Origin of the sequence: Nostoc sp. FACHB-133 (genome assembly GCF_014698055.1) — a bacterium.
GTDB lineage: Bacteria > Cyanobacteriota > Cyanobacteriia > Cyanobacteriales > Nostocaceae > Nostoc.
In genome coordinates this window covers 172,137-229,807 of record NZ_JACJSH010000001.1, presented here as the reverse complement: position 1 = coordinate 229,807, position 57,671 = coordinate 172,137, and the positions used below count along the sequence as shown (strand labels likewise).

General features: G+C 40.8%; 55 protein-coding genes and 3 pseudogenes (2 of these 58 cut by a window edge). 23 read left to right on the top strand and 35 right to left on the bottom strand.

Translation table 11 applies throughout. The annotated features are described in order from the left end of the window. The 6 genes and pseudogenes from H6G86_RS01135 to H6G86_RS40100 all read right to left on the bottom strand — a co-directional run. Window positions 1-422, bottom strand: the beginning of a protein-coding gene (locus H6G86_RS01135; RefSeq protein WP_190932733.1) for a response regulator. Its footprint begins 1,432 nt before the window's first position; 422 of the gene's 1,854 nt are visible here — the first part of the coding sequence; its start codon is at window positions 420-422; its stop codon lies beyond the left edge, outside the window. A gap of 66 nt (window positions 423-488) precedes the next feature. Next, window positions 489-2,252 carry a WD40 repeat domain-containing protein gene (locus tag H6G86_RS01130; RefSeq protein WP_190932732.1) on the bottom strand — a complete coding sequence of 588 codons (1,764 nt, stop codon included), beginning with the start codon at window positions 2,250-2,252 and terminating at the stop codon, window positions 489-491. Between the two features lie 412 nt (window positions 2,253-2,664). Then, window positions 2,665-3,060 carry a hypothetical protein gene (locus H6G86_RS01125; RefSeq protein WP_190932731.1) on the bottom strand — a complete coding sequence of 132 codons (396 nt, stop codon included), beginning with the start codon at window positions 3,058-3,060 and terminating at the stop codon, window positions 2,665-2,667. Window positions 3,061-3,382: 322 nt separating this feature from the next. Next, the gene (locus H6G86_RS01120; RefSeq protein ID WP_190932730.1) at window positions 3,383-4,243 is read right to left on the bottom strand and encodes a sulfurtransferase; all 861 of its coding nucleotides are present in this window, start codon (window positions 4,241-4,243) and stop codon (window positions 3,383-3,385) included. Between the two features lie 231 nt (window positions 4,244-4,474). Next, on the bottom strand, window positions 4,475-4,927 hold the full coding sequence (locus tag H6G86_RS01115; RefSeq protein ID WP_190932907.1) for a hypothetical protein: 453 nt from the start codon (window positions 4,925-4,927) through the stop codon (window positions 4,475-4,477). Window positions 4,928-5,050: 123 nt separating this feature from the next. Further along, window positions 5,051-5,133, bottom strand: a pseudogene (locus H6G86_RS40100) (bidirectional hydrogenase complex protein HoxU); the annotation flags it as partial. Window positions 5,134-5,580: 447 nt separating this feature from the next. On the opposite strand from H6G86_RS40100, the gene H6G86_RS01110 reads away from it, so the two are divergent. Then, entirely contained in the window at window positions 5,581-6,057 is a 477-nt protein-coding gene (locus H6G86_RS01110) for a DUF1499 domain-containing protein (RefSeq protein ID WP_190932906.1), read from the top strand. 160 nt (window positions 6,058-6,217) lie between these two features. Here H6G86_RS01110 and H6G86_RS01105 read toward each other — a convergent pair whose 3' ends face one another. Beyond that, window positions 6,218-7,144 carry a sensor histidine kinase gene (locus tag H6G86_RS01105; RefSeq protein WP_313930297.1) on the bottom strand — a complete coding sequence of 309 codons (927 nt, stop codon included), beginning with the start codon at window positions 7,142-7,144 and terminating at the stop codon, window positions 6,218-6,220. Window positions 7,145-7,397: 253 nt separating this feature from the next. On the opposite strand from H6G86_RS01105, the pseudogene H6G86_RS01100 reads away from it, so the two are divergent. The 3 genes and pseudogenes from H6G86_RS01100 to H6G86_RS01090 all read left to right on the top strand — a co-directional run bounded on the left by H6G86_RS01100 (window position 7,398) and on the right by H6G86_RS01090 (window position 11,854). Continuing rightward, window positions 7,398-8,630: pseudogene (locus tag H6G86_RS01100) on the top strand (ISAzo13 family transposase). Window positions 8,631-9,044: 414 nt separating this feature from the next. Then, on the top strand, window positions 9,045-9,323 hold the full coding sequence (locus H6G86_RS01095) for a hypothetical protein (RefSeq protein ID WP_190932729.1): 279 nt from the start codon (window positions 9,045-9,047) through the stop codon (window positions 9,321-9,323). A 917-nt stretch (window positions 9,324-10,240) separates the two neighbouring features. Next, entirely contained in the window at window positions 10,241-11,854 is a 1,614-nt protein-coding gene (locus tag H6G86_RS01090) for an NAD(P)H-quinone oxidoreductase subunit 4 (RefSeq protein WP_190932728.1), read from the top strand. 111 nt (window positions 11,855-11,965) lie between these two features. Here H6G86_RS01090 and H6G86_RS01085 read toward each other — a convergent pair whose 3' ends face one another. From H6G86_RS01085 to H6G86_RS39815, 4 genes are all read right to left on the bottom strand, one after another. Continuing rightward, window positions 11,966-12,526, bottom strand: a complete 561-nt coding sequence (locus H6G86_RS01085) for a putative antibiotic biosynthesis monooxygenase (protein ID WP_190932727.1) — start codon at window positions 12,524-12,526, stop codon at window positions 11,966-11,968. 143 nt (window positions 12,527-12,669) lie between these two features. Then, window positions 12,670-13,608 carry an SMP-30/gluconolactonase/LRE family protein gene (locus tag H6G86_RS01080; protein WP_190932726.1) on the bottom strand — a complete coding sequence of 313 codons (939 nt, stop codon included), beginning with the start codon at window positions 13,606-13,608 and terminating at the stop codon, window positions 12,670-12,672. A gap of 6 nt (window positions 13,609-13,614) precedes the next feature. After that, complete coding sequence (locus H6G86_RS01075) at window positions 13,615-14,361, bottom strand: SDR family oxidoreductase (protein ID WP_190932725.1); 747 nt, start codon at window positions 14,359-14,361, stop codon at window positions 13,615-13,617. A 278-nt stretch (window positions 14,362-14,639) separates the two neighbouring features. Continuing rightward, window positions 14,640-14,804, bottom strand: a complete 165-nt coding sequence (locus tag H6G86_RS39815; protein ID WP_313930296.1) for a hypothetical protein — start codon at window positions 14,802-14,804, stop codon at window positions 14,640-14,642. On the opposite strand from H6G86_RS39815, the pseudogene H6G86_RS40095 reads away from it, so the two are divergent. The 3 genes and pseudogenes from H6G86_RS40095 to H6G86_RS01060 form a co-directional block, all read left to right on the top strand. Beyond that, a pseudogene (locus H6G86_RS40095) lies at window positions 14,732-14,994 on the top strand (Uma2 family endonuclease); the annotation flags it as partial. The gene H6G86_RS39815 and the pseudogene H6G86_RS40095 overlap by 73 nt on opposite strands. 82 nt (window positions 14,995-15,076) lie before the next feature. After that, on the top strand, window positions 15,077-16,264 hold the full coding sequence (locus H6G86_RS01065) for a GmrSD restriction endonuclease domain-containing protein (protein WP_190932724.1): 1,188 nt from the start codon (window positions 15,077-15,079) through the stop codon (window positions 16,262-16,264). Window positions 16,265-16,268: 4 nt separating this feature from the next. After that, complete coding sequence (locus tag H6G86_RS01060; RefSeq protein ID WP_190932723.1) at window positions 16,269-16,835, top strand: HEPN domain-containing protein; 567 nt, start codon at window positions 16,269-16,271, stop codon at window positions 16,833-16,835. A gap of 81 nt (window positions 16,836-16,916) precedes the next feature. Here H6G86_RS01060 and H6G86_RS01055 read toward each other — a convergent pair whose 3' ends face one another. From H6G86_RS01055 to H6G86_RS01040, 4 genes are all read right to left on the bottom strand, one after another. Next, window positions 16,917-17,267: a DUF1257 domain-containing protein gene (locus tag H6G86_RS01055; RefSeq protein ID WP_012407317.1), complete on the bottom strand. Its 351-nt coding sequence runs from the start codon at window positions 17,265-17,267 to the stop codon at window positions 16,917-16,919. Window positions 17,268-17,409: 142 nt separating this feature from the next. Beyond that, entirely contained in the window at window positions 17,410-18,921 is a 1,512-nt protein-coding gene (ycf46, locus tag H6G86_RS01050; RefSeq protein ID WP_012407316.1) for a stress-responsive protein Ycf46, read from the bottom strand. 96 nt (window positions 18,922-19,017) lie between these two features. Next, window positions 19,018-19,371, bottom strand: coding sequence for a slr0373 family blue light stress response protein (locus H6G86_RS01045; protein WP_190932722.1), 354 nt, complete (start codon window positions 19,369-19,371; stop codon window positions 19,018-19,020). A 246-nt stretch (window positions 19,372-19,617) separates the two neighbouring features. Beyond that, window positions 19,618-20,406, bottom strand: coding sequence for an FHA domain-containing protein (locus H6G86_RS01040; RefSeq protein ID WP_190932721.1), 789 nt, complete (start codon window positions 20,404-20,406; stop codon window positions 19,618-19,620). 174 nt (window positions 20,407-20,580) lie between these two features. Here H6G86_RS01040 and H6G86_RS01035 point away from each other — a divergent pair, with 174 nt between their 5' ends. The 6 genes from H6G86_RS01035 to H6G86_RS01010 all read left to right on the top strand — a co-directional run bounded on the left by H6G86_RS01035 (window position 20,581) and on the right by H6G86_RS01010 (window position 27,481). Further along, window positions 20,581-21,111 carry a hypothetical protein gene (locus tag H6G86_RS01035; RefSeq protein WP_190932720.1) on the top strand — a complete coding sequence of 177 codons (531 nt, stop codon included), beginning with the start codon at window positions 20,581-20,583 and terminating at the stop codon, window positions 21,109-21,111. 133 nt (window positions 21,112-21,244) lie between these two features. Continuing rightward, window positions 21,245-22,819: a CPBP family intramembrane glutamic endopeptidase gene (locus H6G86_RS01030; RefSeq protein WP_190932719.1), complete on the top strand. Its 1,575-nt coding sequence runs from the start codon at window positions 21,245-21,247 to the stop codon at window positions 22,817-22,819. 604 nt (window positions 22,820-23,423) lie between these two features. Next, window positions 23,424-23,699, top strand: a complete 276-nt coding sequence (locus H6G86_RS01025; RefSeq protein WP_114084755.1) for a TM2 domain-containing protein — start codon at window positions 23,424-23,426, stop codon at window positions 23,697-23,699. Window positions 23,700-23,916: 217 nt separating this feature from the next. Continuing rightward, on the top strand, window positions 23,917-24,096 hold the full coding sequence (locus tag H6G86_RS01020) for a hypothetical protein (RefSeq protein WP_163928754.1): 180 nt from the start codon (window positions 23,917-23,919) through the stop codon (window positions 24,094-24,096). A 135-nt stretch (window positions 24,097-24,231) separates the two neighbouring features. Beyond that, window positions 24,232-26,658, top strand: coding sequence for a heavy metal translocating P-type ATPase (locus tag H6G86_RS01015; RefSeq protein WP_190932718.1), 2,427 nt, complete (start codon window positions 24,232-24,234; stop codon window positions 26,656-26,658). A 325-nt stretch (window positions 26,659-26,983) separates the two neighbouring features. Next, window positions 26,984-27,481: an FHA domain-containing protein gene (locus tag H6G86_RS01010; protein WP_163928721.1), complete on the top strand. Its 498-nt coding sequence runs from the start codon at window positions 26,984-26,986 to the stop codon at window positions 27,479-27,481. A 72-nt stretch (window positions 27,482-27,553) separates the two neighbouring features. Here the strand turns inward: H6G86_RS01010 and H6G86_RS01005 are convergent, their stop codons facing one another. After that, complete coding sequence (locus H6G86_RS01005) at window positions 27,554-27,901, bottom strand: hypothetical protein (RefSeq protein ID WP_190932717.1); 348 nt, start codon at window positions 27,899-27,901, stop codon at window positions 27,554-27,556. Window positions 27,902-28,201: 300 nt separating this feature from the next. Between H6G86_RS01005 and thyD the strand changes: the two genes are divergently transcribed. After that, window positions 28,202-29,122, top strand: a complete 921-nt coding sequence (gene thyD / locus H6G86_RS01000) for a thylakoid membrane protein ThyD (RefSeq protein ID WP_190932716.1) — start codon at window positions 28,202-28,204, stop codon at window positions 29,120-29,122. A gap of 111 nt (window positions 29,123-29,233) precedes the next feature. Here the strand turns inward: thyD and H6G86_RS00995 are convergent, their stop codons facing one another. The 3 genes from H6G86_RS00995 to H6G86_RS00985 all read right to left on the bottom strand — a co-directional run bounded on the left by H6G86_RS00995 (window position 29,234) and on the right by H6G86_RS00985 (window position 30,553). Further along, complete coding sequence (locus H6G86_RS00995) at window positions 29,234-29,482, bottom strand: DUF8620 family protein (RefSeq protein ID WP_012407305.1); 249 nt, start codon at window positions 29,480-29,482, stop codon at window positions 29,234-29,236. Window positions 29,483-29,620: 138 nt separating this feature from the next. After that, window positions 29,621-30,043 carry a tetratricopeptide repeat protein gene (locus tag H6G86_RS00990; RefSeq protein WP_163928719.1) on the bottom strand — a complete coding sequence of 141 codons (423 nt, stop codon included), beginning with the start codon at window positions 30,041-30,043 and terminating at the stop codon, window positions 29,621-29,623. A gap of 153 nt (window positions 30,044-30,196) precedes the next feature. Continuing rightward, window positions 30,197-30,553, bottom strand: a complete 357-nt coding sequence (locus H6G86_RS00985; RefSeq protein ID WP_012407303.1) for an iron-sulfur cluster assembly accessory protein — start codon at window positions 30,551-30,553, stop codon at window positions 30,197-30,199. Between the two features lie 325 nt (window positions 30,554-30,878). On the opposite strand from H6G86_RS00985, the gene H6G86_RS00980 reads away from it, so the two are divergent. The 4 genes from H6G86_RS00980 (at window position 30,879) to H6G86_RS00965 (ending at window position 36,626) form a co-directional block, all read left to right on the top strand. After that, window positions 30,879-32,522, top strand: coding sequence for a DUF6930 domain-containing protein (locus H6G86_RS00980; RefSeq protein WP_190932715.1), 1,644 nt, complete (start codon window positions 30,879-30,881; stop codon window positions 32,520-32,522). 1,678 nt (window positions 32,523-34,200) lie between these two features. After that, entirely contained in the window at window positions 34,201-34,377 is a 177-nt protein-coding gene (locus H6G86_RS00975) for a ribbon-helix-helix domain-containing protein (RefSeq protein ID WP_174710394.1), read from the top strand. A 274-nt stretch (window positions 34,378-34,651) separates the two neighbouring features. Next, entirely contained in the window at window positions 34,652-36,091 is a 1,440-nt protein-coding gene (gene zds, locus H6G86_RS00970) for a 9,9'-di-cis-zeta-carotene desaturase (protein WP_190932714.1), read from the top strand. Between the two features lie 91 nt (window positions 36,092-36,182). Then, window positions 36,183-36,626, top strand: a complete 444-nt coding sequence (locus H6G86_RS00965; protein ID WP_163938433.1) for an SRPBCC family protein — start codon at window positions 36,183-36,185, stop codon at window positions 36,624-36,626. 128 nt (window positions 36,627-36,754) lie between these two features. Here the strand turns inward: H6G86_RS00965 and H6G86_RS00960 are convergent, their stop codons facing one another. The 3 genes from H6G86_RS00960 to H6G86_RS00950 all read right to left on the bottom strand — a co-directional run bounded on the left by H6G86_RS00960 (window position 36,755) and on the right by H6G86_RS00950 (window position 39,339). Beyond that, window positions 36,755-36,991: a 2Fe-2S iron-sulfur cluster-binding protein gene (locus tag H6G86_RS00960; RefSeq protein ID WP_179071884.1), complete on the bottom strand. Its 237-nt coding sequence runs from the start codon at window positions 36,989-36,991 to the stop codon at window positions 36,755-36,757. A 220-nt stretch (window positions 36,992-37,211) separates the two neighbouring features. After that, window positions 37,212-38,696: a cobyric acid synthase CobQ gene (cobQ, locus tag H6G86_RS00955; protein ID WP_190932713.1), complete on the bottom strand. Its 1,485-nt coding sequence runs from the start codon at window positions 38,694-38,696 to the stop codon at window positions 37,212-37,214. 238 nt (window positions 38,697-38,934) lie between these two features. Then, window positions 38,935-39,339: an Npun_F0494 family protein gene (locus H6G86_RS00950; RefSeq protein WP_190932712.1), complete on the bottom strand. Its 405-nt coding sequence runs from the start codon at window positions 39,337-39,339 to the stop codon at window positions 38,935-38,937. A 193-nt stretch (window positions 39,340-39,532) separates the two neighbouring features. Between H6G86_RS00950 and H6G86_RS00945 the strand changes: the two genes are divergently transcribed. Beyond that, entirely contained in the window at window positions 39,533-39,970 is a 438-nt protein-coding gene (locus H6G86_RS00945) for a peroxiredoxin (RefSeq protein ID WP_114084741.1), read from the top strand. A 78-nt stretch (window positions 39,971-40,048) separates the two neighbouring features. Here the strand turns inward: H6G86_RS00945 and H6G86_RS00940 are convergent, their stop codons facing one another. The 7 genes from H6G86_RS00940 to H6G86_RS00910 all read right to left on the bottom strand — a co-directional run bounded on the left by H6G86_RS00940 (window position 40,049) and on the right by H6G86_RS00910 (window position 49,381). Beyond that, on the bottom strand, window positions 40,049-40,447 hold the full coding sequence (locus H6G86_RS00940; protein WP_190932711.1) for a hypothetical protein: 399 nt from the start codon (window positions 40,445-40,447) through the stop codon (window positions 40,049-40,051). A gap of 36 nt (window positions 40,448-40,483) precedes the next feature. Then, window positions 40,484-41,374 (bottom strand): ABC transporter permease, encoded by an 891-nt coding sequence (locus H6G86_RS00935; RefSeq protein ID WP_114084739.1) that lies wholly within the window; start codon window positions 41,372-41,374, stop codon window positions 40,484-40,486. A gap of 99 nt (window positions 41,375-41,473) precedes the next feature. Next, on the bottom strand, window positions 41,474-42,493 hold the full coding sequence (locus H6G86_RS00930; protein WP_190932710.1) for an ABC transporter ATP-binding protein: 1,020 nt from the start codon (window positions 42,491-42,493) through the stop codon (window positions 41,474-41,476). A 187-nt stretch (window positions 42,494-42,680) separates the two neighbouring features. Continuing rightward, on the bottom strand, window positions 42,681-44,168 hold the full coding sequence (locus H6G86_RS00925; RefSeq protein WP_190932709.1) for an aminotransferase class I/II-fold pyridoxal phosphate-dependent enzyme: 1,488 nt from the start codon (window positions 44,166-44,168) through the stop codon (window positions 42,681-42,683). A 244-nt stretch (window positions 44,169-44,412) separates the two neighbouring features. After that, window positions 44,413-47,385, bottom strand: coding sequence for an AAA family ATPase (locus tag H6G86_RS38090; RefSeq protein WP_199338115.1), 2,973 nt, complete (start codon window positions 47,383-47,385; stop codon window positions 44,413-44,415). 37 nt (window positions 47,386-47,422) lie between these two features. Next, window positions 47,423-49,009 carry a serine protease gene (locus tag H6G86_RS00915; protein WP_190932708.1) on the bottom strand — a complete coding sequence of 529 codons (1,587 nt, stop codon included), beginning with the start codon at window positions 49,007-49,009 and terminating at the stop codon, window positions 47,423-47,425. A gap of 60 nt (window positions 49,010-49,069) precedes the next feature. Next, the gene (locus H6G86_RS00910) at window positions 49,070-49,381 is read right to left on the bottom strand and encodes a CU044_2847 family protein (protein WP_190932707.1); all 312 of its coding nucleotides are present in this window, start codon (window positions 49,379-49,381) and stop codon (window positions 49,070-49,072) included. Window positions 49,382-50,137: 756 nt separating this feature from the next. On the opposite strand from H6G86_RS00910, the gene H6G86_RS00905 reads away from it, so the two are divergent. Further along, the gene (locus H6G86_RS00905) at window positions 50,138-50,845 is read left to right on the top strand and encodes a M15 family metallopeptidase (RefSeq protein WP_190932706.1); all 708 of its coding nucleotides are present in this window, start codon (window positions 50,138-50,140) and stop codon (window positions 50,843-50,845) included. A gap of 226 nt (window positions 50,846-51,071) precedes the next feature. On the opposite strand, the gene H6G86_RS00900 is transcribed toward H6G86_RS00905, so the two are convergent. Next, window positions 51,072-51,545 (bottom strand): TspO/MBR family protein, encoded by a 474-nt coding sequence (locus H6G86_RS00900; protein WP_190932705.1) that lies wholly within the window; start codon window positions 51,543-51,545, stop codon window positions 51,072-51,074. A 90-nt stretch (window positions 51,546-51,635) separates the two neighbouring features. Further along, on the bottom strand, window positions 51,636-52,109 hold the full coding sequence (locus tag H6G86_RS00895) for a TspO/MBR family protein (protein ID WP_190932704.1): 474 nt from the start codon (window positions 52,107-52,109) through the stop codon (window positions 51,636-51,638). A 190-nt stretch (window positions 52,110-52,299) separates the two neighbouring features. On the opposite strand from H6G86_RS00895, the gene H6G86_RS00890 reads away from it, so the two are divergent. Together H6G86_RS00890 and H6G86_RS00885 are read left to right on the top strand one after the other, a co-directional pair. After that, on the top strand, window positions 52,300-52,482 hold the full coding sequence (locus tag H6G86_RS00890) for a hypothetical protein (protein ID WP_190932703.1): 183 nt from the start codon (window positions 52,300-52,302) through the stop codon (window positions 52,480-52,482). Between the two features lie 5 nt (window positions 52,483-52,487). Then, window positions 52,488-53,057, top strand: coding sequence for a DUF3611 family protein (locus H6G86_RS00885; RefSeq protein WP_190932702.1), 570 nt, complete (start codon window positions 52,488-52,490; stop codon window positions 53,055-53,057). 849 nt (window positions 53,058-53,906) lie between these two features. On the opposite strand, the gene H6G86_RS00880 is transcribed toward H6G86_RS00885, so the two are convergent. The 4 genes from H6G86_RS00880 to era form a co-directional block, all read right to left on the bottom strand. Beyond that, window positions 53,907-54,539, bottom strand: a complete 633-nt coding sequence (locus tag H6G86_RS00880; RefSeq protein ID WP_190932701.1) for a YdeI/OmpD-associated family protein — start codon at window positions 54,537-54,539, stop codon at window positions 53,907-53,909. Between the two features lie 7 nt (window positions 54,540-54,546). Further along, the gene (locus tag H6G86_RS00875) at window positions 54,547-54,837 is read right to left on the bottom strand and encodes a hypothetical protein (protein ID WP_190932700.1); all 291 of its coding nucleotides are present in this window, start codon (window positions 54,835-54,837) and stop codon (window positions 54,547-54,549) included. Window positions 54,838-54,998: 161 nt separating this feature from the next. Further along, window positions 54,999-55,676 carry a response regulator gene (locus tag H6G86_RS00870; RefSeq protein ID WP_114084732.1) on the bottom strand — a complete coding sequence of 226 codons (678 nt, stop codon included), beginning with the start codon at window positions 55,674-55,676 and terminating at the stop codon, window positions 54,999-55,001. A 215-nt stretch (window positions 55,677-55,891) separates the two neighbouring features. Next, entirely contained in the window at window positions 55,892-56,866 is a 975-nt protein-coding gene (gene era, locus H6G86_RS00865) for a GTPase Era (protein WP_190932699.1), read from the bottom strand. Between the two features lie 281 nt (window positions 56,867-57,147). Between era and H6G86_RS00860 the strand changes: the two genes are divergently transcribed. After that, on the top strand, window positions 57,148-57,671 hold the beginning of the coding sequence (locus tag H6G86_RS00860; protein WP_190932698.1) for an ATP-dependent 6-phosphofructokinase. The gene runs 559 nt beyond the window's last position; the window shows 524 of its 1,083 coding nt (coding positions 1-524); its start codon is at window positions 57,148-57,150; the stop codon falls past the right edge of the window.

The following is a 57,671-nucleotide window of genomic DNA, read 5'->3' as shown; positions in this document are numbered from 1 at the left end:
ACTCTGCCGGCACTTGGATCTAAACAGAGATTTCCCCAGGTTAACGTAGATGAATCACTCACTCCACTCCGCCGCAACAAAGACCGAATTCTTGCTAGTAATGCTTCCTGGTCAAAGGGCTTAATGACGTAATCATCTGCTCCCGCGTCTAAACCCGCTACAATATCTGCATTAGAATTTTTGCCTGTTAATAACAGAATAGATTTACGGTAGCCTTGCTTTCGTAGTTGCCGACACAAGTTAATGCCATCCAGCTTAGGAATTAACCAGTCCAGCAAAATCAAGTCATATTCAACCGATATTGCTAGGTCTAGCCCAGTTTGTCCATTGCTTGCTACGTCGATAGTATAACGATTTGCACTCAACAACTCTGCCAATGCTGCACTAAGTAATATATCATCCTCTACCAACAAAATTTTCATAAGTTGCATCCAAAGAAGATGCTTATGACACCTTCGTGATCGCAATCAGCCCCTAATTATAAATTCTTAACTCCGTTGCCAAATTTTAATTGTCTTATCTAAACTTCCGCTAACCAACATCTCGCCAGAAGCTGTGAAGGCTAATGCTGTGACTATATTTCCATGACCTGTAAACGTACCCAGTAACTCCCCAGTTTGTAGATGCCATAATTTGATGGTTTTATCAGCACTACCGCTAGCGATAATTTGTCCATCGGGACTTAAGGCGATCGCATATACTCTATCTCTATGTCCTTTAAGAGTATGAAGTAATTCTCCAGTTTCCAATTGCCAAATTTTTATTGTTTGATCCCAGCTACCACTCACGAGCAGTTTAGCATCTGCACTGATTGCTAACGAACGAACGATATGAGAATGACCCATTAAAGTATGCAGAGGTTGTGCATCCTTTAAACTTTTGATCCCCGTCTGGGGTGAAGTTCGCCAGACTTTGATTTTACGATAGCTACCTGTAACTATAGTTTCCCCATCTCGGCTCAAAACCAGAGAATGAGCAGCTGTATCATCTAAAGAAAGTGCGATCGTAACCTGACGATGCATCAAATCCCAAAACAAAATTTTTCTGTCATCTCCGCCTGTAGCTAACATTCTGCCATCTGGAGTAAAGGCAGCACACCGCACTACCCCATTATGTTTATGCAAAATATCTATCAAGTCTAAAGCACCCACGTGCCAAAGTTTAATTGTGGAATCAGCACCGCAACTCACTAAAGTCTGTCCATCTGAACTAAAAGCTAGGGAATTCACTTCATCCACTAGCCCAGGTATCACCCAAGGATACTCTGATAAAGTATCTATTAATTCACCCTTGCTCAAATCCCAGAGTTTCGTTTCTCCACGACTACCACTTGCCAATATAGGTAAGGCTTTACCATTCTTACACGCAAAACTAAAAGCTAGGCAATTAATACCTCTATTGTGCCCTTGTAAAGTTTGCCAGCATTCCCAGTCACCAACTATACCCTTAAGGCAATGCTCTGATGGTAGAGTTTGTATTGTATCTGCGATCGCTTTTTCATTAATTACTGGCGACGTGTCTTTTTTGCCAATAAGTGATTCTAAATACCAACTCAGACCACCGGCATACAACAAGTTACTCGGACTTATATACAGTTTTGGTTCAGTAAGTTCAATTTGATTTGCAGGTAAAAATCCTGTAATTATACTCTGTCTTTCGTATCCTAACTGACCTGTTGATGGATAAAACAAACAGAGAAAAATTAATACTTGGTGATTTTTTAAATCTTCTTGAGTAACCGACCATTTAATTTTGTCTTTCTTAATACCATTAAAACTTTCTCCATCAGCAACATAAACTTGAACACTTAGCTGAGGATTATCTTTTAGTACATAAGAAAATTTGCTTTCGCCACACAAATTTCCCTCATCATCTAAAATCATATTTTGCAAAGTATCTTGTGATACCTTTTTTACCAACTTCCCCAAACGTTCAGCTATCACCAGGTCAACGATTTTTTCCCGCAAAAGATAATCTTCCGCTTGGCGCTGGAAGTATTTGGGAAAAGGTATCGTCCAGTCTGGAGGCTCAGGATATTCAGGTGGCGTAGGCGGTGGATTTTTGGCAAGAACTTCTGCTTGTTGGCGAGAAAATTCTTGGAGTCTGGCCAATGGTTCGCCCCAAAAAGCCATCATTTCAGTGTGACAACCCTTTACTTGACTTTCCAATAAAGATAAGTCATAAGTTCTAGGTTTCTTCACACGTTGAAGGAAGTCAGCTTGTTGAAATTTAAGTAAGCTAATCCAATCCATCTGCATTCCTGCGGCAAACTATTGCATACCTACGGTAAGCTATACCAATGCAATTACTCAAGTTTATAACCTTAGTTAATTAAAAATTCAGTAATGTTAACAGTCTAATAAAACACAGCCATTGGCAGATGTTTCCGGGAAAAATAGAGATGGATAGCACTTAGACATTTCATGAACTGATGCAGTTGAAGTATATAGAATTAAATGATGTCAGTCAATTCTAACGAAGATGGACAACAAGATACTGTTTCTAAGGAAACACTTCTAGCTGCAAAGGAAAGTTTAATGTGAAAAGCATTTTAAAGGTTGCGGCAACGTTAAGTCAACAAATACCCCCACTAAAATGACTTAGTAACGATTATTTTCGGGTATATCATCTGAAATTGGCATAAATGCTGAAGATTAGCCAATTTTAACCTTTGCGTTTTGGTTGTCTGGGTATAGTACTTACATCAGACGAGTCACTAAAAGTATCTCTTGCCTCAATCTGTTTAATTTTCATTTGCAAGTTCAAGTCATCACTGCTAACAATTGTTTCTAAATTCGCTAATCTCCGCTCTAACAGCTCTATTTGCTGCTGCTGCAAATAGTTAGTTTTTGATTTTTGCTCATCAGAACGCCAAACAGCAACTGTACCAACTGCTGCACCACCAATAGCAACTAAAGGAAGAATAGCACCACTTCTAGTAACGGCTGAGAGTGGGACGCAAACTCCGAGAATGGCGACTGTAATTACCCAAATTCTTGTGGTGGCAGATAATCTGACATCTTGGTATTGTTCTACATTTGGTTGAGATTTTTTAGCCATAAGTCTATCCAAAGAAAAGTTATTTGCTAGATTGGCACAATTGCCCACCAAAATACTTCCTACAATTGGGTTAAGTATAATTGCTCTACTAGCGATCGCAGTTCATGCTTTTTTCCAACTAGGCAATACTTCTTGGGTTTTGGGGATAATGGTAAAGACAAAACCTTTAACTCAAATCTAGTAACTTTTTTCCCAAAACAGATTCCGAGTTATAAAGCAATACAGTTCAGATAAGACCAAAACACTTGTAGAGACGGCGATTTATCGCGTCTCGAAAACCCAACGTCAATTATGTTACAGCAAGAAACCGAGCCTGCGATGCCTACACGTTGATGACTCTGCTATCAATGGGTAAGGAAAAATCACGAGACCATTCATTCCAAGAGCCAAAATAATTTCTAGCAGAAATTCCTACTTGTTCAAGAGCTATTAATGTATTAGCAGCCCTTGAACCTTTAAAGCAGTAAATATACACAATGGACTCTGGAGTAATACCTACTGATTGACAAATCTCTCGGATTTCATTTGGCGATCGGAATGTGGGGATTTCCGATTCGGAATTCATCAGATGATGCCATTCTAACCATACAGCATTAGGGATTCGACCTTTGCGAGGGCAAAAGTCAGGATTATAGGGAGAAGAACTCAGCCCAAGCCATTCGTTGCGATCGCGCACATCTAATTTAATAATTGCTGGATTATCAATTGCTTGCAACATCTCGGCGGTAGTCACCATTATGTCAGTGTTGGGATGCAATCTAAATATGCTGCTTTCACATAATGGTACTTCATCGGTAGTAGGTAATCCCTCTGTCAGCCATGCTCTATATCCTCCGTGTAAGATAGATACCTCAGCGCAACCCAAATACTTCAGTAAAAAAGCTGCTCGACAAGATTGACCATAACCTTTATTTAAAGTATCCTCATAGACAATTAACCGTTCCGCACCCGATATTCCCAGCTTGCTCATAATTTCTGCAAAATACTCTTGTAATTCCTTTAATCCGGCTGGATAGGAACTCTCTAAAAGATAGGTGAAAAAATCTCTAATATTTATGGAGTGAGGAATATGAGAAATAGCATAATCTTCGGGAGTTCGTGTATCAATAATGACAGGAAGTGATGACTTTTCTGCTAATATGGACGTGAGTTCTTGAGGAGAAATGAGGGCTTTTGTATTCACAATTTCATACTTCTGTTATCCTACCATTAGGCATTATCGCGCTCGGTAGATTTGTATTTTGAAATGGAAATCACAGAAGAATGAATGTTGAATGTTACAAGATAACTTTTGTCGATGTGTTGTTTTAAAACTGATTCAATCAAGTTAAACAAATATGGAAATTGAATGTTTATTCAAAAATTCTTCAAAATCAAATTTATGATAAAGCTTAGAATGCAGGTTTAATAAAATCTACAAACGTGAATTTTCTAATTCTATTTGTGATTTGTTAGACCTATTATGCATTTGCATCCATTTAAAAGTAGTGATATTTAATAATAAACCCACAAAAAATAATAACACCATCAAGGCTATCTGATACCAGAGAACTGGCTGGACAAATAAATCTAAAATCACGTGTAGTAAGTTCATGATGCTGTAAAAGACAGTTAAGCCAAAATGAATGATTCGATAACGCTTTGAATCGGTAAAAATAGTCAGAATAATTGCCAGCATTGGTAGCACAAAAAAACCTAACATCAACCACATAATTCCAGAAATATCGTTGATATTTGTAGCTTTTTGAGATTCAATAACAGATAAACCGTGAAAAAGCGGCATTAAACCCAGTTCTGTATGAAACAATGTCCCTAGTAGAAATACTGTCCAAAGAGCAATGATTCTTTCCCGATAATTAATTGCCATAACCATAATTGATTCTAAAATTATTGTGTTATTGTCTGACTTTCAATTTATATAAAGAATTTGAGTAACTTGTGAAGTTAAGCAAACTTGATAAATTCGCGTCCTTATTGTGGTTCAAGGCTACAATTCGCAGTTAGCATTAGTGACGCAGACCGAGCAAACAGCATTTCTATAATTGTGCGGCGGTATTTTTCCAGGCGATCGCTTCGCTATGCTGCATATCTTCGCATTAATGGTCAAAAGTCAAGCTTTTTGGATTTTTGACTTTGGGCGATTTTGGCGAAAAAAATGATACTTGCGTAAGTCCTCATACCATTTCTTTGTGAAACTGCGCCAAACCCTTTTAACTTCTTTCTTTGTGTCCTTTGCGTCCTTTGCGGTTCGTTTCTCTTTCTTCTGTCCTGTACTTAAATATGGTTTAGCGCATCTCCATACAGAATTGGTATCAGAATTAGTTTTTAGCTTCTGGAATGCGCTGTACTTTCAGTTACATATAAAGAGTTTGAGGAACTTGTGAAGTCCATTGGTCATTTATTGTTTGTCATTGGTGAGTGTTTCAGGTATATTTATGTTTCTTAACAAGGAGTAAATTGATCATGTTCCCTCTGCTAAAAACATACCCCTTTCCTACGGAACGCTCCGTGAACGGGGAAATGAGGTACGTGCAGCGAATGATGTGGAGTATTATCTTTGTAATATTCTTCAGCCTGACTAGCACCTTCATGCTTCCTGCTGCTACTTGGGCTGCCACTTTTGGCTTGGGAGTTGACAATATTCATCTTGCTCCCTGTCCGCCTTCTCCGAACTGTGCTGTCAGTCAAGATGCTGATTCCAAACATAGCATTGACCCGATCGTCTATCATGTAGACCTCAAGACAGCACGAGCAACTTTACTCAAAGTTCTTAGTGTGGTTCCACGTACAGAGGTTATTCAACAGACAGATAATTACATCCATGCTCTTTCTAAGAGTAGGATATTCCAATTTGTGGATGATGTTGAGTTTTATTTCCCTGCTAATGAGTCAGTAATTCATCTACGTTCCGCATCACGTCTTGGAGACTCAGATTTTGGTGTAAACCGTAGGCGCTTGGAGCAAATTCGTCTAGCACTACGCGATTTAAAAATTTGATTTGTGTTTTCTAGTAAGGGCTTTAGTACTTGAAAGCCAAGAACTAAAGTTCTTATTATCAGCTATTAAGCATTTACACATCTGTCATATTAAAAAGTCTTTAGTCTTTGCCTTTTTGCCAATGTTCTTGAGTCTTAAAGTCAAGATGATACTCGGAACACTAGCCTAAAGCGATCGCAGAAATTTTCTTTCGATCTACTGAAGTTGCTAGAGTAATAATAAACTTCGTTCCCTGACCAGAGGTTGACGAGCAGTTGATTTGTCCATTATGTTTATCGATAATAATTTGGTAGCTAATAGCTAATCCTAGCCCAGTTCCTTTTCCCACAGGCTTAGTTGTAAAAGATGGCTCAAAAACTCTCGCTTGCACTTCAGGAGGCATACCAAGAGCGTTATCTTCGATGCAAATTGTCACGGTTTGTTGCTCATGCTGGATTGATGTAGCGATCATGATGGTGTGAGGGCTAGCAGCAGCTATCTCCTCAACTGAGCGGTTTTGATAGAGGTCATCAAATGCATCAATGGCATTGGCGATAATATTCATAAATACCTGATTCAGTTGTCCGGGATAGCAAGTGATTGGAGGTAACTCACCATATTGTTTAACAACCTCGATTACAGAGCGTTCTCCTTGGTCTTTGAGTTGATGTTTTAATAGCATTAAGGTACTATCAATTCCCTCGTGAATTTGAAACTCCACCATAGATGAGATATCAGATCGAGCAAAGGTTCTTAGAGAAAGGCTGATATCCTTCAGACGACCAATTCCCTGCTCCATTGATCCCAAAATTTTTGGTAAATCTTCAACTAGATACTCTAAGTCAATTTCTTCAACAAGTTCTTCAATTTCTGGGTCTGGATGTGGTAGCTTTTGGTGTTGGAGATTCACCAAACGCAGAAGATCCTTGACATATTCCTCAATATGAGAGCAATTTCCACTAATAAAACCAATCGGGTTATTAATCTCATGACCTATCCCTGCAATAAGTTGTCCAAGGGTGGACATTTTCTCACTCTGGATTAGTTGTAGTTGGGTGTTTTGTAACTGTTGGAGAGATTGGGTTAATTCTGCGGTGCGTTCTTGCACTCTTGGTTCGAGGGTACGGGTAAGATTGGAATCAAACGAGTTTGTGGATTTTCTTGTAAATGAACCATTAGCTCAAAGCCATCCATGTTAGGCATAGCTAAATCAAGGGACTTCCAGAAAATAAACTATTCCATTAACAATAATGATCATCATTTTAAAGAGGGATGAAGGGGCAGCCTATGGCTGCCCCTTCATCCCTCTTTTGTAGTAATTTGAATAATGATTGAGTTTTTGAGTGTGGTAACTGGTAGCTATAGTATTAACTGATTCTCTCAAAAAGTTGTTAATTGAAACTGCGTCTCAATTAAAGGGTGCAGCAAAGCGCTTTCTTTATGGCACAGGCAGTTCAGGGCTTAGGTTTAGGAGGGCAAAGGCTTGCACAATCAGAATTAGGATGGAATAGAGACACAATTCGCAAAGGAGTAAGAGACTTAAAAAGTGGTATTACTTGTGTTGATAACATGAGTGCTAAAGGACGTTATAAAGCAGAAGAACACCTACCAAATCTTTTAGAAGATATAAAAAATTTAGTTGACTTCTATAGTCAAACTGATCCGAGTTTTCAAAGTCAAAGACTATATACCAGACTCAGTGCATCTGAAGTCAGAAAGCAATTAATCGAAAAATATGGTTATAGTGATGAAAATTTACATACATCAGAAACAATTCGAGTCAAATTGAATAATTTAGGTTACAAGCTCAGAAGGGTAAAGAAAGTTCAGCTTCAAAAAAATCCCACAAACTGATGCAATCTTTGAGCCACTAGACATAGTTAATATTGAGGCTTCGGAAGATAAGAGTGTTTTACGCCTAAGTATGGACGGAAAAGCCCGCGTTAAGATTGGCTCATTTGATCGAGGGGGTAAAAGCCGGGATGGAGTGAAAGCTGATGACCATGATTATAATCCAAAAAAAACTGTAACTCCTTATGGTATCTTTCTTCCAAAGCTTGATGAGCTATTTTTATACTTTACAGAATCGAAAGTTACAAGCAATTTTATTGTTGATATTTTAGAGGATTTTTGGTTAGAACAAAAGCATCGTTTTTCCGATATTCAAACCCTACTTCTCAATCAAGATAATGTGCCACAGAACAGTTTACGGCGTAACCAATTTATGAAACGTATAGTAGAATTTGCCCAAAAACATCAAGTAAATATACGTTTAGCTTAATATCCGCCCTATCATAGTAAATATAATCCGATAGAAAGGACATGGGCAATACTAGAGAATCATTGGAATGGCAGCATTTTAGATGAAGTGGAGACGGCTTTAAAGTTTGCTAGTACTATGAAATGGAAAGGTTCTCATCCAGTAGTTAAACTAGTACACAAAAATTATGAGGATGGGGGTAAAGCTTACAAAAAAAACGATGGCTCAAATTGAAAAACAGATTGAGCAGCTAACCGATTCTACTCATGAAGTTTTCCCAAATTTAGGTAATTGGTTTATTGATATTTGTTGTAGTAAAACAAAAGTTATTTGATTTTAATAACAGCATTTATTTAGCTACAAAACATAATAATTTTACACTGTTTAACTTCAAAGCAGACGACAAGTGTATAGATTCTTCATGCATAGATGAGGGGAGAAAAGGGGTTGCCCTCAGCAACCCCTTTTCTCCCCCCCCCCTTAAAATGATTATTATTCTCGAGAAAACCTGTCTCTTGTTTTTCTTGGAATAATTTATTCTTTGGAAGTCCCTTACGACAGATATATTGTTAGTGTCATTATGTCTATTAGCATAGTTATAATCTCAGCAATTAGATGCTTGGGAAAATATTTTCCTACATGGTTTAATATCATTAAGGAATTTACAACTCAATGTAATCCTATTCTGATAGACCTTCCAATAGTTTCTGTAAGTTAATCATTTGTAACTAGGTAGTAATTTTAAATAATGGAAAATACATTAATTGATAAAACCTTTCGTGACAGCGATGGCAAAATTGTTTTAGCTCAGATGCCAAACCTACCACTGATTGTTTGGATAGTAACCAGTTTACTAGCTCTAATTTTTACAAATGGTAAAATCAATACAGTTTTAGAGGTACTAGCAAATGGATCTTTGTTTACTTGGGCGTGGCTGGAATTATTTCAAGGGGTCAATTATTTTCGTAGAGCGTTAGGTCTTGCTGTCTTGATTGGGATTATTGCATTAAAAATTCAGTATTTATAACGGACTCAGCAATTTAGGATTTAGGACTTACGCAAAAATTGCCAAAAAGCTTAATTTCTCGCAGAGAAGAAAAGTATTTATAGAGTGTGCGTAAGTCCGATGATTAGGTAAAATTATTTATACATTTTTATAGACTGTCGCTCTAGTTTATATATATGAAATGGTGAACGCATTTTAAAGGTTTATCCAGAATGATAATTGTTCTAAATTGTTGCAATTATATTTAAAAGCCAGATTTTTCCCCTCGAAAACCAATCTGCAACTGCTTATACCAATTTTTTATGAAGCTGCATAGAATTCGATCCCCCCTAGCCTACGCCAGTCGCTCATGGGGGAAACCCCCTTCTCTACGAGACGCTCCGCGTTCGCGTAGCGTTCCGAAGGAAAGGCGCTAGCCTCTCCCTTTGGGAGAAGACCGCGCTGGCTCCCCTTAATAAGGGGGGAACCAGAAAAACATCTATCAAAGTCCCCCTAAAAAAGGGGGATTTAGAGGGGGATCAAGATATGTGCAACTTCACATTAAATTAGTATTAGGGCTGCTCTTTTTTCCACGCAACATAGTTTACACAACCCTGTTCATCAACATACTGACGCAGTTATAATCCCAGGTTTTGAAACTTGGCACTGTAGCTGCGTCGATATTTTATGTCAACCGACAATTAAGCTTAACTAGAAAATGTAACCGTATTGTAACGGTGGCTTTAGTTGACGTTGCAAAAGTTTACATTTAGAATGGAAGGCGGCAAAATACGATAAGCATTTATTCTTATTTATCCTGATGATTTGAGATTTGATGAGTATATATTCCTGTAAATAGTTAAAACTAAATCTTCTAGAGTTCAAGATAGTTTACAAAAGTATAGATTCCTTAATATAATGAAATCAAAATTGAGAAGGCAAATTGATTGTCAGAAGTGATGAATGCTATTGAATTTCCCTGGCTAACAGCCATAATCCTCTTACCCTTGGTGGCTGCCTTAGCCATACCCCTGATCCCAGACAAAGAAGGTAGAACTGTGCGTTGGTATGGTCTGGGAGTTGCGATCGCTGACTTTGCACTGATGATTTATGCCTTTTGGTATAAGTATGACTTTCAGAGTTCAACACTCCAACTTGTTGAAAACTATCCTTGGATACCGCAGTTAGGTTTGCATTGGGCTGTGGGGGTTGATGGTTTATCGATGCCCTTATTGCTTCTAACAGGCTTAATAAATACTCTCGCAATCTTCGCGGCTTGGAAAGTTACCACCAAGCCGCGATTATTTTATGGTTTGATGCTAGCGATGTACAGCGCCCAACTTGGTGTATTCGTCGCTCAGGATTTGCTATTGTTCTTCCTAATGTGGGAAATCGAGTTAGTGCCGGTTTACCTACTGATTTCCATCTGGGGAGGACAAAATCGCCGTTATGCGGCTACTAAATTCATTCTTTACACAGCCGCCGCATCAATATTCATCTTGATTGCCGGTTTTGCAATGGCATTCTCTGGAGATAACGTCACCTTCGATATGGCGACTCTGGGAATGAAAGAATACCCTAAAACCTTGGAATTGTTGGTTTATGCAGGTTTCTTGATTGCCTTCGGTGTGAAGTTACCAATTTTCCCTTTACACACTTGGCTACCTGATGCCCACGGTGAAGCATCAGCACCCGGTTCGATGATTTTGGCTGGTGTGTTGTTGAAAATGGGTGGTTATGCTCTGATCCGCTTCAATGTGGAAATGTTGCCCAATGCCCATGTGACTTTTGCCCCAGTACTGGCAATTTTGGGTGTGGTTAACATTGTCTACGGTGCTTGCTGTGCCTTCGCTCAAACCAATCTCAAACGCCGCTTGGCTTACTCTTCAATTGCCCACATGGGATTTGTGCTAATTGGGATTGCCTCTTATACAGAACTGGGTATAAGCGGTGCAGTATTACAGATGGTTTCCCACGGCTTGATTGCTGCTAGCTTGTTCTTCCTGTCTGGCGTGACTTACGATCGCACTCACACCTTGATGATGGATAAAATGGGCGGTATGGCCAAGGTAATGCCCAAAACCTTTGCTCTGTTTACCATTGGTTCAATGGCTTCTCTCGCCTTACCCGGAATGAGTGGCTTTGTGGGTGAGTTGATGGTATTTCTGGGTATCGCCACCAGTGATGTTTACAGTTCCAGCTTCAAAATTGTAGTCGTGCTGCTGTCAGCAGTTGGCGTGATTTTGACACCAATCTATTTACTGTCGATGCTGCGTCAAGTGTTCTACGGTGAACAAAGTCAAGAGTTGCACTTGGATGCTGTAATATCTGATGTCAAACCCCGCGAAATATTTATTACCGCTTGTTTACTGCTGCCAATCATCGGTATTGGTTTTTATCCCAAATTGGCAACGCAGACTTATGATGTGAAAGCAATAGAATTAGCCGCTCATGCTCGTCAAGTTCTACCAGTTGTTGCTCATCAACAACCATCAAGTCTGTACTCGCGGATTTTTACAGCACCAACATTGGCTACTTCTCAAGTTGAAAGTTCGATTAACATTTCTGAGTAAATTAACTTCCCATTAAGGGGTCTGCAAGTAAATTCTAAATTATTAGGGCAATAAAGGGGTGGTTAGATAACTACCCCTAAAATTTTGGCATTCTAGAGGGGCGATCAGGTGCTAAACTTTTCGTAATTTAGGATATAGCCAAAAACTAAACAAACGGCTAACTCTAGGCATGACAACATAAGTTAATAGCAAAACCATAGTAATGGTAATGATCAACGAAATAATTAAGGGAGGTAAGCCGCGAAGCAGGGGCGTTATAAATGTATTCAACAAATTAATCAACACAAATACAGCTCCCCAAGTTAGCAATGCTGTTTTGTAGCGTGGTGGGGTTTTCAGTGGTTGACCGGGAAGAGAAAACCAAGCTTCTAATCCACAGATTTGTTGAACATCAGGATCGGATTCCACCAAATGTTTACCTTGATTCAGCCAATATTCGCGATCGCGCGATGTCATCCACACCTTTAAATTTTCATAACCGTCAAACCGGAAGATGATCGCATATTCATTTCGCACGCCAAGTTGGGGACGAATCACATTTGTTCCCAGATGACCTATATAGGTTCTGGAAACCCTGGTAATTTCTTTCAACCAAGCCTCGTAAGCACTTTCGCATCCTGGCTTTACAACTTGCGTAATGACCACGGTTACAAATTGATCGTCCTGTTCCATCTCCATTCGTTATGCCAATCAATTTTGGATTTTAGATTTTTTACGTAGCTTGATTTTTGCAGAGCAAGTATAAATTTGCTTGTTCTGAAACATTTTTCTTTCAATTGGGGATTTTCAATTGAAAATCCCCAATTTGGTCATTCTCAACCCAAGGGATATCCAGGTTTTCCAACTTCAAGCCGAACAACATTAGCAGGAACAACACCTGTGGATGGAGGTAAAAACATTCCACCATTCGTTACAACATAAATCGCAGTGCGATCGCTCTCAGTTTGACCAAAAGCTACGGCTGTGCTACCAATTACACCTGACTCGGCTTGAGCAATGATAGTAGTACTGCGATCGGGTGCAATTCGTACCACACTGTTGTAAATGTGCGTTGCTCCATAAAGGTTGCCTTCTACATCAAAGGCAAAGTCATCAATATTGGTCTGCTCAACAAAAATTTCCGGCTCACCTGGTTTATCTGTGCTATCAACGGGAATCCGCAACAGCAACATTCTTTCTGTATTTGAAACGTAGAGGAAATCACCAAAACGCTTCAAGCCATTTGCAGCAGGAAACACGCTCTCCGAATTGCTACGAGCAAGCATTGGATGTTCTAGCCAAATTGATCCACTGGATTGAGCAACATCAATCAGCCAGATTGCACCACGATAGGAATCTGCTGTCAAATACTGAGTGTCGGAAAGTGGTGTGATACCATTGAGAAACATTGCGTCTGGCAGTGTCAGCAACGTTTCCACCGTGCCATCACTATTAACTAGAGAAACCACAGGTATAGAATCAGCATTCCAGCCTGTTGCTACTAGATCGCCGTTGGTAGTGAAAGCAAGACCACTTACTTTGCCTTCAACAGTAGCATGAATTTGCTGATTGCCATTTGGGGTAATGCGAACAATCTTGCCGACCTCATGATTGCTTACAAAAATTGTGCCATCTAGTGCGTAGGCGTAGCCCGCCGCAGGTATCGCTAGATTTTCCAAAAAAGTATTAACTGGGAACGAGGTAATAATTTTAGCAGGTGCTAATTTAATCGGCTTATCCGCGTAAATAGGCGGTAAACCTGCGGAATTTCCCATATTAACCTACCATTGTAATTGAATGGGGCCACCAAACTTTCGCATCTCTGCAAAAAACAGTCCTTGCGCTCCTCCATCGGGAAGTGTTGCTAAATAGACAGCAGTTTCGGCTCCTTCTTCTGCCGTGAACGGCGCATCATCTCCCCCCATATCTGTCTTCATCCAACCTGGAGAATAAGCATTTACGAGAATATTAGTACCTTGGAGTTCCTTGGCGAGAAGCACAGTTAGTCCATTTACTCCCACCTTTGAGAGTCGATAAGAAGGCGCTAAAGGGTAGTAGTCAGTGGGAACTGATGTTAGAGATGCCATTTCCGTTGAGATATTGACAATGCGACCGTAGTTTTGCACCTTCATCAACGGAATTAATGCTTGAGAAATTCTGAGTACCGCTAGAACATTGGTTTCAAAGGTCGATCGCATCGTTTCCAGTTGCACAGTTAGTAAGCTGGACTCTTCCGGCTTAGTTGTGGGATTCACGCCTGCATTATTGACCAGAATATCTGCCTTGCCGTAAGTTTCACGCAGCCATTCTGTAAACTGTTGCACACTTCCATCATTCGTGACATCCAGCGTGTGATAGTCAACATCAAGCCCTTCACTGGTAAGCTGCTGTTTAGCAGCAAGACCATCTGTTTCATTACGACTCGTCAGAATTACGCGGTTGCCAATTTGGGATAATTGACGGGAAATAGCATATCCTAGCCCTCGATTGCTGCCTGTTACCACAGCAATCTTTTTTTCAGTCGTCATTTTTATGACCTTGAAACTGCTTGTGATTTTACTGTACTGAGATGCGGTGAATTAAGCAAGTTGATTGCAATGATATGTTTAATCAATGAGATTACTGACGTTTAATTCAAACTCGAAGCTTGCCGTCCACCTAAGCGTTGTTCTTTTTCCACTGGCAATAATTCTAATCTTCATGAGTTAACCCTCGTTTAACCGTAGATTGTGAAAAGATTATAGTTAAAGCAGGTGAAGTAGCCACAAAGCAATTGTGACCACCAACTTACCTGTAGCCACAGAGATTATACCAATGGTCTTGCAATTGCAACCTGCGATCGCCATGACCAACGATCAATGCCTAATGGCGGTGCGTAGGCGTAGCGCGTCGTAGACATCGCCAGATGCGGCGTGGATAAAACGCGATCGCTGGGAAGCCATACCAGCAGAACTGCGAAAAAAATTTGCACCGATTTGTCCTGAGTTTGTGATTGAATTGCGTTCTGAAACTGATAACTTGCGAATTTGCAAGATAAGATGCAAGAGTATATTGATAATGGGACGCAACTTGGTTGGTTAATTGATAGAAAACAACGCCGAGTTTTTATTTATCGTCCTAATATTGCAGTTAAGGTATTAGATAACCAATACACTGAATGAAGCAAGATGCTACAAGTGTAGGGTATAAGAGTATCATGTCTTAGTAACCCATCAGTGCATAGTAAAAGCAACAATTATTTTTATGGATAATAACTACCCTTTTGATGAAGAACAAATTTGGTTTAATGATTATGCTGACGAAGAGGATGATTTTCAAATTGATGAATATGATTTAACCTCTACACCAAATGATTTTAATGTAATAACGATTTACAATTTTATGGAATCTGGTGCTGTTAAAATACCAGGGTTTCAAAGAAATTATGTTTGGGATATAAACAGAGCATCTAAGCTGATTGAATCAATAATTTTAGGTTTACCAATTCCACAAATTTTTCTATATGAAGAAGCAAGAAATAAGTTTTTAATTATTGACGGACAGCAACGATTAATGTCTATATACTATTTCATTAAAGGTAAATTTCCTCTTAAGGAGAAACGTGTTGAACTAAGAAGAATATTTGAAAAAAATGGTTATATCCCTGATAAAATCTTGAGCGACGAAAATTATTTTAGTAAGTTTGATCTAAGTCTTACACAAAAGCTTCCCGAACAGCCTAATAAATTTAAAGGACTTAATTACCACACTTTAGGTGACTACAAAACACAGTTTGAGCTTAGACCTATTCGGAATGTAATAGTTAAACAAAATTTCCCTAAAGATGATAGTTCTTCAATATATGAAATATTTAATCGTTTAAATTCGGGTGGTGTTAATTTGTATCCGCAAGAGATTAGAGCCAGCTTATATCATTCTCCTTTTTACGAAATGCTTAATCGTCTAAATATGGAAGAAGGATGGCGAAAATTATTACAAATGAATGAGCCAGATATTCATATGAAAGACGTTGAGCTTTTACTTCGAGGTTTTGCCATGCTTATTGATGGAGAAGACTATGCTCCTTCACTACCAAAATTTTTAAATAATTTTTCAAGAAGGAGTAGAAAAAACACTCAAGAGCAAAATGATTATCTTGAGAACTTGTTTAAATCATTTCTAAGGCAGTTTGAATCTTTACCTGAAGATCCATTTATTGGAAAACGTAACAAACGCTTTCATATAGCACTTTTTGAAGCTGTATTTACAAGTGTATGTAAACCAATATTTTTACAGCATGAGTTCTTAAATTCTCCTGTAGACATTAGTAAAATTGAGCAAATAGAAATCGATGGACAGTTTATAAAGGCTTCCTCAGAAGGCACAACAAAAAAGACAAATGTTGAAATTCGTTTAAAACGGGCTAAAGATATTTTAGGTATTCAAGGGTAGAAAAGTGCTAGAAGAAACAGGTGTTGATAGGCTCTATAAAGAGTTTAAAACTTTAATAGAATATATTGAACAAGGAAATGAAATATCACTCCGAAATACAGTAGATGAAAATTTTAGAAAAGCTTTACTTTTATCCGCAGCAAGTTATTTTGAACACCGTATAACCAATGACATTCTCGAATACATGGGTGAAATATCTAACAAAAACGAGCTTTTAGTTTCCTTTGTGAATAATAAGGCTATAAGTAGACAATATCATACGTATTTCAGTTGGAAAGATACAAATGCAAATAGTTTTTTTGGTTTATTTGGTGATATATTTTCAAATTTTATCAAACAAGAAGTTAGAAATAGCGAACAGCTGAGTTCATCTATTAAGGCATTTCTTGAAATAGGACGCGAAAGAAATAGATTAGTTCATCAAGATTTTGGTACATTCTCTCTAGAAAAAACATCTGATGAAATCTATCTACTTTACAAAGATGCTCTAGTATTTGTGAATGCTTTACCTGATAAACTTCGCCAATGCTTACAAAAAAATGAAGCCGAAAAAATCGGGACTGAGAAATAAATCTCAGTCCCGATAAAAAAGCGGGCTAACCGCTATTTATATGGTTAACCCGTGCAGCTTTGGGAACGCGCAGAGAAATTGTTATTGCAATACCAACTTCACATTGGCGTTTTGCAGACCGCGCTGTTTTACTTCAGCCAAAGTTTTGTTAACGGCATACTTTTGGTTGATAGAGTTGATCAACTCGGTTTGGTTGTGCTTCTTAGCAACGCCCCACAGGTCAGCGATTAGGTCAAAAGAACCATCGCTGTTGCGAGACCAGCCGAGGTCATATTCGCCATCTAACATAGCAACGATGTCAGAACGGACGCGCTGACCGTTATAACCACGGACATCAGCTTCAGTCTTTACGCTGATACCGAGGTCGCGCAAAGAAGCTTTGAGGATTTCGGCATCGGTGATCTTGGTACGCAGGGTGCTAAAGTGAGACATTTGGGTTTCCTCCAATGAGAAGATTGAGAAAAACGACAACGGTTTGTTTCGGGCGAAGCCGCTCTTAGCAGGATGCGGCTTTTTCTTATAACTGCTAGCATTCAGAGCTAGCCTTTCCCCCTGGGATGGCAGAGGAAAGCTTTTAAAACTCCATTCGCTGATATTCAGCTACGGAGGATGCTGCGGGGCGTGCGCGCTGTCTGGCCCAATCTCTCAGAGCCGTTACTTGTTCTTGCATCGTTCGAGACAGCGGCAATGTTGCCTTCAGTGCAGCAATAATATCTAATTGGGTGAACTCCCGATCTTGGGCAAAAGCTTCATACATTGCCGCAACGATCGCTTGCTCAACTTCTGCCCCAGAAAAGCCATCAGACATCTTGGCTAGTTGCTCAAGATCGAATCTAGAGATGTCTTCACGGCGCTTGGTCAGATGAATATTAAAAATGTGTTGCCGTTCTTCCGGTGTTGGCAGATCGACAAAGAAAATTTCATCAAAGCGTCCTTTCCTCAAGAATTCGCCAGGTAAGCGTTCTACTCTGTTGGCAGTTGCCATCACGAACACTGGTGATTTCTTATCTTGCATCCATGTGAGGAAAGAGCCGAATATTCTGCTTGATGTTCCCCCATCGGAATCAGAAGAACCTCCACTACCAGCAAAGGATTTATCTAATTCGTCGATAAACAAAATCGCTGGGGAAATAGATTCTGCTGTTTTTAGGGCGTTCCGCAAGTTTGCTTCACTTCGTCCCACCATTGAGCCGTCGTAGACTCGGCCCATATCTAACCGCAGCAGTGGTAAACCCCACAGCCGGGAGGTAGTTTTAGCAATCAATGACTTACCGCAACCGGGAACTCCGAGAATTAGCATCCCTTTTGGTTGAGGCAAACCATACTCTCTCGCTCTTTCTGTAAAAGCGTTAGAGCGTTGCTTGAGCCATCTTTTTAACTCTTCTAAGCCACCTACTGCATCAATGGTTTCATCTTCTTCAATGTATTCTAAGATTCCATTGCGCCGAATTAGTTGCTTTTTCTCAGATAAAACGATATCTACTTCATCTTCCGTCAAACGCCCTGTAGTTACCTGCGCCTTTCGGTAGACTTTCTCAGCTTCATCTTTAGTTAGTCCTAAAGCTGCTCTGAGAAGCTTTTCTCTAGCCTCTGTTGTCAACCGCCGACCACGATTTTGGTCTACGTGCTGAGTCAGTACTTTATTTAACTCCGCCATGTCTGGCAGTGTAAAATCGATAACAACAACTTCTTTTTCCAACTCTATAGGCACTTGTTGCATTGGAGACATCAAAATGATGTTCTTTTGCGTACCTTTAAAGCTAGCGATCGCATCACGTAACGATCTATTTGTTGCAGGCGCATCAATAAAGGGGTGTAAATCTTTAAGAATAAATATACTCGGTTCTTTCTGCCGGATTATCCACTCAATCGCCGCCTCTGGAGACACGGTATTATGTTGGGTGACATTCCGGGGTTGACCATATTCCACAATCCCGTGTGTCACTGTCCAAACAAATACTCGGCGCTGGGGCTTCAACAACTGGGCGATTGTGGAAACTGCTTGCTCGGCCCGCTCTTCCTCGGAGGTCACAAGGTAGATTAAAGGGTATTGAGCTTGAATTAGGATATTGAGCTCTTCTTTCATACTTCGACCTACTTGAGACCTTATAGAGACAGTAGAGACATTGCTTCTGGTAAAGACAACCGAATCATGAATGAATAATCCATAATTCCTATCTATCTAGCAAGGAACTAACTCTTCCTCACCCTTGGGGTTGGTTTCATCTCCATCCATTTCATCAATGGAAAGATGTTCTTGACCGACTACTCCTGGTTGATTGCCCAAAGTAACCAGTTCCCCATCACGTAAGACTAGTGAGCTATCACAAGTTGGGCATGAATAAACTCTATGAGTCCGCCCATAAGAAGAATCTTCTAACTCGTCAACCAATTCTTGATTAGATAGGTAAAAACCAAGGGCACGTTCGGCAAGTTCTGACATTGGTTCGGAATCAACTGCTGAACGAATCTTTAGTTTTCTGTGCAACTCTGGCGATAAATACAAAGTAACCTTTTGCTTAGTTTGCGTTTGCATATAACTCTTTAACGGTCTTACCCGGGTATGTATATCAACTTATCGGTTCTTCTATTGGTTGTCAAGACAGCAAAACGTTTTGACGCTACTTTTGTTATATTTATTCACATTAGGAGCTAAAATGCTGTTTATTGAGTGATAAATCCCTCACGACAAACCTCTTCGAAGTTAATCAGGGCTTAGGATTCAAATCCTGAAACCTCAATGGCAATTAGCGATCGCTAATTAATGATTCCCTAACTTGGCCTATTTTTTAACTATTTGGAGTGTAAGCGGATTAAAGTTGAACACCTTTCCGGTTGTAAACAACTGATATCCACAGGAGATGCCAGCGAATGACACTAGCAGAGAAAAAAGAGACACAGAGCCGATTACAACACCACTGGCGATGAATAGAGCAATTCCGATCCCAATCAAAACCCATCCTAGCTTCCGATTATCGCGCCCACCCCAATTTAGAGCTACTACACCTCCCATACACAGCAAAATTCCAGGTGTGCTGCGTAAGTAGACGCTCACATAAATACTTGTACTTAAAAATGTAATGCCTGCTAGGATTAGCCCCAAACCAAGAAGCTTACTAGCAAAGATTACTTGTTCCTCTTCTTTACTGGTGGTAGGCGCTGTAATTTTCGTTGGCGCGGAATTTGGTGTAGGATTTTTTGCGGTAGACGCAGAGTTTTGCTGCACCCTAAACATAAAAGTTATTTTGTCTCCTTGCCCAAGGGAAACTCTGTCTCCTGGATGCAGTGGACAAAAAACTTGAGGTTGAAGTTTCGCACCATTAATGTATGTACCATTAGAACTGCCCAAATCGGTAATATGGTATTCGTCCCCATTCATCCAAATTTGTGCGTGGATGCGAGATGCCACATCCGAATCTGGTAAGCCAGAAATATCAATATCAGGCGGTTTTTGGTCGTTTGGCTTACCAATGGAAATTACAGAAAGATTTGGTGGAAATTGTAAAGATGTGTTGGTTTGGAAGTGAAAAAGCTCCAAAGTTAGCTCGGGTGTCTGAGATGCACTGTACATAAAATGTGTGATATAGCACTCTTTATAAGCTTCTCTACTGAGGAGTCAAAAGAGAATGGTAAATATCCTGAAAGAATATTTAATTTTTAACGAGCGCTCTTTCAGTGCAAGGTATTGATCTGAGTTTCTGGTATTTCTATAAAATCAGTGACTTTGGCAAAATGTGTAATATAAATGGCTACTACGAATAAAATCTGTAGTTTGGGGCGAAGAATTTATCGATTTGCTGCTAGCGTTAGCGCGGTTATTGCCCTGTTAATAATTTTGTGGGGTTGTACTGCCAATGATTTTAACGCTGGAGCGATCGCATGGAAAACTTATAGCAACTCCCGTTATGGCTTTGAATTTCCATATCCGAGTAACTGGACTTCTTCAGCAGGCCCAGCAAATGGTGATGGAATTGCGTTTATTTCGCCCCAAAACAAAACGGTGGAAATTCGAGGGTGGGCAAGTCAGCAGTTACTGAATTCGATTGTTACAGAGCAAGAGCCAGTGAAAAAGATTAAACCCAACTTTCAAACCGCCCAAGGAGTATCTGGGATGCTAGTTGTAGAAGTTGATCAAGGAGTAGGTTCTATGACACTGACACTAACTCAGGATCAAGTGAAATACTTTTGGCAGGGACGAAGCAAAAGCCAAGAATTTCAAGATTACTATCGTTTGTTTTATTACATTGCCCAGCAGTATCGAATTTCAAAGTCTTGAGTTAGGACTGGAGTTTCTTTAGCGATGCCAAACTTAAAACCTTTATATTGATGATATTTATCCACCTCTGACTTTTTCTTGCGATAATTCCCAAGGGGGACGCGCTCTCCACTGGTTAGTCAAAGGGGGATAGATGACATTCAAGCGGTTGGTTTTAATTTTTGTGCTAACGCCGATAGCAGTTCTGTTGGCAGTTTCGGCTTTATTCGGTAGTTGGCAAGAACCCCAGTTCCAAAGTCGCCTGGAACTGTACCAAACCAATATTGCTTTGCAGGCCCAAGCTTGGCAATCAGAAGATAGCGGTGATGATAATCTTCAAGGGATTCGGGAAGCGATACTTGGTGAGCAACCCCTAGAAAGCGCCACAAAGCAATATCAGGAGGCACGTCAGTCAGTTCAAGCGAATTTGGACAAAGTTAACAATAAGCTTGCACAATTACGCTCTCAATCTGAAATAACTCCCACACCTCCTAAACCTCTACCTGAAGTTCCTCCGACTACTAAAACCTCTAAACAAGGAAAGCAACAGTTACAGCAGTCCCTAAAGCAATTACAAAAATTACTCGCTGAATTAGACCTGCGCCTGGGAATTTTGCAAGCACAGCAAGGACAGACGGATACAGCCCTGAAAACTTGGAGCGAATTACAAAAACGCTCAGATGTCAATCCAGAGTTTGGAGAAACCGCAGCTGTATTGAGTGGACTGTGGAGCAATCCTCCCCGTCTGCTCCAAAATGCTCAAGAACGGATTCAAAAGAATTTAGAAGGTTGGTTTCGCTCTACTGCTTTGGTTCAGCTATACCAACTCCAACAACGACAAGATGCTTTATTAGCAGTAAAAGCTGCACAAAAAGAAACTGCTGCTCAAGCGGTGTTGAAATTAGCGGTTATTGGTACTATTCCTACCTTGGCGGCTTTAATTGGTCTAATATTACTGATTTTATTATTTGCTCAACGCTTGTTGAAAGGAAAAGCCTCGTTAGTAGCTCAAAATGCTGATATTCCTTGGTCAACGCCTTGGGATGGTGAAACGGTTTTGCAGGTTTTTATTGTAGGCTTTTTCTTTATGGGGCAAATTTTTGTGCCCTTGGTGATATCGGTGCTACCCATCCCGCGCCCTATTGTTGATGTGCGACTTCAGGCTTTTTCTGTTTTGGTTAGTTACCTATTGGTAGCATTCGGTGCGTTGTTAGTGCTGTATTTCTCTCTCAAGCCATTTTTTCCGTTACCGGAATTTTGGTTCCGCTTCCGTTTTCAAAATAACTGGTTTCTGTGGGGACTGGGCGGCTATTGTACGGCTTTACCTATAGTTGTGATGGTATCTTTAATCAATCAACAGCTATGGCAAGGACAGGGTGGTAGTAACCCCCTGCTGCAACTGGCCTTAGAAAGCCAAGATGGGGTAGCACTTGGTATATTTTTCTTTACAGCAGCGATCGCAGCTCCATTTTTTGAAGAAATTCTGTTTCGTGGCTTTTTGTTACCTTCTCTAACTCGTTACTTACCCGTATGGGGATCGATTATAATCAGTAGTCTGTTGTTTGCGATCGCTCACCTCAGCTTGTCGGAAATTCTTCCCCTGACAGCATTGGGGATCGTTTTAGGGGTAGTTTACACGCGATCGCGCAACCTCCTTGCTCCTATGCTCCTACACAGCCTTTGGAATAGTGGTACATTATTAAGCCTGTTTGTTTTAGGTAGCAATTAATACTTGTATTACACTGTTGCTAAAAATATAAATATCTGATTTTATCTGCTTATGTAAGAACAATTTACTAGTTATAATTGGTTACAAGCATAAATACTAGCTGAAAAGCCAATTCAGATAATGCTGTTAAGATAGACAACAAAATATCTAGTTAAGCATTTATTCTTATCCGGGTGATTTTAGCCAATAACTGAATCTTGTCATTGGTGCAATGGTGTTTCACTACCAGTGGAAGCGATCATAAAAAAACCCGGAAATAATACTGATGGACTTGTAAAAAGTGGTATAGCAGTTTTCAATGATTATTGAGATTTATTCTTCTCAAGACCAAATGTCTTACTTAAAAATCTGCAAAACTTCTGCAACAGAGTTTGCAGTTATTCAATCCACCAAAATTTATTAAGGAGCGCCAGATTTTCAAGCTATGCCGCAAGACATTTTAGCGTCTCCTCTGGATTAGAAGCACGCTGATTTTAGTCATTTTGGGGCTTACTTGTACTGAAAAAATTAAAAATCTATTTATTAAGCAAGTAAATCTATTTGCTTTGATTACAATAAAGACTTTATTTTTATATCACTTACTTATCAAGGAGCAGCATGTAATATGTCAAATCTCAACCCCAGTCACCCTACCAAACAACTTCTAGCTGGTTACTGTGGTATTATCCTTGGAGGATTTGGGGTTCATAAATTTATTCTAGGATACGCTCCAGAAGGCTTTATCATGTTGGTGGTTTCTGTAGTAGCGGGTTCTTTTACCTACGGTATTGCCTTGTTAATTATGCAACTTGTAGGTTTAATCGAAGGCATGATCTATTTGAATAAGTCCCCAGAAGAATTTGTCAATACCTACTTTGTGAATAAGCAGGGCTGGTTTTAACTCCCTCCATTTAATAATTGTTTTTGCCGTTTTAATTGAATGTACATTGGTGTTTGAATTATTTCCTTATTCTTTGTCATACGAAGGGAAATTAGTTCGGTGGGGTTTACTAGGATTCTCCTGTACACCCCCAATACTTGTCGGTTAAGGGGGAAAGGGGAAAGGGAAAAGAAAAAACCTTTAACCTTTAACCTTTTCCCTTATGAATCCTACTGCTATGCTAACCATCAAACGTAAACAGCTGATCTGGATACTGTTCTTGTTGTTGGGCTTTGGCTATTTCAGCGCCATGTCTAATTTGGAAATTCACAATTTTTGGAAAAGCCTGATTGTCCTTATGCCAATGCAGGTTGTAGCTATCATTTATGTGACTTATCTACGCTGGAGTCGTCAGTGACCCTTAGCGAAGTACGATAAATTAAGAAATTTAATAGGGTTGACATACAGTCGTAGTTCCATATTTAGCCTACGCTCAAATTAGAGACGCTTTTAGTCAGGCGTTGAATTTCTGTAGCGAATCTAAACACTTGCCATGCAACTTGTCCCAAAAACTAAGCTAGCCCCAGAACTTGACCCAATTTTAGAGAAAATTATTCTTGATGTTGGAGGTATGAAGTGTGCTGGGTGTGTGAACGCGGTAGAACGACAGCTAACCCAACATCCAGGAGTCAAGAGTGCCTGTGTGAACCTGGCCACAGAGGTAGCAGTTGTAGAGTCAGAAACTGGTGCGGTAGATGCAGATGCACTAGCAGAGAGATTAACAGCCGTTGGATTTCCAACTCAACCCCGAAAAGCTAGGGGCACAGTCGCAGGCGAAATATCTACCTTACCAGATCCAGCAGAACGACAACGCCGAGAAATGCGGTCTTCTGTGAGGCAGTTGGCGATCGCTGCAATGTTGCTGTTATTGTCGGGAAGTGGACATTTTGGTAATCTTGGTAGCTCGGTGCTGCCACTGTTAAATAACATCTGGTTTCACTGTGGATTGGCTACAGTGGCGCTATTAATTCCCGGTCGCCCGATTTTAGTAGATGGCTGGCTAGGCTGGCGGCGAAATGCGCCTAACATGAACACCCTGATAGGATTAGGAACGCTGACAGCCTACATTGCTAGTTTAGTAGCATTGCTCTTTCCCAAAATGGGTTGGGAGTGCTTCTTTGACGAACCAGTCATGATGTTGGGCTTTATTTTGTTAGGAAGAACATTAGAGCAACAAGCTAGAGGTCGCGCTGCTGCTGCATTTAGGAAATTGCTAGCACTCCAGCCACAGGTAGCGCGATTGATTGCCAACCCAGAAAAAGGAGGAGTGGGATCTTCTAGTGTAGAGATTCCTGCCGAACAGGTGCGGGTTGGTGAATGGTTACAGGTGCTGCCAGGTGATAAAATTCCTGTTGATGGTGAAGTGGTGCTTGGTCAAACAACGGTCGATGAATCCATGTTGACTGGGGAAGCCGTGCCAGTAATTAAGCAACCGGGAGATTCGGTGACAGGGGGTACACTAAACCAATCAGGAGCGATCGCTATTCAGACAACCCGGACTGGAAGTGATACAACTCTAGCTCAAATTGTTGCTTTAGTAGAAGCTGCCCAAACTCGGAAAGCCCCAGTACAAAAATTAGCCGATACAGTAGCTGGTTACTTTACATACGGAGTGTTAACAGCATCTTTATTAACGTTTGTCTTTTGGTACTTTTTCGGTACTCATCTTTGGACTAATATCACCATGTCTGGTGAGATGGAGATGATGAGCCACGCTACACATCAAGCTCCCTACTCCCCTTTATTAATTAGTTTAAAACTAGCGATCGCAGTTATGGTAGTCGCCTGTCCCTGTGCTTTAGGACTTGCTACCCCAACAGCTATTCTTGTTGGGACTGCTATGGGCGCAGAACGGGGTTTGTTAATCAAAGGCGGCGACGTTTTAGAAAAAGTACACCAGTTAGATACCGTGGTATTTGATAAAACTGGCACTCTGACTACAGGTCATCCCATCGTGACCGATTGCTTGTTAATTTCAGAAACGAGAAGTGGGAATCCCTACTCTCTAATCCAACTAGCAACAGCCGTAGAAAGCGGTACTCACCACCCCCTAGCAAAAGCGATTCAGCAAGAAGCACTGCGGCAACAGTTATCGATTCCAGAAGCTGTGGACTTTCACACGGAACCAGGATTAGGAGTGTCTGCTGTGGTAGAGGAAACAGTTGTACTTTTGGGTAACTGGGACTGGTTGAGTTGGCACGGTATTGCAATTAGTGAAACTGCACAACAGGTAGCACAGGATTTGGCAACAGATGGTAAAACAGTCGTTTGCGTAGCAGTTGGGGGAACTCTAGCCGGACTAATTGCTGTCTCTGATACCCTCAGACCAGATGCCCAATCCACTGTAGACAAATTGCGTCAGATGGGATTACGGGTAATGTTACTCAGTGGCGATCGCCCGGAAGCAGCTAGCGCCATAGCCAAACAATTAGGATTAGATAGTGCTGATGTGATCGCGGGTGTCCCCCCAGCGAAAAAAGCAGCTGCAATCAAGAATTTACAACAAGCAGGGACAAAAGGAACTCCTAACTCCTCACTCCTCACTCAGCACTCAGTAGTCGCAATGGTAGGAGATGGAATCAATGATGCTCCAGCTTTATCCCAAGCAGATGTAGGAATTGCTTTGCACTCTGGGACAGATGTGGCAATGGAAACTGCTGAAATTGTCTTAATGCGCGATCGCTTAAATGATGTAGTTGAATCTATTCAGCTTAGTCGCGCCACCTTCAACAAAATCCGCCAAAATTTATTCTGGGCTTTTGCATATAATACAGTTGGCATTCCTTTAGCAGCAGGTGTTTTGTTCCCTAGTCTGGGTTTTGTCCTTAACCCATCTGGTGCTGCTGCATTAATGGCTTTTAGCTCTGTTAGCGTCGTCACAAACTCAATATTATTAAGGCGATTAGCTCGTCACTCGTAGAATACTTTGTTGAACCTAAAATTTCCCATAGCAAATCTTAGTCATTCCCATCTCAACTTAACAATTTTTAATTCGTAATTACTAATGACGTTCTCTACGAGACGCTGTGCGTAGCTTGCTTCTTGTAGAGAACGTCATTACGAATTCGTAATTATTTGTTACACTGAGTCGATGTTCAGGTTTTACGCAGATCACAAAGCCTGTTAAGACACCTACAAAAGCTATCATAGCTACTGGAGTAGAACGACCAAGTTCTACTCTTTCAAGGTATTATGCAATTTTAAAGCTTATTTAGATTAGCACCACAGATTGACGGTGCCCGAAAATGGCAAAATACGATACGAAACAAATCTTGTTAAATCACAGTTCCACCGATTTGTCAATGGCAGCAGAAACTAATGAAAACCATCTACTGATTATTGAAGACGATCAAGGTCGCAAAGAATTTTCTCTGGAGCAACCCGTCTACTCTATCGGTAGAGACCGCGAGTGTAATATCCGTTTGATGTCTCAGTTTGTCTCCCGCCGCCATGCCACATTAGTCAGATTGCCACGAGAGCATAATAGTCATAGCTACTATTACCGGATTGTAGATGGCGATGCCAAAGGTAAGGCTAGTTCCAACGGTTTGATGATTAATGGACGTAAAATACCAAACCACGATCTCAGAAATGAAGACGAGATCGTTTTTGGCCCTCAAGTCCGTGCCATTTATTACCTTTTGAAAAATACTCAGCGTTTGGGACAAACGGATTCGAGCGAGTACGACATTACACTAATAAACCCCGGTATGGCCGAGGATTTAGAGGATCTGGGAGATTGAATTATAACTACCAACCACAATTTGACACTCTCACGGCTTAAAGCCGTGGGATTGTCAATTTAATTACCAAAGCTATCCTGCAATACTTTCAATCAAATGCCAATGGCGGCTATTTTCAATAGCCTGCTTGATGAATTCAAACATTTGTCGGCAGTAATTATCTAGTTGGAGAGGTAGTTCTTCATTTTTAATCACAATACTCATCCGGGTTTCTGTTTCAGTAGATTTTGATTTATCAAGCAGTACTTCTACTGTGATCAATTTAGGAAAAGGAACATTACCAGGAGTCTGACGAGCGATAATGTAATCGCCCGTGTGGTATTGAATATCCAACTGACAGTCCTGTAGAAGTTCTACAAGTAACGGCAACAGATGGTCACTAGCAACAGAAACAATAAACGAACAGGTATAGCGAGCCATAATAGCCCCACGCCTTGCAACACTCCGTCCATCCTATAATACCGAAGCATCTAAACGGAAAGTCATTCAAAAAGCAAAGTTTTTGAGTTTTGAGATTAGGCATCACCAGATATACATCTGACTTACGCAAAACTACATGCTGTACGGGCAATTAATGAATTGCCGCTACTTTAGAATCAGGGTTTTAGCTATTATTTCCGTCTGATACAGTTGCATTTGTTCTATCCACAAAGAAAGTGCTGTAGGCTGAAAGTTTGATCAAAAACTTTACAATAAGAGTTTGGCTGAGGTAGAAAATGAATGAAAGTAGCAATTACTGGAGCAACAGGATTTGTCGGTAGTCTTTTGGTACAACGGCTCCACGGAAAAGGTCATAAAATAGTAGTATTAACTCGGAACACCGCTTTTGCTCAAAAGGTTTTTCCATCTGAGGCTTTCCCCAATGTAGAAATTGTTGCCTATACACCAAATACATCTGGTTCTTGGCAAAGTGTCATAGCTAGTTGTGATGGCGTAGTTAATCTGGCAGGAGAACCGATTGGTGAAGGGCGCTGGACACCAGAACGTAAACAAGAAATCCTCAATAGCCGAAAGTTAGGCACACAAAAAATAGTTGAAGCAATAGCTAATGCTAACCCCAAGCCAACTGTGTTAATTAATGCTTCGGCTATTGGCTACTACGGCACCAGTGAAACGGCAAACTTTGATGAAACAAGCCAATCTGGTAACGATTTTCTCGCCCAGGTCTGCCAAGCCTGGGAAGCAGAGGCAACAAAGGTAAAAGATGCTGGTGTACGACTGGTAATCCTGCGTTTTGGGATTGTTCTGGGCAATGGTGGGGCTTTAGGTAAAATGATTCCACCTTTCAAACTCTTCGCTGGTGGCCCCATTGGCAGTGGTCGGCAGTGGTTCTCATGGATTCACATAGATGATTTAGTTAACTTGATTATGCAAGCTTTAACTAAACCGGAAATAGAAGGCATATACAATGCTACTGCCCCTAACCCAGTCCGAATGGCAGATTTAAGCCAAACTTTGGGACAAGTGATGAATCGCCCTTCTTGGTTGCCCGTTCCGGCTTTTGCGATCGAAGCTCTTTTAGGAGACGGGGCTATAGTAGTTTTAGAAGGTCAGCAAGTCCTTCCTAAGCGCACTGTGGAAACAGGATTTGAGTACAAATATCCTAATTTAGAGTCAGCACTAAGACAAATTCTTGCGTAGAGTCAAAGGGAATGGGAAAGAGGCAAAGGAGTAGGGAGCAAGGGAGAATAGTTTTCCCCTCAGTAAGAGCAGCACCCTGCCCCTTTGCCTCTTTTCAATCTCCAATCTATTTTATTCTTGACTAGAGAGAAATTTTTTGGAAACCCAACTGATAATACCACTGAGAATTGCACCGCCCATGAGGATGCCGATCGCTGGGTTAAATACGGGTTGCCAAAGTTGATGCCACAAATCTAAACCCAAATTTACTCCCACAGAATCACCGATCGCAGCGATCGCTAACCAGACAAAACCAAACAAAACCAAAAAAACATCTGCGACTAAAACTGTGTTTAGCCAATTTAACAATTTATCTTTCATCTACCCTGTTGTCTAATTGCCCAAAATTTTGTGACTGCTAACTAAGCTACGGATAAGTTAGAAGTGAGAGTTATCGACTTAAATTTAACTCCTCACTCCTCTACAGACGCGATTGCTCGCATCTGTATTCTTAACTTCTCACTCCTCCAACAGCCAATTTTTGACTTTTGTCAAACTCTGCCAATCTGGTTTTCTAGTTAAACCGTCTTCGATACTGCTTTTTATTTCATCGCGCCATTCTGGGTTGACAAAAATTAGCTGTTGTGCAATGTCAATATGTTCCCGTAAACCTTTTTGACCTGTTTCCAGCATTGCTAAAGCGATATTGACTCTAGCCTGTGGGTCTTGTGGATTTAACTTGACAGCCTTCTGTGCAGCTTTGTAAGCCAAGTTGGGCTTGTTATCGAGTAGATACAACCACGCCAAACAGATCCAAGCAGCACTCGTTTTAGGAGCGCGATCGCACACTTCTTTAAATACAGGGATTAAAGAATCTACTGCCTCTCCTGCTTTATAGCGTTCTAAACCTGTATCAAACAGGGATTCAACTGTTTGAGTCATAGTAAGTTTGTCAATAATCATTAGTTAATAGTCATTAGCCATGATTCAATAGTCATAGGCCAATAGTCAAGAGTTAGAAAACCTTGACTCTTGACTATTGAGAGCGAGTTCAATCAATATTGGAAAACCTCGCACGTGATCGGCTCCTCTTGGCTAAACCCCAAATGACTTGCCACAACCGCAAGTTTGGTTGGCATTAGGGTTAGTAAATTGAAAGCCACCGCCAATCATGGCATCGCTGTAATCGAGCATTAAACCGTAGAGATATAAGAGACTCTTGCGATCGCTGACAATTTTGAAGCCATCATAGTCAAAAACTTCATCCTGCGGGGTGATCTTGCTAGTGTCTTCAAAGTCCATCATGTAAGACATCCCAGAACAGCCACCCTGACGGACTCCTACCCGTAAGCAGAAGTCTGTGCCTTGCTTGTCCCGGAGGGATTTTACCTGGTGCAATGCGGCTTCGCTCAACAGAATTCCGCGTTGTTGAGACTGAATTGCTTGTGTCATCTGCTTTTTTCACTCCTTAATTAGTCTAAGCTTTACCCGATATCGGCTTGTTAATGCCTCTGGGTTTCCCTTGGTGTTTTTGTATTCATTCTAGCGGCTTAGATGTCGTTAGATGCCAAATTGTAAACACTCCGTTAAAAGCAGCCAAAGGTTTTTATTCTAGAATTGAGAGACTCAGTGTGTTTAGAGATTCGGTATTTTTGGAGTTCAAGCATGGCTTGTCTGAGAAGCAACTATCTTTCAGGTGCAGCCATAAAAACCTAATCCGAGGCTAGCTATCCCCCAAAGTTTACTTTCAAATTGCTTCTTTTGATTAACTTACTCTATGACAAGTTTTAATCGCTCTACCAGTCGTCGCTTGAAGAAATTAACTCAAATTCCTTCTGTATGGGAGGGCGATCGCCGTCCGTTGTCATCACCAAACCAGCATTCAGACTCCGAGGAAAAGGGAGAATGCATTCTTTGGGTAGATTACTCCCAAGGTGTTGTCCGAGGAATGGACGTGGTAGCTTCAGATGTTGGCCCAGAAGCAATCGTTCGTACCTTAATGCGAGCAATGGAGCATCCCCACAGTCCGGCAAGACCTGCTAGGCCCCAAAGAATTGTAGTCAAAGACCGTGAGATCCAATTTTACCTGCGGGGAGTGCTGCAAGATTTGGATATTGCTATTGACTACGCACCAGAACTGCCTTTAATTGACGAACTATTTCGCGGGTTCGCTGACATTCTCGATAGTCAAACTCCTGACTTACCCCCACAGTATGCACAAATCTTGCGAGAGAAAGCATTTGCAATTTGGCAAGCAGCACCTTGGGAATTTTTGGAAGAACAGCAAATTTTGTCAATCGAGATTAATAAGTGGGATGTTGGGACACTCTACGCCTCAGTCATGGGAATGCTGGGAATGGAGTATGGAATTTTGTTTTATCGCTCAGAAGAGTCTTTAAAACAGTTTCGCACCGCAGTTTTACAAGATGAAGACTCAACAGAGCATCTAGAAGAAGCGTTTCTCAAGCAAGATTGTCTGTTTCTTACGTTTGAGAGTGCTGATGAAGACGAAGATGAAGACGATGACGAAGAAAGTGATTTGGCGGATCTGCCATTATCAGAAATTGACCCTACTTTCGGTAATATCCACCCCTTAGAAGGACTGCGGTCTGTTTTGTATGACGAAGAAGCACTGGTAATCTTCGTTGCGATCGAAAGTCTGATCCGCTTTATTCGCGATCACCGCCGCCATTTGCATGAGGATATCTTCCCTACCCTCAGCCGTCGCTATCGCATCTCTCTGCCGCAGTCGGAAGAATCAACTAAATCTGTGGCTGTGACAGTCTCTACAATGCCGCAGTTAGCAGCAGAATTAGAGGAAATGGCAGGCTTTGGTGACGATGATCACGAAATTGGCAACCTTGACTCCTCAAATTTCCAATCATTGCAAGATGACTTGATACCGGAAGACTCCTTTCTCAGCTTAGGCGTAGTGTCCTGGGAAATGTTGGATCACCTCCGTAAGGGGGTAATCTACCATAAGGCTGGTGAAATTAAACAAGTGGGTGACGGTTTGCCGGTGATTTTAATTCAAACTTCTCGCCCCAAGGCTAAAACTGTAATTGAAAGAATTGAAGCAGCAGGAGGACTGAGAGCAATTTGCTTTAATCCAGGTGCCGATCCTTTTGATGGCGATCGCTACGATCTGGGTTTATTGCAAACTCAAAATGGTGAATTGTTCTTATTTGGTGAATTTTTAGATGAAGATCCTATTCATGTAGAAGCTCGAAAAAAATGGAATCAGAGGTGTAAAAATACTAAGGGCTACTGTGGCTTAATCATTGCTAAAGGATTAACAGGAGCTTCCCGTGGCAATCCTCAGTTACGAGACATGATGGCTTTATTTGAAACGCGATCGCTTTCACCGAAAGATTTAGGTATTGGCACTCTCCAACTCATGCCCCAACTCAAATTGGAATAGTTGCATTCATAGCTGTAATCTGATATTCAGGATTACGGCTATAAGAAATTAAGTTGAGATATATTTGATTCGCGTATTAACCAGATTCAGCGCTGAGAAGTTAGGGGAATTACTGAGTACTAAGTAAACTACAAAATACTTAGGTTTGATGCACCTATTACGGCAAGGCGGAAATTTATCTAACTTTGAAAAGAGGATTAATTTTTCTCTAAGTCTTGTTAATTGAGGTGTTAGCTGTATTTCTGCGAAGGTTTACTAGTAAATATCCCAGGATGACAGCTAACTTTACCTAAATTTCATGAAGTATCTATATTCTCATAGTTTTTCAGTAATTTTATTTGGATATTTATCAGTATAAATAAGTACAGACTACTATTTAATTATTTACCAAGTTGAGTTTAATCAAATTTAGCCGACGCACTTCAATCTTAGAATCTTTTTTTTACAACTTTTTGAGCTTAAAAGGTTGTCATATATCAATATCATTAAGCAAAAGCTCATATTTATCTATTTTTCTTTGTAATTTTTTTATAAAGTGTAAATATGAGTTATTTTATTGCCTAAATAAAGTTTATTTAAAGCCCATAAATCATGGCTATAATGAATACACTCAACAAAAATATTGAAGTAAAAAATTGCTTTTATGCTTACATTTACTAATCAATCGGGGTTTTAATGCAAGACTTTTTTGGCTGTATTTTTTCTCTTAGCTTAGATATTAATAAGCAAGTTTTTTAGCTTATTAATTGGCTAAAAATAATTGTCGTAACCTCAAAATAGGTGAATGTAAGGAATTGAAACAATACTGACTTTCAAACAAATTATATCGCTAGGGGGAAGAGAAAAAATATCTAGGATTTCATCATATATTTCCGGGGACTTAGTGTAAAAACATGAAACAAAAGTAAAATATTATTATCGTTGACAGTCAAGTAACATTCACGTCTATTCTTGGTTAATTTTTATGAGTGAAATTACAGATAATACTGTTAATTTTTACCAAAAGCTTTGGTTTTTTATACCCAGTGAGCTTAATCTTATACCCTTGTTTATGACTACAACATTAGCACGGTAAAGTAATCATTTTAATTGCAGTGAGCCAAAAGCCTTAACTATTTAAGTCGCTCTTAGCTTATTGATTACAGCAATGGATACAGATGGATGTTTGCTCTAGACCGATTACTTATTTGCCTACTTTTAAGTGATTGTTTCCGAGCTGTATATCTCACCTAAAGCCGCCTGTAAGACGCAATTTCAGCCTGACAATGATTCTAAAGCTTTATTTTCATCTGTTATACCAGATGTTCTCACCAAGTGGGTTTGGCAAACTTGATTAAGATATATGGTCAAATTATTTCGATAGAGAATAATTTTGCAAATCTTGATTGAGTCAACATTCGGTATCTCAAATTTATTTATAGAAGTTCATTGCCAGGCTTTACTGATGCTGTTAGTAGGTTTATCCTACTCAGAAGGAACTATGTGCTGTTTTTGCTGTCAAAATAGTAACAAATAAAGTGTAGTTTTTTGATTTCTTTAGAAAATTATGAATCCTTTGACAAAACGACAATTTTTAATATTAATGGTATTACTTGTTTCCTGAGACAAATTCTGATAATCTTATCGGTTCCCTCTTTAATTTAGACTCTTTCGACAATCTAAATATACAGCAGATAGCATGATAATGACAAATAAAAAATGGGCCGTTAAACGCATAACAGTTAATCTCGCAACGCAGGAAGCGGAAAAACTAGAAAAATATTGTCAACAAACAGGTAGACCCGCAACCGATGTGATTCGCGAACTGATTAGAAGTTTGCCTGTCTCCGACGATGGCAAAGATGTAAACAAGTAAGAACATACTTTCACTACTTACTAGATAACTGCTTTGCCACCAACAAAATAGCTCTGATACTTTTTTGGGTGTGCCACAATGGACAATAATTTGTCTAGCTGATACAGGCGCGTTTTGCTCGCGTCTGGTCAATTACGGGGACTAAAAGAAGTAATTAAAGAGGTTTTAGTATCGACATTGCTTGCCTTAATATATTGGTAGAGTTGATATTAAGTAGCAAATTCCGACACCAACCCAGTTACAATCTGTAAAGAAACTGAAAAGGAACGACGGAATGCGTGTTGCAATCGTAGGTGCGGGACTTGCTGGACTAGCAACCGCAGTGGATCTAGCTGATGCTGGTTGTGAAATAGAGATTTTTGAGTCTCGTCCGTTTGTGGGTGGTAAAGTCGGCAGTTGGGTTGATGGAGATGGCAACCATCTAGAAATGGGGTTGCATGTATTTTTCGGGTGCTACTACCAACTATTTGACTTGATGAAGAAAGTGGGGGTGTTAGAGAACTTACGCCTCAAGGAACATACCCACACTTTTATTAATAAAGGGGGGCGCACTGGTGGTTTGGATTTTCGCTTCTTTACAGGTGCGCCTTTCAATGGCTTAAAGGCATTTTTCACGACTTCCCAACTATCGTTGCAGGATAAATTGCAAAATGCGATCGCTTTAGGTACTAGTCCCATAGTTCGCGGATTGGTAGACTTTAACGGGGCGATGAAAACCATCCGTAACTTGGATAAAATTAGCTTTGCCGATTGGTTTCGCAGTCATGGTGGGAGTAATGGCAGCATTAAGCGGTTATGGAACCCCATTGCTTACGCATTGGGATTTATTGATTGCGAAAATATGTCTGCCCGTTGTATGTTAACCATATTCCAGTTATTTGCAGTTAGAACTGAAGCTTCAGTTCTACGAATGTTGGAAGGTTCTCCATCTGAGTATTTGCACAAGCCCATTCTGGAATATTTAGAAGCCAGAGGCACTAAAGTTTATACGCGTCGGCAAGTACGCGAAATTCAGTTTATAGAATCAAACGAACAAACCCGCGTCACTGGTATAGCAGTTGCCCAAGGTGATGCAGTCGAAACTATCACTGCTGATGCTTACGTTTTTGCCTGTGATGTTCCAGGAATTCAACGTATCCTACCCCAGGAATGGCGTAAGTGGTCAGAATTTGACAATATTTACAAACTGGATGCAGTACCAGTGGCTACAGTGCAGTTACGCTTCGATGGTTGGGTAACAGAACTCAACAATGAAGAGCAACGTAAACAGCTAAATCACGCGGCTGGAATTGATAATTTACTGTACACAGCCGATGCTGACTTTTCTTGTTTTGCTGATTTAGCGTTAACTAGCCCTGCTGATTATTATCGCCCAGGACAGGGATCTTTGTTACAACTAGTGCTGACACCGGGAGATCCGTTTATTGCACAGAGTAATGAAGCGATCGCACAGCATGTCCTCAAGCAAGTCCATGAACTGTTTCCCTCGTCGCGGGAGCTAAATATGACTTGGTATAGTGTAGTAAAACTTGCTCAGTCTCTCTACCGAGAAGCGCCAGGGATGGATGCCTATCGTCCCAACCAAAAAACACCAGTAGATAATTTCTTCCTTGCAGGGAGCTATACTCAGCAAGATTATATTGACAGCATGGAAGGTGCTACTATTTCTGGACGGCGGGCGGCAAAAGTGATTTTGGAGAATTTGAAGAGATAACGTAGACACGCAGTGGCTTGCCGCAGGCTACCGCCAAGGACGCATTCGCATAGCGTCTCGTAGAGAAGAACGCAAAGGAAGAAGAAGAGAGATGTCAGATTGGTTAGAGCATACTGTGCAGGTAGAAGTAGAGGCTCCCATAGATTTAGTATGGAGCCTCTGGTCTGATTTGGAGCAAATGCCCCGGTGGATGAAGTGGATTGATTCGGTAAAAATTCCGCCAGATAATCCAGATATATCTCTTTGGAAATTAAAAACCGGCAGTCTAGAATTTAATTGGCAATCCCGAATTCTCAAAGTTATTCCCAACCAAATTATCCAATGGGAATCGATTGATGGTTTGCCTAATCAGGGAGCGATTCGCTTTTACGATCGCCACAATAGTAGCATTGTTAAAATGAGTATTTCCTATGCTATCCCCGGCATTATTGGCAAAATTATGGATAACTTGTTTTTGGGACGGATAGTTGAATCGACGATTCAAGCTGATTTGGAAAGATTTAAAGAATATGCGCTCAATGTTAAAGCTAATTGATATAGATAGTAAAAACAGGCAGTAGGGGACAATATGTGCGATCGCCCATATTGTGCAACATTATTTACCATCTAGTAAGTCTCTTCTCTACTTTTTTATCTGGATTCTAAACTTAGAGGGTTAAAAAATTACCAAGTGGGATCGCTAAACAAATTAATCGTCAATTCCTCGCGTGGCGGTACTGCGGTGATACAAGCGCGGATGATCTCTCCATCCTCTAATTCAATGGTGCAAGCGTGACAAGACCCCATTAGACAACCAGTGGGAATAAATACTCCAGCCCGGTCTGCTACATCCAAAATGGCTTCTCCCACTTCGGCATCTACTGTCACATCATCTGGTAAAAAGTGGACACGAACAATCATGAATCTTACGCTTTTTATTTGAAATTGATTCGTAAGAGTTGTTATTTGTCATTTGCCTTTTGTCTTTACAAATGACAAATAACCATCTTAACGAAAAAAGTGCAATTTCTTTTATGCAACTTATATCAATTTGAAACATGATTGTGACAGATGAATTCACTACACCTAGATTTAGAAAGCTATTCTCAATCCAAAATCTAAAATTAAAAATGGTATCAGCTTAAGACAAAAATGGAGTTAAGTCTAAATGGCTTTCTACTTCAGTCGCTAAGGAATCCAAAATCTGCTCTCGCTGTTCTCGGTAGTTAGCAACACCGGTGGGCAAAGATTTTAAACCGCGCTGTTGACGGAGGCGATTTAACCAAGCGCGTCGCCAAGGGCCGTTATCAAAAAGCCCGTGGAGGTAACTTCCCCACACCGATTGACAACTATCCACTAATCCTAAATTAATATCGTCAAATAGGGCATGGTAGGATTGAGGGTCTATTCCTTGCTGCTCGATGCGCGATCGCCCTTGGTGAATTTCAAAACCATTGACTGGTAAGCCCTGCTGTGGATAATTTGAACTAACTTGGCGCTGGCGGGCGATTTTTTGTCCGGTAATTACGGTTCTAATTGGTAAAAGATTTAACCCTTGAAATCTGCCAGCTTGTCCTTCTATCCCTTCTGGATCGGCAATGATTTGACCGAGCATTTGATAGCCACCGCAGATACCTAAAACTGTTCCCCCAGAAGCAGCATAGTTTTGGATCGCTTCTGCCATACCGCTTTTTTGCAGCAGCAGCAAGTCAGCAATTGTGGTCTTTGTACCAGGGATAATCACGGCATCAGGATGTCCTAAATCCTGCTTAGGACTTAAGTACTTGATTGAAACTGTACTTTCTGATTCCAGTGGGTCAAAGTCGGTGAAATTGGCAATTCTTGGTAAGCGGATGACGGCAATGTTGAGGTCAGTTTGGGCTTTATTCGTGGACGATTGACGTTCTAGCAGATCAAGAGAATCCTCTGCTGGAAACATTTCTTGCAAGTAGGGTATAACACCGATAACGGGGATACCTGTGCGTTCCTCTAACCATTTTATCCCCGGATCTAAGAGCGATCGCTGTCCTCGAAATTTGTTAATTACTACACCCTTAATTAGAGCGCGTTCATCTGGTTCCAATAACTCTAAGGTTCCTACCACATGGGCAAAAGCACCACCCCGATCGATATCAACTACTAACATCGTTGGTGCATTCAAATACTTTGCTACCCGCATATTAGTTAAATCGCGGTGTTTGAGGTTAATCTCTGCTGGACTACCAGCACCTTCACAAACCAGTAGGTCAAATTCTGTTCCTAAATGCTGTAGCGATTCTTCAATTGTCCGCCACCCCAGTTCAAAATATTGCTCGTAGTAATCTGAGGCACTCACTTTACCTACAGACCTACCTTTGATAATTACTTGGGAAGTCATATCCCCTTGAGGTTTGAGTAAAATTGGGTTCATTTCTACCCAAGGTACGACTCCCGCAGCCCAAGCTTGCACTGCTTGGGCATAGCCAATTTCTCCACCACTGGCAGTAACATAAGCATTTAAAGCCATATTTTGACCTTTAAAGGGAGCCACCCGCCAGCCACGCCGCGACAGAATGCGACAAATAGCTGTAGTTAAAAGTGATTTCCCTGCATGGGATGTTGTCCCCACCACCATAATTGATTTCATAGTTGCTATTAGTTAGTTTTTCAAGATACAGAGTGAATTTTTAGGAGCGAACAATAAGCGAGCAGGAAGACATGAGGGAGTAGGGGAAGAAATAATACACCATACCCCACACCCACCATTAGCATCACAAATTTCAATTAGATGATTATGGTAAAGACTTCATGAATAAATGTGATGTTTCCGTATATATTATTCCCTTTGATTGCCTAATGCTAACTCTTTGGTTTTGTTTTTTATTCTAAAAGGGTATCCGTAACCAACGAATCACAGCATCGAATAAACGATCACGCCATGAAGGTGTCCGCCAGTTTTGTCCGTGGTATTGTTCCACCAGCTGGCGACCCAAGGGAGTGAGCCGAAAACTATCTGTAATTCCCTGTCCATCGACTTCTCGCCGCAATACACCCACTTGGATTAGCCAGCCCAAGGCGTTATCACAGGCTAATTCTGATAAAGGGCGCTTGGTATAGCCCTGTTTGAGTCCATTTTCCAGAGCGATCGCAGTTACTGAAACACTCTGGTGTCCCATAACTTCAAATAAAGATAAATTGAAGGGCGAACACACTAGCGATCGCTCGGCTCTTTCTACTGTGCTTTGAGGATATACAAAAATATTTGGGTTTTGGGAATCAGCAGCAGCCATTTTGTAGGGGGAGAAATTTTCTTCTTAAAAAGATTAATTCAAGAATATATTTTTTCTTGCACTATATACCTCATTTAACCAAAATTAGTTACCTGAAGTATAGTTATGCTATTTTTTAGCAATTATATTTAATCATTATAAATTAATGTAAAATTTCAAGTGCATCAACAATCTGAAACAGGAAAGGTTAATTATGCCTCTAGCAGTTGGTACGGATGCACCTGCATTTACCGCCAAAGATACAAACGGCAACACAATCTCGTTATCTAATTTGAGGGGAAAGACAGTTGTTTTGTATTTTTACCCCAAAGATGACACGCCAGGCTGCACCAAACAAGCCTGTAGTTTTCGAGATGCCCAGGCTCAATATCAAGGTAAAGATATTGTAATCTTGGGAGTCAGTGCAGATGATGAAGTCTCCCATCAGGCATTCACCCAAAAATATAATTTGAATTTTCCTCTATTGGCTGACAGCGACAAATCCCTCATCAAAGCTTTCGATGTGGATGGCGGTGGTTATGCCAAGCGCGTCACCTATGTAATTGACCCCAACGGCAAAATTACCCATGTTGACACTAGTGTAAATACCACCACCCATGCTAGCGATGTTTTAGCTGTGCTTGGGCTGTAGGTTTTTACCTGATAACTAAGGATTTTTTAAATAGTCTCAGCCCCGAGCCTCTAGAGGCTTGGGGTTCTTTGCTTGAATTCAGTTACCTGATTGTGGTGTAACCGATGGCGGCGTAGCTGATGGTAGTGTAAACGATGGCAAACTGGGGCTTGCTTGCTGTTGTTCACCTCGAATTAGTTTTTGTTGCCTTGCTTTAAAGGCTGCTGCGGCTGAGTCTAGTTGTTCGTTCTGTTGGTCAGAATTCCAGTTGAGAGTCCCAAAATTTGCCCGATGAATCAGGTCAAACATATTGAAATTATCTGCGTTTGAACGAGAGAATGGATCGGTATTTTGGTCTGTTGTACTATTACTGGGAAAAGCATCGGCTGGGCTGACTTGTTGAGCCGAACTTGGTTGAGCTATGAGCAAGGAAGCAAAGCTAATTCCCGCCACGGTAGCTACAAAGAGTCTAGGAATTTGTAAAAATGATTTTTTCATGGGATTTTGACCCTAAAACTGCTCTATTTTATCTCTTTAAGCAAGAGTCCGCCGTAGTTGGGGTTGAATGCTCAGTAAGGCGACAACGGCAAAGCCAAACAATACCAGCAACGCTCCCCCAAAGGTAACATCACCCCAAGGAGCCTGCATAACTACACTACTTAGTCCCCAACTACTGTGGAGATACAGATAGCGAATGGGTTCGATCGCATAGCTAAGAGGATTTAGGGTAGCGATAACCTGTAACCACTGAGGCATGAATGATAGAGGAGCCAAAGCAGTGCTAGCGAACAATAATGGTAAATTAGTGACAAAAATCACTGCAATCAGTTCAATGTGTCCGGGTAGGGCGAAAGCTAAACCGAGGGAGATGGCTGTTACGCCTAAAGCTAATAAGAGGACAATTAGAGCGATCGCACTTAAACCGACTGCATCTGGTAGTCCAGCGCCCAAAAATGCCGCCGCCGCTACAATCACGGCTGCTTGCAGCAAACTTTGGCTGATGATAAAGATTGCCGAAGCAAAGACAATGGAAAACCGCGATGCTAACGGTGCTACCAGCAAACGATTCAAAAAGCCGAACTCGCGGTCAAACATCACCGGTAAACCAGCATTCAGCGCCCCAGCAAAGGCTGTAAACACAATTATGCCGGCAGCTAAAAATTGTCCGTAATTTGTTGTTGTATTGCCAAATATACCCTTGGGAGCATTTTGGAACAAAGCACCAAACAGTATCAGCCACATGACTGGCTGAATAATTCCGGCAACTAAAGATGAGGGACGGCGTTGCAACTGAATAAACAAGCGACGAGTTAAAGCCAACGTCTCTTGTACTAATTCACCGAAAAAGCTAGGTGCAGCATTAACATCTGCCGGTGGCGATGCTAGTGACTGCCAATTGATATCAGATTTAGGAGTAACGCTCATAATTGGGGATTGGGGATTGGGAATTGGGAATTGGGGATTGGGAATTGGGGATTGGGAATTGTAATTATTTCTATTCCTCATGCCCCATTCGCCATGCTCCTATCTCATAAGCTGCTTTTTCTCAGCTTTGGGATCGCGAGTGGCAACGGCTGCCAGTTCTGCATCCATCAGGGTGCGTCCTGTAGCGGCGAGATAAACGTCATCGAGGCTGGGGCGAGATTGGGCAATACCAAATATGGGCAAGCCAGCAGTATTCAGCGCTTGCTGTATGTTAATGAGAACATCGTTTTGAGGTGTCACCACTAAGTTGAGGGAATTACCTTGAGCGCTGTTGATAATGACTTCTTGCACAAAGGGCAAAGATTGCAAGAGGTTTTTGGCAATTTCTGCTTCCTCACTGGGGGAAAACTCGCGGATTCGCAAGGTGATGCGATCGCCCCCGACTTGATCTTTTAATTGTGAAGGTGTCCCAGAGGCAATTACCACGCCCCGATCTATAATTGCCACGCGATCGGCTAAAGCGTCAATTTCTTCTAGGTAATGGCTGGTAATTACTACCGTCGTCCCAGAGGCGCGTAATTTTCGTAGGAAATCCCATACAACAAAACGGGTTTCTATATCAAGTCCTACAGTTGGCTCATCCAATACCAGAACATCTGGTGCATGGAGCAACCCAGCAGCCAAGTCTAGGCGCTTGCGTAAACCGCCAGAATAGGTTCCTGTCTTTTTATTGGCGTATTCTTGCAAACCGAGTAAATCTAATACTGTCTCAATGCGCTGTTTGGCTACTGCACGTGGGAGGTGATAAAGTGCTGCTTGCAATTGCAGCAGTTCTTTTCCAGTTAGCACCTTATCTATAGCTACTTCCTGAGCAACATAGCCTAGTCGTTGCCTTGCCACCCTCGGATTATCTAACACAGAGATGCCAGATACTTCGATTTTGCCAGCATCCGGTGTGGTCAGCGTACACAAGGCACGCAAGGTAGTAGTTTTCCCAGCACCGTTGGGGCCAAGTAAACCAAAGATTTCTCCCGGCTCTACCTGAAATGAAACATCCTGGACGGCAACCACTGTGCCGTAACGTTTTTGCAGATTCTGAATTAAAACGGCGGGAGCCATGACAGCTTTTCCCCAACTATACAAATCTCAATAAAGTCTATCCTTATTGTAGAAGCTAGAGAGCAAGGAAATAACAGATGAGCGAAAATCTCTAAACAAGTTCGCGTCATGCGCTATGCTGTCAAAAACTTCTGATTATTTCAGACAAGTTGCTTGATTGGGTTTGTGGCGAATTAACATTAGGACGTTATTTCACAACTTTCAAAGTTTTGAGGCTAGAGTCATTGCAACCACTGATAAATCCCCCCATTGCTTGGATTTGTTGCAGGTAATCAAGGACGGGTTTAGTGATGATTTCTCCCGGCATTAACACAGGAATTCCTGGGGGATAGGGACAGATAATTTCGGCACAGATGCGATCGCTTGTTTGTGCTAAAGGCAATGCTTCACTGACAGCAAAAAAGGCTTCACGGGGAGAAAAATGTAAAGTATATTCCTGTGTAGTTAAAAGATTTTGCCCATTAGGATTTGTAACAGTCAAGTTGGTTCGACGATATTCTTTAGCAAGAGTGGTAAAACCTTGCACTAATTGCTTGATATCGGCTGGGGTGTTGCCCAAACTAATGATAAAGGTGATATGTTGCAGTGAAGCGAATTCAGCAGTGACAGCAAATTTTTCATCTAGAATTTCATCTGCTTCAAATCCGGTTAAGCCTAAACCAGAAACAGTTACAGTTAGCCGTGTTTCGTCTAAAGCCATAAAGCCGGGAGATCCCCCCAACCCCCCTTGATAAGGGGGTCTAAGAATCTGTAAGACAGATAATCCAGGAATTTGACTGATTTTTGTTCTAGCTTCATTGGCAAGTTGCAATGTGCGAGACATCAGCATTTTTCCGTGGAGTGCCATTTGCTGACGCGCTGCATCTAAAGAAGCTAAAAGTAAATAACTAGGACTGGTAGATTGTACTAGTTGCAAAGCTTTACTGATGCGATCGCAATCTATCCTATTACCTTGGATATGGAGCATTGATGCCTGTGTCATTGCACCAAGTACTTTGTGGATGGATTGTACAGTTAAATCTGCACCTGCGGCTAAAGCGGAAGTGGGTAATTCGGGATGAAAGGCAAAGTGTGCGCCGTGTGCCTCATCTACGAGTAAAGGGATATTGTATTGATGGGTAATATTGGCGATCGCACTCAAATTTCCACAAACGCCGTAATATGTTGGATAAACTGTCAAAACTGCTTTAGCATCGGGATGTTGTTGGAGTGCAGATTCTACAGCATTGGGCGTGATGCTGTGGGCAATATCTAAAACTGGATCGTATTCAGGATTAAGAAAAATGGGTATTGCACCGGAGAGAATTAAACCAGCGATCGCAGAAGAATGCACATTGCGAGGCAAAATGATTTTATCGCCTGTACCACAGGTAGCAAGAATTGCGGCTTCAATTCCACAGGTAGAACCGTTGACAAGAAACCATGTTTGCGAAGCGCCAAAAGCTTGTGCTGCTAGTTGTTGCGCTGCTTGAATAACGCCTTGGGGTGCAAAGAGATTATCTAAATCTGCTAATTCGGTTAAATCAGCGCGAAATACAGCCTTACCAAGTAAATCAGCCAAGGGGTGAGAAATTCCCTCACCTAGTTTATGTCCTGGAGTGTAAAAAGGCGCATGGGGTCTTGTAGCATTGGCTTTTAAAGCATCTAATAGAGGTGTTTGGTTTTGATTGAGCATTTTTGAAAAAACGAACCCTCAATGATAAAATTTAAAGTCATTCATAGACCAATACAGTTCAGATAAGCCCAAAACACTTGTAGAGACGGCGATTTATCGCGTCTCGAAAACCCAAAATTGTTGCCAGTAGCCCTTAACTGAACCGTATTGATTCATAGACGATAGAAAAGTTTAAATATTGGATACTATAGTCACAACAAAAAGGTTGCGTTGTGTGCCTTCTCTAATTCCTTACTTTAAATAATTAGCTTTTTACTGCACGCTCTCTCACCCATTGTTTTAACAGAGGAATTTCAAAATCATATCCTCTATTGATTTTGTGTAAAATATGATAACGCAACAAGCGGGTTAATACCTTTTCAGCAATTTCAGTAGTTATAGCTAATAAAATATCTGTCTTGGCAACTTGTAATAATAATTCTTGACCAATTACTATTTCTTCTGGTGTAGTTCCTGTAAATTCTGTCCAAATATTTGTAAAATAAGGCTGACCAGAAGTAAATGCGTCATTAATAGAAGCTTGCAAGAGTTCAGCAGTAATCAAATCAGTATGGTTAAAGTTAGCTTGATTCACCATTGATGCGCCCAATAATTGTAGGCAGTAAGGGTGACAACTGGTAAGCTTTAATACTTCTTTTACAATGCCTGGAGCGTAAAGCAGTGTAAAATCTGGATCTGGATTGAGCAGTAAATCCTCGGCTTCGTTAGGTTCAAGATAAAGCATTTCTATCGGGACAACGCTGATAAAATAGCTACTCCAATTCGGGCCTAATTCTTCTAAAGTTTGTACCCCAGAAAAGAGAAAACCGAGTTTTTCATAATGTTGAATTAAATGGCGCAGTTCGTCAAATAAACGTAAAGTTATTTGTCCCTTTTGGATAGCCGTACCGATTTTTTCAAATTCATCAAGGTTGAGAAGGATGCGCCGTTCTCCAATTTGGGCAAGTGCTTCATCTAACCAATCTTCTAAGATGGTATAGGGACTAGCTTGAAAATCGGTGCGTTTAGGAATGTTTGGTAATTGAACACCTTGACTTTTGCAGTCTTTATGAATTGCACGGACTAAGCCAAAGCACAAGTCAGATTCGCTGGTGGTAATGGCGGAACTTTGCATATCCACAAATACCGGGAGTATATCACTAGGAAGCAGGCGGGGAAAGTTATACAAAAAGGAAGTTTTACCACAGCGACGGGGCCCATGCAGCACAAGAGTAGGTCGGTCACGGTCTAAAGCTCGACGGACAATTTCATTGGCAAATATCTGACGACCTTTAAACAAGTTTTTTTGCTCAAATCGCACCGGATTTCCATATTGGAACGGGTTGATTAGTCCGCCTTGAGAGAGTTGACGTTGTTCATTTTGTTCCAGTTCAATAACCTTTTGCCAATGTTCCAGTACAGGTGTCCAGCGTTTGATGGCTTCATCTTTAAGTCCCAGAGAGGGTAATTGGAATTGTAATCGAATAACATTGTTATTGATTCGTTCTAATCCTCGTTCTCGTAAGGCTATATTTTCATTTTCGAGTGCAGATTGAATATCTTGAATAATAGTTTGCAAGCGAGGGAGAAGGATAGAAAGTTCGGGTTTAACTTTTGGCAAAGGTGTTTCCGGAGTGGGAGTATCGCTGTCAGAATCAAGGTGATATAAAGGGGAAATCAGGAAGGGTAATATAGGATGATCTGAGTTGGCAGTAAATAGCAGTTCTGGGATACTTATAATTTTCTTGAGTTGGTCAGCGACAATTTGCGGTAAGGCATTTTGCAGGGTTATTTGAAATCCTGGTAAAGAAAAAGTTTGGGTATATTGAAAGATTGTTAAGGCTTGTTGAGGTCTTTCACGAAATTCATAAACAAGAAGTTGAGCATGATTAAGTAAAGGTATCCACAGGAGTTCGCTAGTGTAAGGAGGTAATTGAAAAAGTATTTTTGTTGTTTGGGGACGAAGCCGCCTAATTGTTGAATCTGAAAACCTGAAAAGTTTTAGTAAATAATGAGTAAATAATCTATAATAGCTACCTAAAGAGATAAAACCATAATCAGGAAATATTCTGTAATAGCTAACTAAGGTTACAGGGATAATTAATGCTGAAAGCCATCCTAAATTTTGGGCAGAAAGAGCTATTAAAATCACTGTAATGATGATAAAAACTGTGTTGTCTTTTACTGGTGCAAGAGCAAAAGCGATTAAACTTGCAACAATCGAAAACCAAATAAGCGGTAAAGTAGCAACTCCCGCCACTCCTCCCGCCACTCCTCCCGCCACGACGATCGCCACGACGGCCGCCACTCCTCCCGCCACTCCTCCCGCCACTCCTCCCGCCACTCCTCCCGCTACTCCGACCGCTACTCCTCCCGCCACTCCTCCCGCCACGACGACCGCCACTCCGATCGCCAAGACGGCCGCCACTCCGATCCCCAAGACGGCCGCCACTCCTCCTGCCACTCCTCCCGCCACTCCTCCCGCCACGACTTTCATTACGACTTCTACCACTCCTGGGGCCATGACGACCGCCACTCCTCCCGCCACTCCTCCCGCCACTCCTCCCGCCACGACGACCGCATTATCACTATCTGTCATATCTTCTCTTACTACAAATACAAATAGTAAAAAGCCTGTTATTCCACTTACTAACAACAGAAATAACCAGTTTTGAGTTGCTAACCACGCTCCTAACATCACACTGATTGTTCCTCCCACCACCATCACATTACGAGCAAGGGGAAGATGTACTGTTTTTAACAGTTGCATTAACCAAACAGTTAATGATATGAATACTCCAAAAACTGCAAGACCTATCCCTATTTGAGATAAAGGAGGTAAAACTTTAATAGCTTTTGTTAAGCCTTTTAACCAGCTATCAGGCTGATTTAATACAACTATCAACCACAACAAGGGGATAACCAGCCCTAAAGATAAAAATAAAAGTCCTGTCGCATAAGCAATTAACATTACACAAGGTAACTGTAACCAATCTAATAATTGATTACGCTCAATTAGTCTTAAAATAAGAGGGATATTACAAATAAATAATAGTAATATATACTGACTAATAAATCGTAAGTTTCCGTACAACAAAATATCAAAAAAACTTGTGTCTGGTCTGCGTCCATCTTTTTCTTCTTTAGGCAACCATTCATTCACTCGTTCTTGAAGCCTTGAAGGACAAAACATTGCCCACCAAAATAGTTCCCAAGTTTCTTGCAAAAACAGTAACATTTTTTATATTTAATGTCTGATTTTTTGGCTTATTGCTTTATCTTTGACATTTCATAAACTCTGCAAAAACACTGCTAAATAAACCCCCATTCTTCCGTAATAATCCATGACGCTGAAGCCTATCTACAATTGCCAGATCAGGAATAGGTAAATTACTCTCTCCCAACTCATAACGCAATGCTAAACGTTCAACTTTGCTTAAATCTTTCCAAAGTTCTTCAAAACGAGGCTTTGCTTGAAAATCAAACTCATTTTTAGCTATTTTTTGATTCCTATTTTGCCACAACATCGCCCCTGCCATCTGCACATAATAGGGCAACCCTCCTGCTAACTCATCCACCCATTGTAATACCGCAGAATTAGGCAGCAGAAATCCTTCCTGTCCTTTCTGGATAATGCTTTGACAAGCTTCCTTCTCTAATGCCCCTAAAATAGTCATACTGAAAATATTGGCAAAGGGAGAACCCAGACTCAAAGTTTCGTAAACTTCATTAAGAGGGCGTTTGCTGGCAATTACCATTGTTAATAAACCCGCAGAAGCCTTAGAACGCCAATCTTCTCCCCAATCCTGAAACAATTTCAATCTATCTGTGTTACTAGCAATGGCTTCAAACTCATCCAATAAAATAATTAAACGATACCCTTCATCTACTAAATTCTGTAAGCCATCTTCTACTGCAAAGCCATCTTCATTATCTTCCTTTGACCAAGGAAAATTCCCTGTTAGTTTTTGAATTCCTCGCCTTAAGCCTTCAATAATCCCCTCTGGAGTATGAAAATTCCCATTTGTTAAATCTAAGAACACAACTAAAGGCTTTTGTTCTGGCGAACAAAATTCGCTGATTCTTTCTCTGATATATCGCAATAGCGAGGATTTTCCATTGCGCCGCAATCCTACCAAATTGACACATTGAGGACTAATCGCGCCAATGCGGTTTTTAATCTCTAAAATCTCTCTTCTCCGTCCGTAAAAACGTTGTGGAGGAACAGGAAGACCATATTCAAATGGATTATCACCTTTGGGCTTCGACTGATGAAATTGTTTATTAAGTAAGGCAATTTCGGGAAACTGTTGCACAATAACTTGAGCCGAAACAGCCCGCCCACCTAAATCGTTACCTTCATCACGGGAAAGATGCACAATTCCACAAACTTTACCTGTTAGTAAATTGAATAAAGGCGAGCCACTAAAGCCTGAGATAACTTGCCCTTGCTTTAACTTATAGAGAATAATATCCTGTTTAAAACTTATTCCTTCATATTTAAAGCTTGCTGAATCCCCCTGTGAATAATCAACTTCGCTATTCTTGGGATAACCAAAAATATATAAATCATCGTTGGTATTGGGTTTTGTATCATCCAATTCAACACAGGGATGATCCAAACAATCCTCGTACAGTTGTAAAAGGGCTAAATCAAGGGGAAATTTGTATGATTGCGTAACTTTAGCTGTGTAATTCTGGTTTCCTGCTTTCCAGAATACTTGCACAGGGTTATCTTTTGCAGATTCGACTACATGGGCGCAGGTGAGAATCCAATTCGGTGCAACAAAAAAACCTGTTCCCTGACTACTGGCAACATTTAAACGCACTGTACAGCGTTGTAAATCGTCTTCGTTACCCATTAATTGCTCTCACGTAGCATCTTTGTAAAAAGATTACCACAACTGTAAGACAATCAACTATTATTTACCCCATTCCATCGTAATTTCCAGGTTAGCTGTGCCTGTTCCTTTCACAATTAAAGCGGTTAGTTGTCCTGACTCAACTCCAATTTGTAAACCTAGTTTGACACTAAATTTATCTGGTTTGACTGTCTCGCTAATATCTTTTAATGTAACTGCGACATCTTCAGCAATGGATTTAATAATTTCTGTCGCTTGTTTAAAGACTCTGGTTTCATCAGAAACAGGTTGTTCTCCTATAGGCGTAACCTCTACTTTAATTATTTTGCCGTCAGAAAGTTCAAAGGAAATAATTTTGGTTCTATCTGCCATACTTTATTTTTTATGTTGATTTTTAGTGCAAGGATATTCCTAAATAATGGGAAAAATATATGGTATCATTACATTTTTTGGGCGCGATTAATTTAAATTTGGCAAGAATTAATAATATGTTACACGTTACTTTAATAATTTCATTTTTTGAAAGGTTTCAGAACTTTATAAGCAGTAATTACAGCCTAAGTAATTTTATATAGCGGTTCTTGGTTGATTTAGGTACAATAACCCCACCCCCAACTCCTCTCGAAAAGGAAAGCTGTTTCATTCCCTCAAAGACTCAAAAAAGACTTGTGTTCTGAACGAAAGTACTTGTGTTTTGGACGAAAGTCCTCGTGTTCTGAACCAAAGTCCTCGTGTTCTGAACCAAAGTCCTCGTGTTCTGAACCAAAGTCCTCGTGTTCTGAACCAAAGTCTTCGTGTTCTGAATGAAAGTCCTTGTGTTCTGAATGAAAGTCCTCGTGTTCTGAATGAAAGTCCTTGTGTTCTGGACAAAAGTACTTGTGTGTAAACCGTAGGTTCTTCGAGAGGGGACTATGATGTACTTTATGTGATTAGGAAAGGCTATATAAGTTTGTATACGTAGCAGATTATTAGCGTTTACCCTTTAGAAAAAAGTTTTTGGTTCACCGTTCAGGATTGAGAAAAATTAGTATTGCACGCAGAGGCGCAAAGGACACAGAGAAAGAAGAGACTTGTTACGCAGAATGCTATGCTTGCGTTAAAATCCGTAAGTCCTGTGTAGCTGACTAGATGAGACCTTATCATCAAATTCCGATTTTTGAGTGTGGTGAACCGATAATAGCGATTCCTTTAGAATTGTTTGCGGTGGAATCTCCCCATCCTTATGAAAAATTAGGTGCGCCTTATGGTAAACACTCCCCCTATTATCTCCGTCAAAGCGTCATTGAAAATTTGATCCAAGCGCAAAATTATCTTGAATTGCTGCATCGCAACTGGCGTATCCAAATTTTTGATGCTTATCGCCCGATCGCAGTTCAGCAGTTTATGGTAGATTACAGCTTCACTCAAGCAGTGCAAGATAGGGGATTAACTAATGTGGAGTTATCCCCAAAGCAACGTCAAGAAGTTTGGGAAGCGGTTTATGCAATTTGGGCTGCACCAAGTTTGGATGAAAAAACTCCGCCTCCTCACAGTACAGGTGCGGCGGTAGATGTGACGCTAGTAGATGATATTGGGCAAATAGTAAATATGGGTTCGCCGATTGATGAAATGTCAGAGCGATCGCATCCCGATTATTATGCCAATAATGACGACCCAGAAGCACAAAATTATCATGCTTACCGCCAGCTATTGCAAGATGTCATGTTAAAAGCAGGGTTTCAACGCAATCCCAGAGAGTGGTGGCATTTTTCTGTTGGCGATCAAATGTGGGCTTGGCTGAATAATCAATCGAATCCAGCCAATCCTGTCACGGCACGTTATGGCCGTATTGCATAGATGCGTTATCACAAAAGAATTCAGGAGTCAGAATTCAGAATACCCTTTCAGGGAAGCAAGCTACAGAATTGAATTGGAGTCTGACTGGCGGACTTACTCAATCTAACGCTGAATAAATGGTGAAACTAAATACTAAATCTTTCTTGCGGAATCCATAAGGAATAAATAAGCGTTCATCCCACACTTTCTTCTTCTGACTACTGAATTCAGACTACTGAATACTTCTTCAAGCATCTTGAGGATTTAACTCTCTCAACTCGTCGGTGGTGTAAGTACCAATGGGAGTCCAAATTAGATAGGGAAGGAGTAACAGCCCCGCTATTAGAGAAATCGGCAAAACGCAGATTGCGAGGAAAACGCCTGAAATTAAACCAACTAGCCCAAGAATTTCCCCAGCTTTGAGACTGCGAAACCTCAGCATTATAGGTATGTAGGCAACGGTAATAATTTCCATCAAAAGGTACAAAGCCATTATTAACCAAGTAATTGGGCTTCCGGGATTTTTTTCCCAGACAATATAAGCTGAAGCTGCACCGCAAATAAAAATCACAGTCCAAATGAGTGGAATCAGAGGTTCAAAAACTAGCCAGCGAGGGCGACTTAATAGTGCAAACCATTTAACATCACGCGGCGTAATCAAGAAACTTCCAAGGGCGATGAAAAAAGTTACAGCCCCAATTATCAGCCAAGATGGAATCATAATGACCTCAAGCTTTGTGTATTTTGTCAAGTTATACACTGCAAGTTTGACAATTTAGGGCATAGCTTTAATCATTCGTTGGTGCGAATTTTAGGCATCTTGAGGATTGAGACTGATCATCTGCCAAGTGGTATAAGTACCAATGGGACTCCAAAGCAAATAAGGAACTAGTAGCAATGCTGCCCAACCAGAAATACCTAAGACCGCAAGTATCAATAAAGCACCAATGATAAAACCTGTGCCTCCAAGAACTGTACCCACTTTCAGACTGCGAAGCCTAAACATTACAGGCGTATAGGCAATAGTAATTATTTCTAACAGCAGATATAAACCCATGATTAACCAGGTTGAGGTGCTTCCTGGATCTTTTTCCCAGATAATATAAGCCGACCAAGCACCGCAAATAAATATTACAGTCCAGATAATTGGAATCGCGCCCTCAAAAGTTAGCCATCTTGGTCGTTGTAAGCGCTTGAACCATTGGCGATCGCTAGGCGTAATCACGTTAGCGGCTAAAGCAACTAAGAAAGCCACGCCCCCAATCACCATCCAAGATTTAATCATGCCCGTTAGTCCTTTACAAGCGCTATCTATCGCTTAATATCACTCTTTATAGTGTAATTTTGTCAATTTAATTGCTAATTCTTCATCGTCCCTGAGTTTGAAACCTTTACATCGTTTGACAGGATTTTAAATTAGGGATTTGCAAAAAATAAATTATCTCAAATTATTTCTAGTAGGGGCGCAAAGCCTTGTGCCCCTACATTCACTGGACATCCCTTATCGGCATTGCGAAGAGGCAGAGGTGAAAGAGGTAATTTCTCTTTCCTTTGCCCCACGCCTGATTTATTCCCAGGATGTTGAGGTGATTATGTCTAAAGATGGGGGTATGGTGCGAACTGGGGCAATATTCTTGGGAGTAGGCGAATTAAGGTAATTTTTATGCAAACAGAATCAGAAGTGCGTTCGCTACCAGCAGAAACTAGAGGAATTGGTAATACTATTCGCCTTACAGGTTGGATTTCTTTCTGGCTGCAATTGGCAATTGGAGTGGTTTCTTTTTTAGCTTTGTTGTTTGCCTTAACTGGTCGTGGCTTTGTTCAAAAACAGAATGCTGGTCTTGGGATTGGCATATTTTGGGCTGTATGCGGAATTGTAGTGTTGTTATTTCGTCTCTATTGGGATTTTCGTTACACCCGCATAGGCAAAGCTCTAGAAAATTCCAATCCTGCTTTACATCCCAGTAAGCCAGATACAACTAAAATTCTCCGATTAGGAATAGTTGTTAGTTTGGTGGGAATGTTATTAACTCTCTTAGGTGCTGGATCAACGGTGTTAGTGCTTGTGGCAAAATCTATATCCCAACCCCCAGGAGTGGCAATCACCAATCCCTATAATATTATTCGAGCAATGGATGTTTTTGTGGCTGTAGCAGACATCACTGGGATTGCTGCTCACTATGTGGGGACTGTTGCTTCGTTATGGTTGCTGGAGCGAGTGCATCAACACTAATGGAAGAAGGCACAAGGGAAGAAAGCCAATCTTAGTAAGACTACAGTAAAGGTATTGACACACAATAATTAGCGATGGCTGCGCCAACGTCTTCTCTACGAGACGCTACGCGAACGACGAACGCAATTTTGCACTAACTTTGCTAAACATTTGTTTCTCTGCGGTCATGAAGTCAGTTCTAATTATTCTAACTTTTACCTCAAGATGCAATTTAAAGGTAAATTCTTATTACTTATGATAGTTACTTTCAATCATCTTGATAGGTAAAAGTAAATATACTTAATAACTGAGGTTCAAAGCATGGACTCAACAGGTAAGGTTCAAACTGTGGACTCGTCCTGGTCTCTTCCAATGCCGTTGAAAGAGTATGCAATGAGCCGAGTAACTGTCTACTTTTATAGCGACAGATGGGTTCCAATTAAATATTGCTCTTTGGAAAAGGCAATTTTGCTTTACCACAGGGCGAATTTAGAAGGCAAGGAAATTTTTTTATTTCCTACTAATATAGACCCTAATCAATTCTCAAACTCTTTTAGCTAAAATGTATTGAGGTAGGCCATTTTTGAAAAAATAAATTGGATATAGAGGCGTACATATATTTATATGTACGCCTCTACTTTTAATTGGGATTTAAATATTGACTCAAGTAATATTTATTTAACGTGAGTTCGATGAACCTCTCCCTCCCAGCCTGCCTCTGGGAAACAGAAAGGGAGGAGCAACGAAAAATTAAGCTTTTTGCTACCCTCTCCGACACGGAGAGGGGTTGGGGAGAGGTCAAATAAGACTTGTCGAACTCACGTTTATTTATGTCAAAAAACACGTTGTCAAGCAATCGCTTTAGCTTTGTTATCGTACCAATGGATTTTTGTTCGCGGCTGCTGAGTTGATGGTTTGTTCAATTCTCTTCAATCTTGTTTCTGGACGTTTTGCACTGTCAATCCAAAAAAGAATATTCTTTTTGGATGAATTATTAAATCTTTCAAAATAGTCTTTAGCAGTTGTGTTTGCTTCTAATGCTTGCTTTAAATCTGAGGGAATAATTAATGCTTCGCTTGCATCTAAAGTATTCCATGAACCATTTAGTTTTGCAGCTTCAATTTTTTCCAGACCAACTGTAGTCATCAAACCTTGTTCTATAAGTTCTTCAATATATTGTTTATTTAATTTTGACCACACGCTTTTCGGTTTTCGAGGTGTAAATATTTGCATATAACGTTCTTCATCTATGGATTTGACTTTACTATCAATCCAACCAAAGCATAAGGCTTCTTTTACTGCTTCGCTATATCGAACACTTGGTTTACCACTTTTTACTTTGTAGTAAATAAGCCATACACCAAAAGAGATAAGATGGTTTTTCTCTAACCATCTCCGCCATTCTTCCCGACTATTGGCGCAGAAAGACGGAAATTCATTCTTTAGTTTGGATACATGAGTATTATTATTTTTGCTAAGGTTTATTTCTGTATTTTGCTGCATTGGTAGATTACTGCTTAGTGCTACGATTGCTAAGTCCAAACATATACACAATAAAAGTTGTTTGAGCTACTAAAATTCCGAGCGCTGTACCTCCAAGTGCTACCCGCGCTTGAAAACTTCCAAGCTCATCAAGCTTTCGGGTTTCAATAAATATTCTGCTTTGGGGATTGAGTTTCCATCTTACTGCTTCTGAGTTGCCAAGAAAACTCAGAGGTAGACTTAGAATATAGCCAAAAATTGTAAATGCTAAAGCTGTAGGAATAGTCAGCTTCAAGTTTTGAAATAGTAATGAGCGCATGGGAACACAAATTTATCTAACTTTAAAAGTTTTACAACTATTTTGATAGTTATAAATATACCCAAAGGTTGGCATTTAGGATTTTGAAAGTTACATACATAGGAATTGCTATGCACAATAATCCAGATATTCGGTAGTAAAGATTTGAATGTATTCTGATCTCAAACCAAACCTGAACGCAGTGCCACAACTGCTGCTTGCACGCGATCGTCAACTGCTAATTTATTCATAATCCCTCGGACGTGGGTTTTGATGGTGTTGGGACTGAGATAGAGTTTTTCAGCAATCTCTGGGTTACTCAACCCGTCTACCATGAGTTTCAACACTTCTAACTCGCGTCCAGATAAGTTTGCGTTGTTGCTGGTGGGTGTAGGTGGTTTGAGATTATCAATCACTCGCCGCGCAATTTGGGGATCGAGATAGGCTGCACCATCAACTGCGGCTGCGATCGCACTTAACAATCGTTCCACACTTGCACCTTTGATGCAATACGCATCTGCACCGCTAGATAGTGCCGCAATAATTTCTGTCTCCGTTTGATGAGATGTCAGCATCACCACATGAGTTGCTGGCAACGCCGCCTTAATTTGCTGTGTCGCTGCAATGCCATCCAATCGCGGCAAGCCAATATCCATAACCACCAAATCGGGTTTCAGTTGCAGTGCTGCTTGAACTCCCAAATAACCATCTTCTGCTTGTCCAACAATCTCTAACTGAGGATGAGCCATTAATGATTGCTCTAATCCCAATTGCATCATCGGATCGTCTTCGACAATTAACACCCGCAACGGCGGAGCATTGGCTGGTAAATTTAAGGGATAGCGAGTATCTAAAGACATTATTTATTTATTAAGAGTCATTAGTCATTTGTCCTTTGTCATTAGTCATTAGTCATTTGTTTTTTTAACCAATACAACTCTTGGAGAGGCTGCGCCCTAAGCATATCTATGCCGCAGGCTTTACGACTACGCGGTAGTTGAATCTCGACTTCGCTCGATTTCCGCGCAGTCGAAACACAGTACAAGTTACCAATGACTAATGACCAATGACTAATTTATTCTTCCACGCGATAGCCTAACTCTGCTAAACTAATGCGCGACTGTCGCCATTTTGGTTGGACTTTGACAAACAATTCCAGGTAAACTTTGCCAGCGATTAACTTTTGGATTTGTTCGCGGGCTTCACTACCAATTGCTTTGAGCATCGCTCCGCCTTTGCCAATGAGTATGCCTTTTTGAGAATCACGCTCAACGTTGATGGTAGCAAGTACACGAGTAATGCTGGGAGTTTCTTCTACTAAGTCAATAGCGATCGCTACTGAATGGGGTACTTCTTCACGAGTCAATAATAAAATTTGTTCTCGGATTAATTCACCCATAATAAAGCGTTCTGGCTGGTCAGTTACCAAATCTGGCGGGTAGTATAACGGCCCAAGTTCTAAATGTTCAATTAATAACTCTTCCAGTTGCGGTAATCCTGCACTCGTCTTGGCAGAAAATTTCACGATTTCCCATTCATGGGACTGGGCCATCTGAGCGTAACTATCATCTAAATACTGAGAATCGTCCGGTTGTTGGTCACTTTTGTTCACGCCCAGAATCACCGGGGTTTTACTGCGACTGAGCAATTCAGCAATATAGCGATCGCCCGATCCACAAGCGACTGCTCCATCTACCACAAATAGGACTACATCTACCGATTCAATGGCAATTTTGGCATTTTGCACCAATACTTCGCCCAATTGATGATGGGGCTTATGAATTCCTGGCGTATCTACAAAAATTAATTGCGCCTCTGTCGTAGTTAATATACCGCGCAAACGGTTACGTGTAGTTTGTGCTATCGGTGAGGTAATGGCAATTTTTTGTCCTACTAATTGATTCATCAAAGTAGATTTACCGACATTTGGACGACCAACAATGCCGATAAAACCTGATTTAAAATCAGGAGGAGCCTGTGGGATTGTTACTTCTCCTGAAAAAGAGAAGTTGTAATTATCAATACTAGTCACCTTTGGCTCCACCCTCATATTTTACAGCTGGGATAACTTGGTTTTTTCTTAGACACAAAACAAGCATAAAATTACCCTGGCATTTTTAGGGATTGCTTTTGCCGAGGTTTAATCTACTACTGGCTCTACACCTATATTTTACAGCTGAGATAACTTTGTTTTGTTTTTAGATACAAAACAAACATAAAATTACTTTGGCATTATAAGGAGCGCATTAACTTAGGTTTAATCTGTTGCTAACTTTGGCTTAAGTCTCATCGACTACTCAATATATTTGGATAAAAATGTCAATAAAAAATATGGAAGAACCCAAACGCATTGGAATTCTTACCAGTGGAGGTGATTGTTCTGGCTTAAATGCTGTGATTAGGGCTGTAGTAAATTGTGCTGTGGATACTTACGGCTGGGAGGTTTTAGGAATTCGTCAAGCGACTCTAGGATTAATGGCGCGTCCACAACAATACACAAAACTGGAAGTTGATCAAGTTGACTCGCTATTAACTGCGGGTGGCACAATGTTGGGGACAACCAATAAAGGCGACCCCTTTGCTTTTCCAATGGCGGATGGGAGTTTGTGCGATCGCTCCGAAGAAATCATTGCAGGTTATCATGAGCTAGGTTTAGACGCTTTGATTGGTATTGGCGGCGATGGTAGCTTGGCAATTCTCCGCCGCCTCGCTCAACAAGGTGGCATTAATCTAGTAGGTATTCCTAAAACCATTGATAACGATATTGGCGTTACTGAACACGCTATCGGTTTTGATACAGCAGTCAATATTGCCACAGAAGCACTAGATAGGTTGCATTTTACTGCTGCAAGTCA

Excerpts from the sequence above, each read along its gene's own strand:
- H6G86_RS01130 (WP_190932732.1), bottom strand. The coding sequence starts at position 2,252 with ATGGATTGGATTAGCTTACTTAAATTTCAACAAGCTGACTTCCTTCAA.
- H6G86_RS01125 (WP_190932731.1), bottom strand. The coding sequence starts at position 3,060 with ATGGCTAAAAAATCTCAACCAAATGTAGAACAATACCAAGATGTCAGA.
- H6G86_RS01115 (WP_190932907.1), bottom strand. The coding sequence starts at position 4,927 with ATGGCAATTAATTATCGGGAAAGAATCATTGCTCTTTGGACAGTATTT.
- H6G86_RS01110 (WP_190932906.1), top strand. The coding sequence starts at position 5,581 with ATGAGGTACGTGCAGCGAATGATGTGGAGTATTATCTTTGTAATATTC.
- H6G86_RS01095 (WP_190932729.1), top strand. The coding sequence starts at position 9,045 with ATGGAAAATACATTAATTGATAAAACCTTTCGTGACAGCGATGGCAAA.
- H6G86_RS01090 (WP_190932728.1), top strand. The coding sequence starts at position 10,241 with ATGAATGCTATTGAATTTCCCTGGCTAACAGCCATAATCCTCTTACCC.
- H6G86_RS01085 (WP_190932727.1), bottom strand. The coding sequence starts at position 12,526 with ATGGAACAGGACGATCAATTTGTAACCGTGGTCATTACGCAAGTTGTA.
- H6G86_RS01080 (WP_190932726.1), bottom strand. The coding sequence starts at position 13,608 with ATGGGAAATTCCGCAGGTTTACCGCCTATTTACGCGGATAAGCCGATT.
- H6G86_RS01075 (WP_190932725.1), bottom strand. The coding sequence starts at position 14,361 with ATGACGACTGAAAAAAAGATTGCTGTGGTAACAGGCAGCAATCGAGGG.
- H6G86_RS01065 (WP_190932724.1), top strand. The coding sequence starts at position 15,077 with ATGGATAATAACTACCCTTTTGATGAAGAACAAATTTGGTTTAATGAT.
- H6G86_RS01055 (WP_012407317.1), bottom strand. The coding sequence starts at position 17,267 with ATGTCTCACTTTAGCACCCTGCGTACCAAGATCACCGATGCCGAAATC.
- ycf46 (WP_012407316.1), bottom strand. The coding sequence starts at position 18,921 with ATGAAAGAAGAGCTCAATATCCTAATTCAAGCTCAATACCCTTTAATC.
- H6G86_RS01045 (WP_190932722.1), bottom strand. The coding sequence starts at position 19,371 with ATGCAAACGCAAACTAAGCAAAAGGTTACTTTGTATTTATCGCCAGAG.
- H6G86_RS01040 (WP_190932721.1), bottom strand. The coding sequence starts at position 20,406 with ATGTACAGTGCATCTCAGACACCCGAGCTAACTTTGGAGCTTTTTCAC.
- H6G86_RS01035 (WP_190932720.1), top strand. The coding sequence starts at position 20,581 with ATGGCTACTACGAATAAAATCTGTAGTTTGGGGCGAAGAATTTATCGA.
- H6G86_RS01030 (WP_190932719.1), top strand. The coding sequence starts at position 21,245 with ATGACATTCAAGCGGTTGGTTTTAATTTTTGTGCTAACGCCGATAGCA.
- H6G86_RS01025 (WP_114084755.1), top strand. The coding sequence starts at position 23,424 with ATGTCAAATCTCAACCCCAGTCACCCTACCAAACAACTTCTAGCTGGT.
- H6G86_RS01020 (WP_163928754.1), top strand. The coding sequence starts at position 23,917 with ATGCTAACCATCAAACGTAAACAGCTGATCTGGATACTGTTCTTGTTG.
- H6G86_RS01015 (WP_190932718.1), top strand. The coding sequence starts at position 24,232 with ATGCAACTTGTCCCAAAAACTAAGCTAGCCCCAGAACTTGACCCAATT.
- H6G86_RS01010 (WP_163928721.1), top strand. The coding sequence starts at position 26,984 with ATGGCAAAATACGATACGAAACAAATCTTGTTAAATCACAGTTCCACC.
- H6G86_RS01005 (WP_190932717.1), bottom strand. The coding sequence starts at position 27,901 with ATGGCTCGCTATACCTGTTCGTTTATTGTTTCTGTTGCTAGTGACCAT.
- thyD (WP_190932716.1), top strand. The coding sequence starts at position 28,202 with ATGAAAGTAGCAATTACTGGAGCAACAGGATTTGTCGGTAGTCTTTTG.
- H6G86_RS00995 (WP_012407305.1), bottom strand. The coding sequence starts at position 29,482 with ATGAAAGATAAATTGTTAAATTGGCTAAACACAGTTTTAGTCGCAGAT.
- H6G86_RS00990 (WP_163928719.1), bottom strand. The coding sequence starts at position 30,043 with ATGACTCAAACAGTTGAATCCCTGTTTGATACAGGTTTAGAACGCTAT.
- H6G86_RS00985 (WP_012407303.1), bottom strand. The coding sequence starts at position 30,553 with ATGACACAAGCAATTCAGTCTCAACAACGCGGAATTCTGTTGAGCGAA.
- H6G86_RS00980 (WP_190932715.1), top strand. The coding sequence starts at position 30,879 with ATGACAAGTTTTAATCGCTCTACCAGTCGTCGCTTGAAGAAATTAACT.
- H6G86_RS00975 (WP_174710394.1), top strand. The coding sequence starts at position 34,201 with ATGATAATGACAAATAAAAAATGGGCCGTTAAACGCATAACAGTTAAT.
- zds (WP_190932714.1), top strand. The coding sequence starts at position 34,652 with ATGCGTGTTGCAATCGTAGGTGCGGGACTTGCTGGACTAGCAACCGCA.
- H6G86_RS00965 (WP_163938433.1), top strand. The coding sequence starts at position 36,183 with ATGTCAGATTGGTTAGAGCATACTGTGCAGGTAGAAGTAGAGGCTCCC.
- H6G86_RS00960 (WP_179071884.1), bottom strand. The coding sequence starts at position 36,991 with ATGATTGTTCGTGTCCACTTTTTACCAGATGATGTGACAGTAGATGCC.
- cobQ (WP_190932713.1), bottom strand. The coding sequence starts at position 38,696 with ATGAAATCAATTATGGTGGTGGGGACAACATCCCATGCAGGGAAATCA.
- H6G86_RS00950 (WP_190932712.1), bottom strand. The coding sequence starts at position 39,339 with ATGGCTGCTGCTGATTCCCAAAACCCAAATATTTTTGTATATCCTCAA.
- H6G86_RS00945 (WP_114084741.1), top strand. The coding sequence starts at position 39,533 with ATGCCTCTAGCAGTTGGTACGGATGCACCTGCATTTACCGCCAAAGAT.
- H6G86_RS00940 (WP_190932711.1), bottom strand. The coding sequence starts at position 40,447 with ATGAAAAAATCATTTTTACAAATTCCTAGACTCTTTGTAGCTACCGTG.
- H6G86_RS00935 (WP_114084739.1), bottom strand. The coding sequence starts at position 41,374 with ATGAGCGTTACTCCTAAATCTGATATCAATTGGCAGTCACTAGCATCG.
- H6G86_RS00930 (WP_190932710.1), bottom strand. The coding sequence starts at position 42,493 with ATGGCTCCCGCCGTTTTAATTCAGAATCTGCAAAAACGTTACGGCACA.
- H6G86_RS00925 (WP_190932709.1), bottom strand. The coding sequence starts at position 44,168 with ATGCTCAATCAAAACCAAACACCTCTATTAGATGCTTTAAAAGCCAAT.
- H6G86_RS38090 (WP_199338115.1), bottom strand. The coding sequence starts at position 47,385 with ATGTTACTGTTTTTGCAAGAAACTTGGGAACTATTTTGGTGGGCAATG.
- H6G86_RS00915 (WP_190932708.1), bottom strand. The coding sequence starts at position 49,009 with ATGGGTAACGAAGACGATTTACAACGCTGTACAGTGCGTTTAAATGTT.
- H6G86_RS00910 (WP_190932707.1), bottom strand. The coding sequence starts at position 49,381 with ATGGCAGATAGAACCAAAATTATTTCCTTTGAACTTTCTGACGGCAAA.
- H6G86_RS00905 (WP_190932706.1), top strand. The coding sequence starts at position 50,138 with ATGAGACCTTATCATCAAATTCCGATTTTTGAGTGTGGTGAACCGATA.
- H6G86_RS00900 (WP_190932705.1), bottom strand. The coding sequence starts at position 51,545 with ATGATTCCATCTTGGCTGATAATTGGGGCTGTAACTTTTTTCATCGCC.
- H6G86_RS00895 (WP_190932704.1), bottom strand. The coding sequence starts at position 52,109 with ATGATTAAATCTTGGATGGTGATTGGGGGCGTGGCTTTCTTAGTTGCT.
- H6G86_RS00885 (WP_190932702.1), top strand. The coding sequence starts at position 52,488 with ATGCAAACAGAATCAGAAGTGCGTTCGCTACCAGCAGAAACTAGAGGA.
- H6G86_RS00880 (WP_190932701.1), bottom strand. The coding sequence starts at position 54,539 with ATGCAGCAAAATACAGAAATAAACCTTAGCAAAAATAATAATACTCAT.
- H6G86_RS00875 (WP_190932700.1), bottom strand. The coding sequence starts at position 54,837 with ATGCGCTCATTACTATTTCAAAACTTGAAGCTGACTATTCCTACAGCT.
- H6G86_RS00870 (WP_114084732.1), bottom strand. The coding sequence starts at position 55,676 with ATGTCTTTAGATACTCGCTATCCCTTAAATTTACCAGCCAATGCTCCG.
- era (WP_190932699.1), bottom strand. The coding sequence starts at position 56,866 with ATGAGGGTGGAGCCAAAGGTGACTAGTATTGATAATTACAACTTCTCT.